Source organism: Anabaena sp. UHCC 0187 (genome assembly GCF_009712035.1).
Lineage (GTDB): Bacteria > Cyanobacteriota > Cyanobacteriia > Cyanobacteriales > Nostocaceae > Dolichospermum.
The window spans coordinates 314,443-372,113 of the sequence record NZ_VILB01000014.1; the positions used below are offsets into that span (position 1 = coordinate 314,443).

A 57,671-nucleotide genomic window follows, 5' to 3' on the forward strand; every position below is an offset into this window, starting at 1 on the left:
TCAAATCCAAAATCCCCAGCTAAACTATCCAGATTACTACGTTACCTCATTCCACGCTTATGAAACCGGAAATCTCAGTTGGCAAGCTGCTTTTGAAGTAGAATCTGCGGCTCATGCTGTCCATTCTAGAATTTGGCAGAAACCGGAAAACCAAGGTGACGCAAAACTCCGCCAAAGTTTTCACGATATCCTGAAAAATTCTATTTCTGGACAACCACAAGATATTATAGACTTGGGGTGTAGTGTAGGTATGAGTACCTTTGCCCTCCAAGCAATTTATCCCCAAGCCCAGATTACCGGTTTAGACTTATCTCCTTACTTCCTAGCTGTAGCTAACTATCGTACTCAACAACGTCGTCTTACCCACATTAACTGGGTGCATGGTCAAGCGGAATCTACAGGCATAGCAGATGCAACATTTGATTTAGTTTCTATTTTTCTGATGTGTCATGAATTACCCCAATCAGCAACTCACCAGATTTTTGCCGAAGCTAGACGTATTTTGCGTCCAGGTGGCCACCTAGCAATTATGGACATGAATCCCCAATCGGAAATTTACAAAAAAATGCCAACTTATATTTTGACGCTGCTCAAAAGCACCGAACCTTATTTAGATGAATATTTCAGTTTGGACATGGAACAAGCCTTAATTCAGGCAGGTTTCCAAACTCCTACTATTACTAGTAATAGCCCCCGTCACCGTACTATCATTGCTCAGGTGAGTGGCTAATTTATCTTTAGTGCTGTGGGCAGTTATTCCCCCCCTGCTGTTTTTGTGGTTTTACTACCGCAGAACTCCTGCTGCCCCACCCCTGTTAAATTTATTAGTTTTGTTTATTATTGGCGCTATATCTGGTTTTGCTGCCCTTGGCCTAGAATGGGCTATGGAAACTGCTGCTAACCAGGTTTTAAATTGGCAACAGATACAGCGTCATTTTTTTGGTGTCGTTTTCCGACAGATATTTGCGATCGCTCCCATTGAAGAAGGATGTAAATTAGTAGCAGTTATTCTCCCTCTTTGCTATTTACAACGTCAGTATTATCTACGAGCTACTACTGTTTTTTTATTTACTATGGCAGTAACTTTAGGGTTCACTGCGGAAGAAACCTGGATTTATCTATTTCACGGCACATCTTCAATTCTAGAACGAAGTATTGGGACACCAGTTCATGCTATGTTTTCTGCTCCTTGGGGGTACGCTTTAGGGATATATATTTCTGCCAGTAGAAGATTAAATAGAGATCGGAATTTGATTTTTACGGCTTGGTTAAATTCTGTCTTTTTCCATGCTTTAGTCAATGTTTTATCTATTGCTGGGAGATTTTCACAACCCATATCTTTACTTACATACAGTTTTTTTCCCTTACTATTATGGATGTTTTGGCGGTTGGAACAACTACTGCAAAAACTCCAGGGTAAACGTCCTTTGCTGTTAATTTCTGGACATACATCCTCAGCGCGGACTTGGCAAAGGGGTTTAGTATTATTAATTCTTTTACTAGGTGGAAATTCTTTATTTGGGTTGTTGATTCTAGCTAGAAAAATTAGTCCTTTGCGCTGGGTACTTTGGTTTGAGCCGACAACTTTCTGGTTTATAGTTCAAGAAATATTATTCAATTTTGGGTTAGGACTTTTAGCTTGGTTAATTTATAGCTATTTACGTAATTTAGCCCGTCGGCGTAGTTTTTACTTGAGATAGAAACAGATGGATATTAATGAGAATTATCCATCTGAATTAAATAATCTTAGACTCTGGCCAATACTGGTTGACTTACTGCTGCATTAACAGATGTTGATTCAGAATCAGCGGCATAAATTTCACAGGAGTTATTGGGACTTTCAATCAGTTTGACTTTGTAAAGTTTTGCTCCTAATTCAAGAATAGGCGATCGCAAAGTATTACTAATATAAAGAGCAATATTTTCCGCCGTTGGCACAACTTTAGTAAAGAACGGAATATCCTTATTTAAAAAAGTGTGATCAAATGGCTCAACTACATAATCTGTAATTACCTGATTTAAAGCCCCTAAATCAATAATCATCCCTGTGCGGGGGTCAATTTCCCCTTTTACAGTTATTTCTAAGTGATAATTATGCCCGTGTCCATTGACACGAGCGCATTTACCATAAATTTCTGTATTTTCTTCCAAACTCAAATCAGGGTGCGCCAATCGGTGAGCCGCGCTAAAGTGAGTGCTAATGTTGAGATAACCTTCCATACCGTTGCCCATATAATCTGCCCAAAGTTGAGGATGTTCAAATAACTGTACGCGAACCACAGGTAAATGGGGTGCTAGACGCTGCCAAATCACCCGCGCGATATTTTCCGTAGTGGGGAGAGTTTCTTGAAATTCTGGCCACACATCATTGAGATAGGAAAAATCCAATTGACCAGTAACTTCTCGCTTAATAACGTGTTTCACATCAGACAAGTTCAGTACCATACCATATTCATCTAATTCCCCAGCCAGGGAGATAAATAAGACATAGTTGTGTCCGTGTCCAGGAAATTTTGAGCAAAGGTCAAATTTTTCCAAATTCTCGGTTTCACTCAGTTCTGGCAACCAATAGCGGTGGCTGGCCGAAAACTGAGCGCGGCGATTTACAATACATTGCATGAGTACACTAGAAACAGAACTTAATATTTCTTAAACTTTCACTATTTACAGGATAAACCAATTTGTTACTTATTGGTCAGTAAAATCGGGAATATTCATAAGATTTTCGTATAATAACTATCCAAGTAGAACTTCGCGTCTTGTTGACAACTCTATATTTTTTAATCGCTTTTTTACGACGATTAGATCCTTTTTTCCTGCGAGAGACACGACGCTGTGCAGATTTTAATTTGCGTTCAGCTTTGCGTAAAAACTTAGGGGCGGCAATTCTTCCATCGTCTGAGCTAAAACCTTGATAAATCAATAGTTTAAGGAATATTAATCAAGAGTGGAATTTACAGCAGATTGCGCTCTTTTGAGGTATACGTTAAATAATAAAACTCTTGTGGGGTGGGCATCTTGCCCGCCAACAGTGTACCTCATAACACCGGGAAGTGCTGTAATTAGCCAGAATTAAAAACATTCTGGCTGTTGTAATGTTTAATGCTGCTAAATTACCGCTTTTTAGAATTATTTGAACTTCGCTGTGGATTATCTCCACTTTTCGAGATGCTGGGCGAACGTAATTGTTGCCGACCATTAGTAATAATTTGTAACATTTGCTGAATATCCTGTTCAATATTACCCAGAACGTTATCAGCGTATTTATCAGCACCATCTTCAATGTCTTGAGCTTGAGAAATTGCTGTTTGGCGCATTTCCTCTAATTCTTGTTGACAGGCGCGACGCTTGCGTTCAATTTCCGTGACAGTTTCCTGCATCATAGCTTCACAATCTTGCTGGACTTGTCGCCGCAGTTGGTCAGCTTCCCGTTGTGCTTGTCTGATAATATCACTTTCAGCTAAAATTTGCGCTCTTTTGGCTTGAGCTACATCTACAACCTGTTGTCCATATTCTTCGGCTTCTAGCAGAATTTCATCCTTTTGTGCCAAAATATCGAGGGATTCCTGGAATACTGCTGGCAAAGAAAGACGGATAAAATCCAGATGTTCGAGTAATTTGTCTTCATCTACCAAGGTACGTCCCGTCAGTGGAATCCTCAGACTAGAGAGAATTATTTCCTCCAATTGGTTGAGTTCCTGCTGAATATCTATCCCTCCCGTTGGTTCTGGATTCCCATTTTGGGGGATTCCATTGATATACTCTCGTGGGGTAGGATTGTTTCCCTTGTGATTGGATTCGAGGCTAGAGATTTTTGGTTGTAGCATTGGTATATATCTAGGGCAATGTGTGGGGGAACAAGATGATTGACAGAGCCACCAAACCTGGCAATCTCTTTTACCACACTACTACTTAAAAAACTATACTCATTTGATGTTGCCAGAAAAACTGTCTCAATCTGAGTAGACAGTGTTTTATTAGTATGAGCCATTTGTAGCTCAATTTCAAAGTCAGAAACCGCTCTTAACCCCCGTAACAAAACTTGTGCTTGCTGCATTTGGGCATATTCTACGGTCAAACCGTCAAAACTGTCCACTTCCACATTTGGTAAATGTTTTGTAGCTTGACGAATTTGTTCTAATCTTTGCTCCACTGTAAACAATGGTATTTTCTGAGGATTTCTGAGGACGGCAACTATCACCTGTTCAAACAAACGACTACTGCGCTGAATGATGTCTAGGTGTCCCAAGGTGATGGGATCAAAACTACCAGGATAAATAGCAATCACAATGTTGTTTTAGGTGATTATATTGACAGCTTTTTTACATGACTTAGTTAAATCTAACATCTCCTGCTTCATGATTGGGAATTATTAGGAGGAGTTAGGGGTCAGGAGTCAGGAGTCAGGAGTCAGGAGTCAGGAGTCAGGAGTTAGGGGTCAGGAGTCAGGAGTCAGGAGTCAGGAGTCAGGAGTTAGGAGTTAGGAGTTAGGAGTTAGGAGGAGGAAGAAGAAGAGGAAGAAGAGGAAGAAGAAGGAGTTAAGAGGCTATTTGTGTATGGATTTTGCTGTAAAGTTTGGATCTCATGGGAGTGCATACCGCTATATTAACTAAGGCATACTATATTATTGTTTTTCATCCCCATAGACTTCATACTCCTATAGGTAATTTTGCATGGTAGTAGATTTTTCTGTTTTGCCCTTGGGGTTTCAATTTACTTCTCCTGGTCCAATTGTACTAAAATTGGGGCCAATAGTTATTCGCTGGTATGGGTTATTAATTGCCTCCGCTGTGTTAATTGGTGTCAGTCTTTCTCAGTACCTAGCCAAGCGTCGTCACGTTAATCCAGATTTAATCAGTGATTTATCAATTTGGCTGGTAATTGGTGCTATTCCCGCTGCTAGGCTGTATTACGTATTGTTTCAATGGTCAGAATATTCTCAACACCCAGAACGGATAATTGCGATTTGGCAAGGGGGTATTGCTATTCATGGGGCAATTATTGGCGGGGTGATCGCGGCGTTGATTTTTGCTAAACTTAACAAAATATCTTTTTGGCAATTGACTGATTTGGTTGCTCCTTCCTTAATTCTAGGGCAAGCAATTGGCAGGTGGGGAAATTTTTTCAATTCCGAAGCGTTTGGTAGTCCAACAGATTTACCTTGGAAGTTATATATTCCCGCAGATCGTCGTCCTTTTGATTTAGTTAATTTTGAATATTTTCATCCCACTTTTCTCTATGAATCGTTGTGGAATTTAATGGTGTTTTCGCTGTTACTAACTTTGTTTTTCCGAGCTTTATCTAAAAAACCACGTTTACAAGTAGGGACGTTATTTTTAGTTTACTGGGTAGCTTATAGCTTGGGGCGGTTTTGGATTGAAGGTTTACGCACAGATAGCTTAATGCTAGGACCTTTACGGATGGCACAGATGGTAAGTTTAGGGGGAATGACTTTAGGGTTAGTTGGTTTAGCTTGGCTGTATGTCCTCAAGCGCCCCTTACCTGATGTTGTTTCTCCGGTGAAGGGAGATGACTAGAAATAAAAAATGCCCCAGAGTAATTAATCTCCAGGGCTTAACCAGGGTGCATCTACCATCTATTTCTACTAGGCAAAGTGGCTGAATCCGGAAGGGTACTGAGCAAATACCAAAAGTTTTTAAATGCAAGAATTTTCAGGGGGAAGTTGATGAGTGAATCTACGAATAATTTGAGCTTTTTTAAGTATCCAAATTCCTTAAAACCAGCGGTTTATATTGTGGGTGCAGGTCCGGGAGATCCTGATTTATTAACGGTTAGAGCGCAAAAGTTGTTGGCTGCGGCTGATGTGATTTTATTTGCAGATTCTTTAGTTCCAGAACAGATTTTAGATGGTTGTCGTCCAGATGCGGAAATTATCAAAACAGCAAATCGGACTTTGGAAGAAATTTTACCAATTATGATTGATTGTGTGCGATCGCATAAATCTGTGGTCAGACTGCATTCTGGTGATCCTAGTCTCTACAGTGCTATTCATGAACAAATGCAGCTATTAGCAGCAGCTAATATTCCTTTTGAAGTTATTCCTGGTATTAGTGCTTTTCAAGCCGCCGCAGCTAAACTGAAGATAGAGTTAACTGTTCCTGGTTTGGTGCAGACTATCATTCTTACTCGTATTAGTGGCCGCACTCATGTTCCTGAGACTGAAGAGTTAGCAGCTTTAGCGGCACATCAAGCCAGTTTATGTTTATATTTGAGTGTGCGGCATATCACTGAAGCCCAGGATAAATTATTAGAACATTATGATCAGGAGACTCCGGTAGCAATTTGCTATCGTTTAGGCTGGCCAGATGAGAAAATCCGGGTTGTGACTTTAGCAGAAATGGCAGATTGTACTCATGAAGAAAAATTACGACGGACTACACTTTATGTCATCAGTCCCGCACTATTACCTGTAAGTGGACGCTCTCGTTTATACCATCCTGACCATAATCATTTATTCCGTTCATCACATAGTATTGAAGCAGATAAATAAAAATTTATTTTTGGATTTTGGATGACACAATTCAAAATCTAAGATTGATTTTTTATTACCTTCTCACTGTTATCTATTCTTTATTTTCATGAATATGGCTATCAGTGATTTAATTCTTATTTACCCTTATGAGCAAAACCAATATCGGTGTGATTACTATTCCTGGCTATAAAATAACTGAACTTATTTATGCTAGTGAAAAAACTACGGTTTATCGTGGTGAGCAGGAAAGAACACAGACTCCAATGATTATCAAAGTTCTTAATTCACATTATCCTCGTTTGCAGGATTTGATTGCTTTTAAAAATCAATTTGCTATTAGTCAACAAATAGATCATCCAAATATTATTAAATGTTACGGATTGGAAAAATATGGTCATAGTTATGCTCTGCTTTTAGAAGATTTTAGCGGTATATCTTTGAGTGAATATACCAATTCTCAAAGGTTAGGTTTAAGCTCTTTCCTGCTTATGGCTATTGAAATTACTAAAGCACTAGAGTTTTTGTATGAAAAGAAAATTATCCATAAAGATATTAAGCCTAAAAATATTCTTATTAATCCTCAAACTCAGGAAATTAAACTGATAGATTTTAGTATTTCTTCTCTATTACCGAAAGAAACTGCGGATATCAAAAGCCCAAATGTATTAGCAGGGACACTTACCTATATGTCTCCTGAGCAAACGGGAAGAATGAATAGAGGGATAGATTACCGCACTGATTTTTATTCTTTAGGGGTGACTTTTTATGAATTACTTACAGGACAATTACCTTTTAAGAGTCAGAATCATTTAGAATTAGTATATTGTCATCTTGCGAAAGAACCGATTAATCCTAAACAAATTAATTCCCAAATTCCTCAAATTCTAGCAGATATCATTATTAAGTTAATGGCAAAAAACCCTGATGAAAGATATCAAACTGCGAGAGGGATTAGAAATGATTTAGAAATATGTCAACAAATGTTATTAACTCAAGGTGAAATTTGTAATTTTGAGTTAGCAAAAAGAGATATATGTGATCGCTTTTTAATTCCTGAAAAACTTTATGGTAGAGAGCAGGAAATTATCACCTTGTTAAAGGCTTTTGAAAATGTCAGTAATGGTAGTAAAGAATTAATGTTAGTAGTAGGGTTTTCTGGTATTGGTAAAACTGCTGTCGTTAATGAAGTTCATCAACCAATTGTTAGAAAAAAAGGTTATTTTATCTCTGGTAAATATGATCAGTTTCAGCGGAATATTCCTTTTTCTGCTTTAGTGCAAGCATTTCGCAGTCTCATGAAACAACTGCTAACTGAAAATACAATGCAGTTAGAAAAGTGGAAAGTTAAGATATTATCAGCTTTAGGAGAACAAGCACAGGTTATTATTGATGTTATTCCTGAACTAGAAAATATTATTGGCCAGCAACTAGCAGTTCCAGAACTTACAGGTAATGCGTCAGAAAATCGCTTTAATTTACTATTTGGTAAATTTATTCAGTTATTCGCTACTAGTGAACATCCATTAGTCATTTTCTTAGATGACTTACAATGGGCTGATATAGCTTCTTTGAAATTAATCAAATTATTAATGAGTGGGAAAGATACCAAGTATTTATTATTAATTGGTGCATATAGAGATAATGAAGTCAAATTAGAACATCCTTTAATAACGACTTTAGATGATATTCGTAAAAACAATATTATAGTCAATCAAATTACTCTAAAGCCTTTGGATCAATCTCATATTAAACTATTAATTGCAGATACTCTATTTTGCCCAGAATCACATAGTCAAGATTTAATTAAACTACTTTTACAAACAACTCAAGGTAATCCATTTTTCACTAATCAGTTACTTAAATCCCTGCATGAAGATGGGTTAATTACTTTTAATTTTACCATGAATTATTGGCAATGTGATATCAATGCAGCCCAAGCTTTATATCGTAATGATGATATTGTTAATTTTTTAAGAATTCAGTTACAAAAATTACCTAAAAACACCCAAAATATTCTAACAATAGCCGCTTGTATTGGTAACCAATTTGATTTATTTACCTTATCTATAGTCTGTGAAAAATCCCAAATAGAAATAGCGGCTGAATTATGGGATGCTTTGCAAGAAGAACTGATTATAACTCAAAACGAAGATTATAAATTTTTTAAAGATGAGCAATCACCATTTAATTTAACAGTAAATAGTCAGGAATCAATCGTAGTTCAATATAAATTTATCCATGATAGCGTTCAGCAAGCAGCCTATTCATTAATTTCAGATGTTGATAAATCAGCAACGCATTTAAAAATTGGTCAATTACTTTTAAAAAATACCAATGCTGCGGAATGGGAAGAAAAGATATTTGAGATAGTTAATCAATTAAATATTGGTATCACTTTAATTAATAATCAGACAGAAAAATATGAATTAGCTAAATTAAATTTAATTGCTGGTTGTAAAGCCAAATCTTCGACAGCTTATGAAGCTGCTATCAGATATTTAAAGATAGGTTTAGAACTTTTAGCAGTAGATAGTTGGGAATACGAGTATGAATTAACTTTAAATCTTTATGTTGAAGCTGTAGAAGCAGAATATTTAAATATTCATCCTGAGCAAGCAATAACTTATATAGAAATAGTTAGGAAGAATGCAACTAGTGTATTAGATCAAGTCAAGGTATATAAAAAGCAAATGCTCATGTATGACATGGAGTTAAGCATTAATACAGGGCTAAAATTACTAGATATGTTAGGAGTGACTTTGGAGCAAGTACCTCCAATACATTTGAACGTTGATGATTTAATACAGTTACCAAAAATGACAGATCCTCATACACTAGCAGCTATGGGAATATTAATGAGCCTCAGTTTGGTTGCGTATCTGTCAAATCCATCATTGGTGCTGCCAATTATATTCACCATGATACATCTGTCTATTAACTATGGAAATTCGGCGGATTCTGCCTATGGATATGTTGTCTATGGTTTTCTCCTATGTGATGCTCTTTCAGATATTGAGACTGGATACAGCTATGGAAAATTAGCTTTTAATTTATCTGATCAATTTGATTCTAAAGTCATCAGATTCAGAGTTATAATGTTGTGGTATTGTGAGATAATTTATTGGAAACAGCATTTTCGAGAATCAATAGCTCCTTTACAAGACATTGCTCACTATGGCTGGGAAATTGGTGAAACAGACTTTCTTGGCTCTTGTTGTACCGGTCATTTCTTTATGTTATTATTTTCCGGTGAAAATTTAATAGATGTATCTCAATATCTAGACCATTATATTGCTTTAATAGCTCATCGAAAACTTGATTGGCACATTAAGAATTTAAAAATTTGGCAGCAGATAATATTTAATCTCATAAATATCAACCATGATAAATGCCAATTTAATGGTGAGTTTGTCAGTGATGAATTATTTTTATTTTTTGTCGAAAGTAAAAATTATAACGCTCTATTTGGATTTTATTTGACTAAAACTATTCAATTTTATTTATTTAAACAATATAAAAATGCTGTTGATAGTGCCATTCTAGCGAAACAATATATAGCAGCCGTACCTGGACAAATTATTAGCAGTGAACATAATTTTTACTATTCTTTGGTTCTTTTAGCCGAATATCCTCATCAATCTGCAACTGAACAAAAACAATATCTAGAAAAAGTTTTATCCAATCAAGAGCAGATGAAAAATTGGGCTGTTCATGCACCCATGAATTATCAACATAAATATGAGCTAATAGAAGCAGAAAAAGCGAGAGTCTTAGGAAATAATTGGCAAGCAATGGAGCTTTATGATCAAGCAATTGCTGGAGCTAAGAAAAATCAATATATTCATGAGGAAGCCTTAGCAAATGAACTAGCAGCTAAATTTTACCTTAGTTATGGTAAAGAAAAAATTGCTAAAACTTACCTAATAGATGCTTATTATTGTTATGCTAATTGGGGAGCTAAGGCTAAAATTGAAGATTTAGAGAAAAGCTATCCTCAATTACTTGAACCTATAATTAATCAAACAAAAACTAAGTTGACAGAAGGTGAAGTAAGTACACTTATTAGTAAACCTAGTTTAACAGGTGTTTCTGCATTATTAGATTTAGAAACTGTTACTAAAGCATCCTTAGCGATTTCGTCAGAAATTCAGCGAGACAAGTTATTACATACTCTCATGCAAGTGATATTAGAAAATGTTGCCGCAAATAAATCAGCATTAATTTTGCAAAAAGAAGGAAATTTAATTTTAGTAGCTCAATCTCTGAATGAGTATGAATGTCAGTTATCTACTACACCAATTAATCATAGCCAAAATTTACCATTAAGTATTATTAACTATGTAGCTAATATGCAAGAATATTTACTAATAAGTGATGCTACAAATGCTGAGAATTTTGCCCATGATTCGTATATTATCCAAAATCAACCTAAATCTATATTATGTACACCTATTTTAAATAAAGGGCAATTAATTGGCATTCTTTATTTAGAAAATAATCTAACTGTAAGTGCTTTTACTACTGACAGGTTAAGAATATTAAATCTGCTTGCTTCCCAAGCTGCTATTTCTCTAGAAAATGCCCAACTCTATAGTAATTTAGAAGAAAAAGTTACCCAAAGAACTCAGGAATTAAATGAAAAAAATCTGCATTTAGAGCAAGCATTAAATGAATTAAAATCTACACAATCTCAACTAATTCAAACGGAGAAAATGTCCAGTTTAGGACAAATGGTTGCGGGTATTGCCCATGAAATTAATAATCCTGTAAATTTTATTTATGCCAATATTGAACACGCTAGTAGTTATATTGAATTTATTATTAATTTGCTGAATATATATAAACAAGAATATCCTCATCCTTCAGCTATTATTGAACAATATAAAAAAGAAAACGAGTTTGATTTTATCATTCAAGATTTACCTAAAATTTTCGATTCAATGATGATAGGTTCAGAACGTATTCGGAAAATAGTTTTAGGTTTGCGGAATTTTTCCCGTCTTGATGAATCTGCAATGAAACCTGTAGATATCCATGAGGGAATTGAGAGTACATTAATGATTCTGCAACCTCGATTTCACGAAAAATTAGGCTATTCTAATAATGTAGTTATTAAGAATTATGGTAATATTCCCTTGGTTAAATGTTATGCTTCCCAACTGAATCAAGTATTTATGAATATTATTAGTAATGCTATTGATGTTCTCAAACAGCGACAGGAAAAGTTATCTACCCCAACAAGAAAGGATAGTTCTAGCCATATTATTATTTGTACTCAAGTTATTAATGATGATTGGATACAAATTACAATTAAAGATAATGGTATGGGGATAAATCCTGAAGTTAAACAACGGATATTTGATCCTTTTTTCACGACAAAACCTGTAGGAGAAGGTACAGGTTTAGGATTATCAATTAGTTATCAAATTGTGGTAGATAAGCATGGTGGTAAATTAGATTGTATCTCTGCACCCGGAAAAGGAACAGAATTTATCATTGAAATTCCTATGAAACTACACCAGCAATAAAACTCAAAAAATTAAACTTTGCGCCTTTGCGCCTTTGCGTGAGACTATAACTAATACATCTAACTCTGCATAACTGCATTCAACAACAACCCAGCCCCAAACCGGATAGGATCTGTACAAGGTAGTTTAGTTTCTGCTATGATTTGAGCGATCGCATTTTTTGCCTCTACTTCCCCCAAATTCCGAGTATTTAAAGCTATTCCCACCACAGGAACGTGACCAAAAGCACCCGCACCACTAGCAACAATTTCATACATCCGAATTACTTCCGGTAAAGGTGGAATCGGTATCGTGGGATTATTACGGTTATGGGTTTGTCCTGCTTGATGCACTAATATTAAATGTGTGGGTTGAGAACCCCGAATTAAAGGTAAAGTTGCCGTTGAACCAGGGTGTAAAAGAGAACCTTGCCCTTCAATTTGCAGAATGTCATAATGTTGACCAAAACGCATGACTAACTGTTCCACCGCACCAGCCGCAAAGTCTACCCGCACAGCATCTAAAGCCACTCCTTCCCCTTCCAACATTAACCCCGTTTGACCGGTAGCCAAAAACTTAGAACGCAAACCCCGCAACTTAGCCGCTCGGTGTAATTCCAGACTGGTGGACATTTTCCCAATCGCCATATCCGTTCCCACCGTCAATACTCGCCGACAGGGCAGATTTCGCGCCATTCCTGATGCTACATCTAAATTAGCTGGTTCTTTGCGGACATCCCAAATCAATTGTCCTGGTTTGAGGAGGGCATTTAATTCCGGTATATTTGCCAGTGGTGTGTGTAATCCATTTACCAAAGACATTCCCGCTTTGAGAGCATCTTTAATATCAACCCAATAATCATCAGGAACAGCACCACCTTTGGGAGCAATCCCAATTACCAAGACTTGCGGCTGATACTGTAACGCTGCTGTTACAGATGCCACAATTGGCACATCTCGGTTAATACCTGTTAACTCTACTAAAGATTTACCAACAGATTCTCTGTCAATTACAGCGACAATTGCAGATTCACTGTAACGTAAAATTGATAACCCTGTTTTTCCCTGAACTCCAGTAATTCCCTCATGGAGAAGAATTGCTATTTTTTGATTAAGCGACAGACGCACTATGTTTTACTCCCAAACCAGGTAAATTATTCGGCAAAACTCGCCCATTTTCTACAACTGCACCACTAAAAGGATCATCAATTAAATTCAAGTGACTATCTAAATCCAAATAATCAGCCAGTGGTGCAAGTTGTAATGCGGCAGTATTAGCCAGAGAACTATCAGAATAACAGCCAAACATGACTTGTAAATTATGGGCTTTGGCTGTATGCACCATTCGCATAGCCTCAGTAATTCCCCCAGATTTCATTAACTTGATATTAATTCCATCTACGTGATTAGCTAACTGGGGAATATCCGCACTGGTAAAGCAACTTTCATCTACAAAAATTGGTAACGGTGAATGTTTTTTTAACTGGGCTAAATTTGCTTCTTCACCCCTTGCTAAAGGCTGTTCTACATACTTTATCCCCAAATTAGCTAACCAACCACACATATAAATGGCATCATCTAAACTCCAACCTCCATTAGCATCAACAAACACATCTTTTCCTGCGGCTGCTTCCGCGGCTGCTTCCTTTACTGCTAATAACATTTTTTGATCTGCTTCTATTCCTGCGGTCGAACCTAATTTTACCTTTAATAACTGCACATCCATAAATTCTAACCAGTCTTGCGTCCTGGACTTTGCACCTGCTGGGGAATTAATCCCAATTGTTACCGATGTTGGCACTATAGCATTTTTATCCAGTCCCCACAGTTGCCACAAAGGTAAATCAACTCGCTTACCCAACCAATCATGTAATGCCATATCCACAGCCGCTTTAACTGCGGAAGGAACTTGCATTCGTTCTAATACTGCCTCAATTTCCTGCCGTTGCCAAGGGCTGAATTTTTGGATAATAGGGATGATTTGTGGCAAAGTCTCTTGGATTTGCTCAGTAGATTGCCTGTGATTGCCCACACCAAAAGGAGATGCTTCTCCCCAACCGACAATTCCCTCTTGGGCAATTTGTAACCAAATATTTGTTGTTTGTGCTGTTGTGCCTCGACTAATTGTTAAGGGAAATCGTTTATTAACGGTAAAGGTTTGAAAATTGATTTGCATAAATATATTAAATAGGGAACAGGGTTTTTCTTGATAACTAATGACACGAAGTAAACTAGATAACTATAGCAACTGGGATCAAATAATGATGATTTTGTGAATATAAAACCAGATATTGCCAGCTTTTATCTGAGTTTAATTAGCACTTTTCTTTACCCTCTTACCCCCTTCTTCCATTACAAAATAGACTGGGAAGTTTGAAAGCCCCTGAGAAACTCCGAACGGAGTTTGTGTCTTTCGTGCTTTAGACAGGGGATGAAAAACGACTGGTGCGGTTTTTTTTAACCGCCTTCAGTATTATCTTTATTCTCCTTGAGTTTTAAACCATCTACCCAATCTTCTATCAATGCGGTAATAGTTTTTTCTTTTTGCAGGGAGTATAAATACAGCTTGTGTTTTCTGCGTTCCGAGAGGCGGACTGACAATGTTTTATCTTTCATAATGTTTTATCTAGCATAATGTATTGCGGGTATCAATACATTATGCTATCATATAATGAAGGGAGAATAACGCAATGTATGGATGCCAACAAATATTAATCAGTCCCAACAAGGAGTTAGGAGCTATCCTAGAGTTCTTGTGTGGGGAGTCAAATAAACTTGCCAATTGCGGGACTTATTATGCTAGACAACTATTTTTTAAAACGGGTAAAATACCTAGCAAGTTTGACTTACATCGTGAGTTAGCAAATAATTCACATTTTGGGGCGATGTATTCTCAAGCTGCACAGCAGTGTTTAACAACCGTTGCTGAATCTTTCAAGTCTTATATTGGACTTTTAAAAGGAACTAAGAACGGTACGGTAACTCAAAAGCCTAAGTTACCTGGATACAGAAAATGTGGATTAAATCTCGTAACTTTTCCTGGACAAGCTATTAAATTAAAGGATGGTAAACTAAGATTCCCATTAGGAACTAAGGTAAAAGTTTGGTTTGGGATTGACGCTTTTTATGTCCCTATGCCCTCAAATCTAGAAGATAAAAACATTAAAGAATATCGGATACTGCCAAGAAACAATGAGTTTTATCTAGAGCTAATTTATAAAATATCTTCTCTAAAACCCGACGTAAATCTTGAGAATGTTTTATCAATTGATCACGGTTTGAATAATTGGCTAACCTGTGTCAGCAACGTTGGTACATCATTTCTAATTGACGGGCGCAAATTAAAGTCAGTGAATCAATGGTACAACAAGCGAGTTTCGGTTCTTAAAGAAAATCAACCTCATGGTTTTTGGTCTAAGCAGTTAGCATCAATAACTGAAAAGCGTAATCGCCAAATGAGGGATGCAGTTAATAAAGCGGCTAGAGTAGTTGTCAATCATTGCCTTGAAAACAAGATTGGTACTGTCATTTTTGGCTGGAATATCGGTCAAAAAGACTCCATAAATCTTGGCTCTAAAACTAATCAAAAGTTTGTTCAAATCCCTACCGCAAAACTAAAATACCGCATTGCTCAACTTTGTGAACAATACGGAATTAAATTTATTGAAACCGAGGAATCTTATACCTCAAAAGCATCATTCTTAGATAATGATTTTCTACCTAGGTTTGGCGAAAAACCCAAAGGGTGGAAAGAGTCAGGGAAAAGAGTTAGTCGGGGTTTGTATCATTCTCAGGATGGTACAAAAATAAATGCAGATTGCAATGGGGCAAGCAATATTTTCAGAAAAGTAGCGGTAAAGCTAGGATTAAATCTTGGTGGAATCAGTAGAGGCGCATTGATATCGCCGTTAAGATTATTTATTTGGTCTTAAGAATCCCCGTCTCTTTAGAGCGGGGAGTGTCAACCCTGTTAATAATTGAGTCTGGCAGCTAAACTAGATAAGAAAACTGTAATTTCTAGATTTGACAATTTCACCAGAAAAACAGGAATAAAGGATAACTATTATGGAAAATTTGCACAAAAAGGCTTTTTCGTCTCAGCGTCATGTTGTAACTGGGGTCATAGCTGCTGGGTTGATGATGTTACCGGGGATAGTTGGTGGTAGTCCCGTTTTAGCGCAGCAAAAAACAGAGCGGAATTCTTTAACCTATGGGGAATTGATTCAAAAGGCGGACAAAGGCGAAGTTCAAAAGGTAGAGTTAGATCAAACTGAGCAGACGGCTAGGGTTTATTTAGTGGGACAAAAGCCCGATACTCTACCTTTACAGGTGCGCCTTTTAGATCAAAATACGGAGTTAATTAATAAACTTAGGGAAAAAAAGGTTGATTTTGGGGAAGTTTCCTCCGCTGGGAACAGAGCCGCTGTGGGGTTGTTAATCAATCTGATGTGGATTTTGCCCCTAGTGGCTTTAATGCTATTGTTTCTACGCCGTTCGGCAAATGCTTCTAACCAAGCGATGAATTTTGGTAAATCTCGCGCTCGGTTTCAAATGGAAGCGAAAACAGGGGTAAAATTTAATGATGTGGCGGGAGTTAAGGAAGCAAAAGAAGAATTAGAAGAAGTTGTTACCTTCTTAAAACAGCCAGAAAAATTTACAGCCGTAGGTGCAAAAATTCCCAAGGGTGTGTTGTTAATTGGACCGCCGGGAACTGGGAAAACCTTACTGGCAAAAGCCATTGCGGGGGAAGCGGGTGTACCTTTTTTCAGTATGTCTGGTTCGGAATTTGTGGAAATGTTCGTCGGTGTGGGTGCTTCCCGTGTGCGGGATTTATTTAAAAAAGCCAAGGAAAATGCTCCTTGTTTAATATTTATTGATGAAATTGACGCAGTAGGTAGACAACGGGGTGCGGGTATTGGTGGGGGAAATGATGAACGGGAACAAACCCTTAACCAGCTATTGACGGAAATGGATGGTTTTGAAGGGAATACAGGGATTATTATTATTGCTGCTACCAATCGTCCAGATGTCCTCGATTCGGCTCTGTTACGTCCAGGACGCTTTGATAGACAGGTGATTGTGGATGTCCCCGATTTGAAGGGAAGACAGGAAATTTTGATAGTCCACGCTCAGAATAAGAAGATTGATCCCAGTGTATCTTTAGAAGCGATCGCTCGGCGCACTCCTGGTTTTACCGGTGCAGATTTAGCCAATTTACTCAACGAAGCTGCAATTCTCACCGCCAGAAGACGCAAAGAAGCTGTTACTGATTTAGAAATTGATAACGCCATAGATAGAGTAGTTGCGGGTATGGAAGGAACTGCTTTAGTAGATAGCAAAAGTAAACGCTTGATTGCTTATCACGAAGTCGGACACGCTTTGGTCGGTACGTTGGTTCAAGGTCATGATCCTGTACAAAAAGTTACCCTCATTCCTAGAGGACAAGCGCTAGGTTTAACTTGGTTTACTCCCAATGAAGAACAGGGTTTAATTTCCCGTTCCCAAATTTTAGCCCGCATTGCCGCAACTTTAGGCGGTCGCGCGGCTGAGGAAGTCGTTTTTGGAAAAGCGGAAGTCACCACAGGTGCGGGAAATGATTTACAACAAGTTACCAATATGGCACGACAAATGGTGACAAAATTTGGGATGTCTGATTTGGGTCCAGTTTCTTTGGAAAATCAAAATAATGATGTATTTTTAGGGCGTGACTGGGGAAATAAATCTGAATATTCTGAAGACATTGCTGCTAAAATTGATGCCGCAGTTCGGGAAATTATTAGTCACTCCTATATTCAGGCTAAAGAAATAATCCAAGAAAACCGTTTAATTTTAGAACGGGTAGTGGATATGTTGATAGAACAAGAAACAATTGAGGGTGATGTGTTCCGGAAGATTGTTGAGGAAAATACGGAAATCAAAGTCATTAATGAGCCAGTAGCCGTAACTTATTAGTTTCGATAATCCTTGTAGAGACGTTCCATTGAACGTCTCTACATTACTTTAAACAAAAATCTCCCCATAGTCGGATTTAGCAGCAGATAAAAGCTAAAATTAGGAATTGGAGAGTTAACTGATGCCATGTTTGACATATTGCCTTTTCGCCTGGAAATAGATAAAATTGCCATCGCTGGAGCTTGTTTATGGGCTTTAGCATTGTATGTGAGTTTTTCCCAAATTAGAGAATGGGTAACAACACAACTCAACCGCTGGTTTAATTTTGCTGAACGTTCCCTTTATACCAGTCAATCAGAATTTGAAAAGACTCGCAAAGCCAGAGAAGCTCAAAATTCCTTTTATGCTTCACTATTTAGCATTTTCCCATTTTTGATATTTGGTGGTTTATCTAACTGGATTTTAGATATCAGTTTAGGTAATAGTTGGGGAATTAGCATTGGGATACTGGCTTGTATGGGTGCTGGTGTGTATGAACTAGGACGCAGACAAGGGGAAGAGTAAATTCATGTACTTTCAATAATAGTTATTTCTGCATCAGTTAATTCATAGAGTTCATAAACTAATTGATTGATTTGTCTATCAGTTGCTTGAATTTGTTGCTGAATCATTCTTTTTGCTGGGGGTGTATTTACCTCATTGATTTTTTCATGGAGAGAAAGCATTTGTTGTACTAAATTAACAATTAAATCATGTTTTTGCTTCTGTGGAATTTGAGACTTATCAATAACTTTAATAGGAAGATTGCGAATAAACCGAGATTCAAAACTATAGTAACCGCCTCTCATTGATGTAGATGATTTTTTGAGATAAAATTCTAGGACTTTACTATTTAATAATCCTAAAATGTATTCCCATGAATAACCAGATTTTACTAAAATTCCATATCCTCCAGCGACACCACCTGTAAAAAAGATTTCCCCTGTTTTATCCCATGTAAATGATGAACTTGTAGCAATATCAGGAGTAAATATTTTTGGTAAAGCCATGACATTTAAAGCTTGAAATCTACTATATCCATACCAATTTTCTCCTAACATCTTACTATTTTCTCTACTTTCTAAATAATTTTTATTATCTAGTAAATAATTCCAGGTTAAAGGATATTCTCTTTCAAAGGTATTCATGGAAATTAATTCCATTGAACCATTATTTTTAAGCATATAGGGAAAGATAATCAACTTATTAGTTTTAGACAAATAATATCTTTTACTATCACCACCTTTGATTAAAGGATGTAGTAACTTAGATTCTAACCAATATGCTATTTGTTTTTGTTTAGAAAAAACTTGAATTAAATTATCTTCCCGTGATAATTCTTCTAAGATATATATTTTATCAGCACTGGTTTTAATTCCTTGAAAAATTCTCTCTGTTACATCTTCTAGTGTAGATTTAATTTGTTGTAATTTAGTAAATATTTTAGCATCTTCTCCCAGAATAAAATTCCATTCTGAAGCTGAAACTAATGAATGATTAATAATTCCTGTTTGACTATTATTGTTGATTTTCCAATCCATTAAATCAATCACTTTTTCCATTTCTAAATCAGATTGTTGTGATTTTTTTAGAAAAAGCAAACAAGTATAAGTTGAGACTTTAGGAAAGATTTGTTGATCTCCAAAATGCACTATTTTATTCAGATATTTACCCTCAGCAATTAACTTCCTGATAGATTCTCCATATTGAGCATTAAAAAACTTATGAGGTAAAATAAAACCTAAATAGCCATCTTTTCTTAATAACTCTAATCCCTTTTCGACAAAGACAACATAAATATCATAATTTCCCTTACTAGCAGAAATATACTGTCGTTTATAAAATTCAACTTCCAATACAGCCCATTCTTTTAAAGCTTGAATTCTAATATAGGGAGGATTACCAATAACTACATCAAAACCACCTCGTTTCATAATAGCAGAAAAAGCCGATTTCCAGTCAAAAATATTAACTCTATAAGCCGTAGCTTCGTCCAAAAAACTTAATTGAGTATGTTGATAAAATTCTCCATCTATCAAGGTATTACCACATTGAATATTATGATCTAAATCAGGTAAAGCCCTTTCTTTAAACAACTGTAATTGTCTGGTAATTGTTTCTCCTGATTCTCCTTCTAATACCTTTAATAACAAAGATAATTTAGTTGTTTCTACCGCTTGTTGATCAATATCAACACCATAAATGTGAGTTAATAAAATTTGCTTCCTCTCACTTGCAGTTAACCGCCATTGATGCTCTGAAATTTGATAGAATTTATTTTTGTATTTCTTGGGATTTTGCAGATATTGTTCTAAATACCAATCTAGGATAAATTGATAAGCCACAATTAAAAAAGAACCCGAACCACAAGCAGGATCAAGAATTGTTATATCTTGGATTTTTTCTGGTTTCTTATTTTCTAAAACTTTACCAATAGTTTGTTTAATGATATAATCAACAATATAACTAGGAGTATAATAAACACCTCCAGCCTTTCTTACTTCCGGTTTATCTTCAATAACTGCTTGACGACTTGCAGATATTTGAATGACTTTACCTAAAAATTGTTCATACACTTGTCCTAAAATTTCCACAGGAATCACAGAAAACTCATAAGGACTTTCTGGAGGATAGAGTTTTCTAATAATTGATGTTAAAATAGAATCATCTATGCTTAAATTTAAAGTAAAATCATCAGTTCCTTCTCGTCCTTTTTCAATTTGAAAATGGAATAACCCCGAATTATAACGATAATCTGCATTGATAAATAACCGCCCTAATTCTTGATAGATATTCTCTAATTTCAATAAATTCCATAACTGTTCATAAATTTCTATTCCCCTATCTTCACAAATGCGTAAAAATACAATTCTATTAATCGTCATTTGTACCGCAAAATTTAACTCTCTTTGTTGAATTTGAGGATTTCGCCAAATAAGATTAGCAGCCAAATTTTCTCGCCAAATTTCAATCTCCTGGAGAAAGGCTTTATCAACAGTAATCCCGGCTTTAACTTTAGTTTCCGCAAACCTTTCTAAAGAACCTTTTAACACAGCTTCCTTAGAAAAAAGATCATAAATCTCTTCCCATTTATCAATATATTCTGTATAATTAAAGTGTTTGATTCTAGCTATTGATGCTGAATCATTTTTGTTTGGCATAATTCGACAGTCATAAACTGCAAATTCTTCAAAATCTGTTAAAATACTTAAAGCTAATTTTGCAGACCATCCATAACGTCTCACTTGAAAAGCTGCACTAATATTTTTACCAACATTAACAGCAGGTTTTTTAGCTTCAACAAAAAACTTTCTGACTCCACCAATCCGAAAACTATAATCAGGGGCTTTGGCTTTATTTGCATCACTAATTTTTAAAGAATCTTCATGAACAACATCTTTATAAATATCAGAAACTTGTCGTTCATTGCCAATATCCCATCCTAAAGCAGCAAATAAAGGATTAATAAATTCAATTCTAGTTTGTGTTTCATTAATTCCCCCCACACGATATAATTCTATCGAAGAGTGAAAATGTTCAACAAGTTGAATAATACTATCAGGTGCTTTCATATTTAAAAAAACCTCAATTTTATATATATCTATAATAACTCTTTCTTCACCAAAATTGCCAATTTCTCCGCAGCACCACCTTCACCCCTAACGCTGCGTAATTTATCCCGCATATCCTCTAACTTCTCTGGATTTGCTAACAAGTCTAAAACCATTTCTCCCACTGCTTCCGGTTGCAATTTACCTACTAATTCGGGGACAATTTCTGCTTGCGCCCAAATATTTGGCCAAGCAAATAAACCCTTACGTCTCAACACCCACCAATTAATTAATTTAGCAAAACTAGCACCTACTCCCGGTAAATTTGCTAATATTCCTGGTAAACCATCCCAAGAACGCATAGCATCTAATTGTTGAGTTGGTAATAGGACAATCATAGGTACAGCTAACGCCCCTAATTCGGCGGTATTTGCCCCAACTGTAGTTAAACAAAGAGAACATTGGGATAATGAATCATAAACTGGATTTTCTTGTTTTAATTCCACTATTAACCCAGTAGTAGTTGTGAGAAAATTACCGGATAAAGATGCACCTTGAAAACTAAAAGCTTTTGTAAATGAATTAGTTTCAGGATTAGCAAAACTGGCTAAAGTCGGTAAATCTAAAGTTGGTGCGACAGGAATAAAAAACTTTATTTCTGGTTCTTTATGATGAATATATTCAGCAATAGCTAACATTAAAGGTACACCTTGAGTTAACTTTGCAGATTTTGAACCCGGTAAAATTCCGATTAGTTCAATTTTAGATTGAGGATTTTCAATTTTAGATGTTATTTGATTTTTTGCTGCTTCTAACATCAAATCACCAACAACAGTGAATTTATCAGCATATTTAGAAGAAACATTTTTTGTAACTTGCGCTTTCATAATCGCAAATTTATCTATAAAATTATGCCAACGCGCTGACCATTCCGCATAAACTACAGTTTTATATCCTAATTTTTTACCAATAATCACTGGAAAAATTTGATCACCACCTAAAAATATGACCACACCTTGATTTCTCCATTCCCAATTTTGGGCGGTTTTTCCCCACAGTAAAAATTGCCAAAAATATTCGGGTGCTTGAACTCTATCAACCTCTGGATAACCCAATGCTATAGCAGCTTCTTTCCCACTAGCATGAGGACAAGGTGATAATATTACAGAAATTCTTACTTGAGCAATATCATGTCCTAATTGTTCTCTCAATGCCTTAACAACAGGACGTACCCAGGTTGTAACCTCCCCTGGTCCATTGGAAAGAATGAGAATATCTACTGGTGTAGTCATTTAATTATTACCTAATAAGTTATAAAATATGATTATACTGATATAATTAATGAAAGCAATAAAACCAAATATAGAAGTCAGAATCTCAATTAGACCTAGGGACAGAGTATCTAAAGTTTTGTATCATAGTTAATCAAATTCATAACAAAATCAAATAACAATGTATCATACTAATTAGTAGCGTAAATGTGCAATGCTTTCCTTGCTGTTTTCAAAGGATATCAGGTAAGCTACGCCCTGATTTACTAATAGCAGAATGTGTAAGCTTTGACGGGTCAACCTAATTGGGTAATACTGATGTCTAAGGAAAAAAAAGGTAATAAAGAAGTTAAAAAGCCTAAGAAAGATGCCAAGGACAAAAAAGAGAAAAAAGACCCAAACAGATATGATGGTTTAGGCAAGTAAGAAAGAGCAATTTCATGAGAATTTCTGGTAGGGTATAATAAGGGTTTTAGGCTTTTAGCTTTTAACAAATTAATGGAATTATCCGTGTAGATAGATGGATAATTCCATTTGATTTTACAAGTAATTATCAATTTTTTTTGATCATTATTTCAGTCATTTTATGATAATCAACCTGTTCCTAAACCCGGATTTCTCACAAGCAATTGGTTTCTCACTTTCTAATCAGGTCTATCTGTGTCACCGCATAAGGCTCACCATTCAAGCACTTACGTAATTCAGCCTTTGCAACCAGACCACTATGCCACATGATTTTAGCGATCGATTTACCATCTATTTGTAAATCAAAACGCTGGACATCTTCCATGTTTGTCAAAAGTGCATCCATTGTTGGGACAGCCACAGCAATTGAACCAAATGAATGATCGGGGTTTGAGTAATTAAAAGCTTTAACTGTTACGGGAGGCTCATTGTTTTGGGTAAGCGTAACTTTTACTACCTCTTGCGTTTTAGGACGAGGAATATCTGCCGACATAAATATTAGACCAGCCCCTTTATATTCTCCCCCAGGTCCGGCCAAAGTTAGTATCACTCCATCCCTTGAAAAGAAGGCATTACAATATGCACCTTTTTTTTCGCCTTTTGGAGATGAAAATAATCTCCATTTGCCTGTCAGATATCTAAAATAGTCGGGGTCTTGGAAAAGTTTTACTCGTCTTACTAGCTCGGATCTCATTAACTCGGTGGTGGCTTGCATTTTCTCAAGTGCTGGATCCCGATCAGGTAAGTAATTAGGTGGTCGGTTTTGAATGGCTCTGATTTCATCATACATACCCTCACCTGACACACAGACGTTACCGTCGGGAGAGTTCATTCCGGGAGGACATCTACTGTCACTTGCCTGCGCTGGTTCACCGATAGACAAGGCAAACGATATAGTCGCGCTACACAATATAAAATGGAGTAAGTTGATTCGAGGCATTTTAAATCTCCTAAATTCAGATATTGAAATCTTTTTTACAGCACTTCCGGCAGCTATAAGGTACATCCTAAAAGCTATTAATCACCCGTTTTTAGTATAAATAGTATAACTTCTTACTCACTTCCTATCGCAAAATTATCTATCTTCCTCTCTTCTTTCTTAGTGTTCTTCGTGGTTCATTCCAACACTAAACCCATACCCATTAATCAACTAAATATGCATATAATCGAATAATTATGTAAACAAAATTTACAACCAGGTCCGAAAACCTGCATTCTTTGTTAATATCCATTCATAATTATTTCTTTTTCTATATCATTTGTGTCAGATATAGGATAAAACCCCCACATAATCGGAGTTTTCTGATAAAAAACTCTTATTGCCGAAAATAATCGAACTTAAAATCATTTACCTGGTTAAATAAATACCTATATAATCTTACCAAATCATCCCCAAATTCAAAACAAAACCCTTTAAAACATCTTCCCCTAAAACCGTAGCAGGAGAATCCAAAACCTCAACCTCTTTTCCTGGTCTATAAATCTCCACTTGACGATATTTACGATTAATTAATATACCTAAATGCACACCATTATCTATATATTCCTTCATCTTTTCCTGTGTAGTCTTCAAACTATCACTAGGAGAAAGTAACTCAATTACAAAATCAGGACAAATAGGAGGAAACTTTTGTTTTTCCTCATCAGTTAAAGCATCCCATCTTTCTAACTTAATCCAAGAAGCATCAGGAGAACGATCTGCACCATTTGGTAACTTAAAACAAGTAGAAGAATCAAAAACTATACCCTCCTTATTTTGCTCATTCCAAATCCAAAGTTGAGCAGTAATACCCGCATTACGATTTCCCGTTTCTCCTCCCGTTGGTGGCATAATTATTAACTCTCCATTTGCATTTCTTTCAAATCTCAATTCCCGGTTGTTTTGACATAGCTGAAAAAACTGATCATCAGTCATTTCTATTAATGATTTCAAATTGACAGTTAAAGCATTCATGGTCATATCCTCATTGAATGTTCAGGGAGAAAATTTAACTATCTCATGTCTTATTCTATATTATTAGTTACCAATTAATGGCAACTACCCTAATTTTCGGCGAACTGACAAGTCAGCGCTTGCGCTATCGCATCCCAACATCCCCAAACAGCGATCACTATTGACTATGTTATTTTACAATAGATATTAATGGGAGGAAACTTTCTCTTAGTAATGTTTATTACCGCTTCTGTCTTCCCAATAACGATCTCCTTGTTTTCCTTTAACCCGTCCAAGACAGTTACCAGATACATCGTAGCACTTATATCGGCTTCGGTTCCAATGCACCTTCTTCTCCACTCTCACTGTGGCTGGAGCGTAGATTTCAATAAGTCTTTGTACATCTGGTTTAACATCAAAGTTAGTTAATTGTATCTGAGGTGGATTTTCGTTAGACGTAGAATGTTGAATTGGATCTTGGGATTCACCCTTTCCAACAATGTATTCCAGCGTTTTTACACAGTCAAGGAAAGATGAAATATTACGAGCAACTATCTGCTTTGTTTGAATGTTGATAATTGCGTACCCTGCACCTTCATTGACCACAGCATATTGTCCCTGTACTGTCACATAGGCATTGGTATCTATTTTCTTGAGGTCACTCATTTGGCACTCACCAAGCTAAAAAGACGACTATTTTTAAATTCCCTTAATTATACAGAAGTATTTACTTGTTTTTCTACCACTAGCACTAGATGCTGAAACAAGTATGTAAACAAAATTTAAAACCAGGTGAGAAAACCTGCATTCTTTGTTAAGATTCATTAATAATTATTTCTTTTTCTATATCATTTTGTGTCAGATATAGGATAAAACCCCCACAGAATCGGAGTTTTCTGCTAAAAAACTCTTATTGCCGAAGATAATTGAAGTTACAAACGGCCATATTAGCTGTAACGAACTTCAGGAGAACACGCTTGAAAGGAGCTTATTTGAATGTTTACCCAAGTCAAATCCACGATTCGACATATTGCACCTGACGATTTACGGGGACGTAAGTTAATCAAGGTTGTCTATGTCGTGCTAGAATCCCAATACCAAAGTGCATTATCACAAGCGGTACGGGAAATTAACGCTAATCATCCCAGCGTTGCCATAGAAATCAGTGGATACTTGATTGAAGAACTGCGTGGAACTGAAAACTTTGAAGGATTTCAGCGCGATATAGCCAGTGCTAATATATTCATTGCTTCTCTAATTTTTATTGAAGACTTAGCACAGAAAGTAGTTGCGGCAGTTGAACCCCATCGTGATAATCTAGATGTGTCGGTTGTCTTCCCCTCCATGCCCGAAGTTATGCGCCTCAATAAAATGGGTAGCTTCTCTTTGGCGCAGTTAGGACAATCCAAGAGCGTCATTGCTAACTTCATGAAGAAGCGCAAAGAAAAATCTGGCGCTGGTTTCCAAGACGGAATGTTGAAGTTGTTGCGGACACTTCCCCAAGTGCTGAAATTCCTCCCCATGGAAAAAGCACAAGACGCGAGAAACTTCATGCTCAGTTTTCAGTATTGGCTAGGTGGTTCAGCCGAAAACCTGGAAAACTTCTTGCTGATGCTGGCTGATAAATACGTATTGAAAGGCGCAGAAAAAGAAAGCTTTGCTGCTGCTAAGTATGAAGCACCAGTTGTTTATCCCGATATGGGAATTTGGCATCCTTTAGCGCCAAATATGTTTGAGGATGTGCGAGAATATCTAAACTGGTATGCTACCCGCAGAGATATTTCCCGAAATCTCAAAGACCCCCTCGCACCATGTGTAGGCTTGGTTTTACAAAGAACTCACCTAGTAACTGGTGATGATGCCCATTATGTGGCAATTGTCCAGGAATTAGAATCATTAGGTGCAAAAGTTCTGCCTGTGTTTGCTGGTGGTTTGGATTTCTCTAAACCAATAGAAGCTTACTTCTATGAACCTACAACTAAATTACAATTAGTAGATGCGGTAGTTTCTTTAACTGGTTTCGCTTTAGTGGGTGGACCAGCTAGACAAGATCATCCGAAAGCTATTGAAGCCTTAAAACGGTTAAATCGTCCCTACATGGTTGCCTTGCCTTTGGTCTTCCAAACCACCGAAGAATGGCTAGATAGCGATTTGGGGTTACATCCCATTCAAGTGGCTTTACAGATTGCTATACCTGAACTTGACGGGGCAATTGAGCCGATTATCCTATCAGGTAAAGATGGGGCAACTGGGAAAGCGATCGCCTTACAAGACCGAGTAGAAATTGTCGCCCAACGCGCCTTAAAATGGGCAAGTCTGCGCCGCAAACCCAAATTAATCAAAAAAGTCGCCATCACCGTTTTCAGTTTCCCTCCCGACAAAGGTAACGTGGGAACAGCCGCATATTTAGACGTATTCGGTTCAATCCATGAAGTCTTGAAAGGACTGAGAAACAACGGTTACGACGTGCAGGACATTCCCGAAACTCCCCAAGAGTTGCTAGAACAAGTCATCCACGACGCACAAGCACAATACAACAGTCCCGAACTCAACATCGCTTACAAAATGTCTGTGCCAGAATATGAAGCACTGACACCCTACTCCCAACGCTTAGAAGAGAACTGGGGACCACCTCCCGGAAACCTCAACAGCGACGGACAAAATCTCTTGATTTACGGGAAACAATTTGGTAATGTTTTCATTGGAGTCCAGCCCACATTTGGTTATGAAGGCGACCCCATGCGGTTGTTATTCTCCCGTTCCGCAAGTCCTCATCACGGTTTTGCAGCTTACTACACCTATTTAGAACGGATTTGGGGCGCTGATGCTGTGTTACACTTTGGTACACATGGCTCATTGGAATTTATGCCTGGTAAGCAAATGGGGATGTCCGGTGATTGTTACCCAGATCAACTAATTGGCTCAATTCCGAATCTGTATTATTACGCAGCAAATAACCCCAGTGAAGCCACAATTGCCAAACGTCGCAGTTATGCAGAAACAATTTCTTACCTGACACCACCTGCGGAAAATGCTGGTTTATACAAAGGGTTGAAGGAACTCAGCGAGTTAATTGCTTCTTACCAAACCTTGAAAGACACTGGACGGGGTGTTTCCATTGTCAATTCCATCATGGATAAATGCCGCATTGTCAACTTAGACAAGGATATTGAGTTACCAGAAACCGATTCTAAGGATATGTCCTCGGAAGAACGGGATAACATTGTTGGTAGCGTTTATCGGCGGTTGATGGAGATTGAATCGCGCTTGTTACCTTGTGGACTGCACGTAATTGGTAAACCTCCTAGTGCCGAAGAAGCGATCGCCACTTTGGTCAATATTGCCAGTTTAGATCGACAAGAGGAAGAAATTCAAGGTTTACCCGGAATTATTGCTAGAAGTCTGGGACGCACCATTGAAGATATCTACAGAAACAACGATGCCGGCATTTTGGCAGATGTGCAACTATTACAAGATATCACCCTCGCTACCCGTGCCGCTGTCACAGCCTTAGTTCAAGAACAAATTGACGCAGAAGGTCGAGTTATCGCGGTTTCCAAGTTGAATTTCTTGTACATGGGTAGAAAAGAACCTTGGTTAGAATCACTGCATCAATCAGGTTACACCAAAGTTGATACCTCTGCGTTGAAACCCCTGTTTGAATATTTGGAATTCTGCTTAAAACAAGTTTGTGCAGATAACGAACTCGGTGGACTTCTCCAAGGTTTAGCCGGTGAATATATTTTACCCGGACCCGGTGGAGATCCTATCCGTAATCCTGACGTATTACCCACTGGTAAAAATATTCACGCTTTAGATCCCCAATCTATCCCCACTTCTGCCGCAGTTCAATCTGCGAAAATCGTCGTGGATCGGTTGTTGGAACGCAACAGGTCAGAAAATGATGGCAACTGGCCAGAAACCATTGCCTGTGTCCTCTGGGGTACAGATAACATCAAAACCTACGGTGAATCCCTCGCCCAAATTATGTGGATGATTGGTGTGCGTCCAGTACCCGATGCTTTGGGACGGGTGAACAAGTTGGAATTGATACCTTTGGCAGAGTTGGGTCGTCCTAGAATTGACGTTGTAATTAACTGTTCTGGTGTATTCCGCGACTTGTTCATTAACCAAATGAATTTGCTTGACCAAGGTGTGAAAATGGCTGCTGAAGCGGATGAACCTTTGGAAATGAATTTTGTCCGCAAGCACGCTTTGAAACAAGCGGAGGACATGGGCATAAATCTGCGTCAAGCTGCAACTCGCGTTTTCTCTAATGCTTCTGGTTCTTATTCTTCTAATATTAACCTGGCGGTGGAGAATAGCACTTGGGATAGTGAAGCTGAGTTACAGGAAATGTATTTGAAGCGCAAATCTTTCTCTTTCAATTCTGATAATCCTGGGGTTATGGATGAGTCAAGAGAGATTTTTGAAACTACTTTGAAAACTGCTGATGCAACTTTCCAGAATCTTGATTCTTCGGAAATCAGTTTAACAGATGTTTCCCATTATTTTGACTCAGATCCTACTAAGTTAGTAGCAAGTCTGCGTGCAGATGGCAAGAAACCTGCATCTTACATTGCAGATACAACTACTGCGAATGCACAGGTGAGAAGTTTATCAGAAACTGTGCGTTTAGATGCGCGGACAAAGTTGTTAAATCCCAAATGGTATGAGGGAATGTTGTCTCACGGTTACGAAGGTGTGCGCGAACTTTCTAAACGGTTGGTAAATACCACTGGTTGGAGTGCGACTGCTGGCGCTGTGGATAACTGGGTTTATGAGGACACGAACGAGACTTTCATCAAAGATGAGGAAATGCAAAAGCGTCTCATGAATCTCAATCCTCATTCTTTCCGCAAGATTGTTTCTACTTTGTTGGAAATGAATGGACGCGGTTATTGGGAGACTAGCGAGGAGAATTTAGATCGGTTACGTGAGTTGTATCAGGAGGTCGAGAATCGGATTGAGGGAATTGAGTAAATTGTGATATAGTACACAAGGTGGGTAAATAGCCCACCTTTAATTTATAAGCATTTTTCAAAAACAAAACAATTGATATTTTCAGACAATACTTAAATTAACAATATTTGCTATATGAATAGTCATAGTTCCAAAAAACCGAAAGAACTCTCACTTGGAGAATCATTAGAAGAAACTATAGCTAATCCTGATGCTTTGGATACTGTTTTCAGTTTGGCTGAAATAGGCATAGACGAAATGATTGAGCATCTAATGAAGGATGTTCAAGATGAAGCCTTAAAAGAGATTCCAGTTGTCAAAACACTTTATGCAATAACTAAAACTGGCTTTGCTATTCGTGACTACTTCCTGTTAGAAAAAATATGCCGATTTATATTAGGTTGTAAAGAGGTCAAGTCTGAAATTCAGGAGAAAATTACTCAAAAATTATCTAATCAAAAAGATAAAAAAGAAATTGGAAAACAAATAATTATTGCTTTGGATAGGTTTGAACAAATCCAAAAAACAGACATATTACTCAAGATTTTCTTAGCATTTGCAGAGGAAAAAATTACGGACAAAGAATTTCAGTCTTACATTTATGTACTAGATAAAATAGACATAAATAATATCAAAATATTAAAAATATTTTATTTACTCAATATTTTACAAAAGCGTGATCCTGTTTCTAGTATTCATAATACTGATGCTCAACAGTATGCTAAAGACATTAAAGATAATTATTTTCATTTACAAAATTTTGCTTTTTTGGGTCTGATTACTTTAAATTTAGGGAGCAAAGAAGAAAAATCGGATTATAATTATCTATTGAGACAGTGGATTTCCTCTGATGAAATCCATCCTGGAAAATTTGAACCAAACGGATTTGGTTACAAATTCCTCAAAATCATTAATTTAATAAATGAATAGCACAGAATTTTTAACTTAGTGAATTATCCTCTTCTAAAAGCTCCTCATCGTCATCTTCATATGGGTTATATTGTTCTGAAATTTGTTCAACAAAATTATCTGATGACAATTCTATATTTCGGACAGTATTATCAGGATCTAATATAACTTCTACGATAGAATCAAAACATAAATTGTAGACTGAGTCTCTTGCTAATTGTAGTGTTACTTCAACAGATAATGTATTACTTTGCCTTACTTTTCCTTTAATCCGCATAATAGGAGAATAATATCTCTCCTCTTCTTGACTCCAAAAAGCGTATTCAGTCTTATCATAACTAATATAGGCAGTATATATAATTGCTGCTTCTAATTCAAATGTCACTACTGGATTTTCAGGATCTTTATCATTAATGTCTACAATATTTGTTTCAATAATTTTTATAGCATGAACTTTTATAAACTCTATATCTTCACTATTTGGATCAAAATAACCATCATCAAAGTAATAACTAAATGAAAACTCTTTTGAAGTGAAAGAATTTGAGATTTCGTGCTTAATTTCTTTGATGTTATTCTCAAGTATTTTATAACAAAAGTTAACATCCTCAGATTCCTTATCTATTTGTAGTCTTTCCTCTATTATAATTTCTTTTAATAATTGATCAATACTTTCTTTGTAAATCAAATTGTTAGCGTTACCAACTGTATTTTTCCAATCATTATCTCCGCTAATGACATATATGTCCTGATTTTCATTTTTAGCCAGATTCTCTATTGCTGCTATAGCAAAAGCATCTGGAAATTCGTGCTTCTTTGCACCATCCTTGAAAGGAGGAATAAGTTGAAAATATTTACTAAACACATCTTCTGGGGAAACGCTATCTACTCGTAATAATGTAATTTGTGCTTCTTGTATAAAACCGTTGAATTGTTTTATCAACTCATTGTAAAGCTTCTTTTCGTCCAATTCTAAATTTAATAAATATTTATACTCTGTAGAGTTATATAATATGGATGATTTTTTACGAAAATCCGAATGACATTTTTTCCAAGCACCTACAGATTCTTTCGATAACTTTTCTAGATGAGATAATATTTCTTGTTGATTGATAGTTGTTAAATAAATAGCAACTTTTTTTTCTTTGGCTAACTTAACTAACCTTATAAAACTATTTGAATTATAGTTAAATTTAACTTTATCAAAAACCTCTGTATCTAAAGCAACTAACCGTAACTGGTGAGGCCGTTTTATTCTTAGTGTTTCCATAAGCTTTTACACCCAATTTGACTATTATAAACTCATAATCTAAAATTTTTGCTTATGAGACTATACCATAATTTACCCACATTTAGGAGATAATCGCTGTTTGGGGTGTGGGAGTGCGATCGCTTTTGGGGATGTTGGGAGTGCGATCGCTTTTGGGTTTGGGAGTGCGATCGCTTTTGGGGATGTGGGGGTGCGATCGCTGTTTGGGGATGTGTGGAGTGCGATCGCTTTTAGGATGTGGGGATGCGATCGCTGTTTGAGGATGTTGGGAGTGCGATCGCTGTTTTGGGAATGTGGGAGTGCGATCGCTGTTTTGGGGATGTTGGGAGTGCGATCGCTTTTTTGGGGATGTGGAGATGCGATCGCTTTTGGGATGTTGGGAGTGCGATCGCTTTTGGGGATGTGGGGATGCGATCGCTTTTGGGATGTGTGGGAGAGCGATCACTTTTGGGGTGTGGGAGTGCGATCGCTGTTGTGGAGATGTGAGGATGAGCGATAGCGAAGCGCTCCGTAGGAATCAAAAAATTAAACTTCCTCATCTAAGAATGGCAAGAGATCCTCTAAATCTCTCGCTCCATGCAAAACCCGTAGAACCTCCACTTGTTCCTTTTTAACTTTATAAAAAATCAAATAGTCCTTAAAATTCTTAATCCGCCACTGACGAATTGTTCCCATATCAGACAAAGACGACACAACCTTACCCATATTGGGAGTTATTGCCAATTGAGTAAAAGCATACTCAACAAACTCCAAAAACTTCTCCCCTGATTCCCGATTACCATTCACCAAAATATAATTTGCTTGTTGTCTGATATCTTGAGTAGCACGATTGCGAACAATTACTTGAAAAGCCATACTCACTACTGCGCCGCACCAAAGATTGATCCGCGCAAATCCCGCCAATATTCAGGAGTTACAGGTTCAGCTTCTGAGTCCAAACCTTCTTGCAACAAACTAGCTAATTTTGCTTGAGCATCCTTACGCCGTTGATCTTGCTGCAACAACATCAAAAAATAGTCCGCTACAGTATCATAATTGCCAGATTGAAGCTGAACCTCAAGATAAGACTCAAGTTCTTTTGGTATCGGAAAACTCACATTCATAAGTTTCTAATATGAATAAAATCTTATTAGTATCTTATCATTTTTTATTCTAGTGATGAATTTAGGCGATAGCGAAGCTGACCGAAGGTATCACTTTTTAACCAGTAACTGTAGATTATCTATGAACCTACACAGCGTTTAAAAAATGAAGGACAAAGTAAAAAACTTCATCCTTCACCTTTTTAATTACGCTTCATCCAAAGCTGCAATACCAGGTAAAACCTTACCTTCTAGCAACTCCAAACTCGCACCACCACCAGTAGAAATGTGGCTCATTTGATCAGCCAAACCAACCTTTTCTACAGCCGCTACAGAGTCACCACCACCGATAATGGTAGTTGCGCCGGTTTTGCCAATTTCTGCTAGAGTATGAGCGATCGCTTCCGTACCCGCAGCAAATTTATCAAACTCAAACACACCCATTGGCCCATTCCAAATCACAGTCTTACAATCAGCCAAAGCCGCTTGGAAAACCTTGATAGAATCAGGGCCAATATCTAAACCCATACCATCGGCAGGGATATTTTCAATGCTGACAGTAGTAGCATTAGCATCAGGAGCAAACTTATCAGCGGAAACAATATCTGTAGGTAGCAACAAAGCCACACCACGTTCTTTGGCTTTAGCTTCCAACTCTCTAGCCAATTCTAGCTTGTCTTCTTCAACCAAAGACTTACCAACACTCAAACCACGGGCTTTGTAGAAAGTGAAAATCATCCCACCGCCAATGATCAACTTATCGCACTTTTCTAACAGGGTTTCAATCACGCCGATTTTGCTAGAAACCTTAGAACCGCCGATAATAGCCGCCAAAGGACGCTTAGGTTCTTCAATTGCACTTTGTAAGTATTGCAATTCCTTCTCCACCAAATAACCAGCCACAGAAGGACTCAGAAACTTAGTTACACCCTCAGTAGAAGCGTGGGCGCGGTGTGCAGTACCGAACGCATCATTTACATAAAAATCAGCATTTGCAGCCAATTTCTTCGCAAATTCAGGATCGTTCTTTTCTTCTTCTGGGTAAAACCGAACATTTTCCAACAACAGCACTTGGCCATTTTCCAAAGCACTTACAGCAGCAGCCACATCATCACCAATACAGTCATCAGTTTTCACAACTGCTTGTCCCAACAACTCAGAAAGACGTTTAGCCACAGGAGTTAAACGTAACTTTTCAGTTACACCCTTGGGACGACCGAAATGACTTGTTAGAATGACCTTAGCACCCTTTTGGGTCAAATCTTGGATTGTTGGCAGCGCTGCTCGAATCCGGGTATCATCAGTAATGTTGCCTTGATCATCCACAGGCACGTTAAAATCAACCCGCACCAAAGCGCGTTTTCCCGATATATCAGCCGCAGATAAACTTGCTAAACTTTTTTTAGACACAGCCAAACTCTCCTGATTACTTTTTTGTTATTGTCTTCAAAATATGACCATCAAGATTTTACCGGAGTGAGGGGTGCAGAGGTGATATATGTTTAAAACAGTTCTATTTCCCATTGATCAAAGTCGAGAAGCCAGAGAGGCCGCTGATATAGTTGCCAATATTGTGCAAACCTATGGCAGCCGCTTAATTCTGCTTTCAGTCGTTGAAGAGGCAGACTCAGAAGCACCTGCTACCAGTCCTATGGTATCTCCAGAAGCAGTTGCCAAACTCCTAGAAAATGCCCAAACCCTATTTTCTCAACAAGGAATCATAGCGGAATTACTAGAAAGACAAGGTAAACCAGCCTTTACTATCTGTGATGTTGCTGATGAAGTTGAGGCTAGTTTAATTATTATGGGCTGTCGAGGACTAGGTTTAACGGAAGAAGGTTCAACTGATAGCGTTACCACGCGGGTAATTAACCTTTCTCCCTGTCCGGTTTTGATTGTTCCTTGATTAACTATCGGGTGCGTTAATCTGGATTAACACAGTGTAGCGCACCACCTAAAATTCTGGATTATGAAGGATTATGAAAATCATTCAGCACTAACACACGCAATTCTGTAATTCGCTTGAAGGTGAGATCATTAGTCAAAAAAGCTTCACATTCTGCGTTTAAAGCCACAGCAATTTGCAAAGCATCAGGTAATTGTATATTATATCTAGCGCGTATTTGAGCAGCTTCTATTGCTATAGTTTCATTAATCAATCCCACAAATTCAATCTTGTCATTTTCAGTCATTAACTCTATAAACTCTTGCTGTAATTCCGTTTGTTTTAACCGATAGGGTTGAACTAAACATTCAGCTAAAGTAATAGGTGAAACAACACCAATTAAAGGTGTGTTTTGAAGCTGTTCAAATACTTCTAGGGACAGATGAAAGTATTCTGGATGTTGTTCTACGAAGTAAATAACTGGAGCAGTATCCAAAAATAAGCGTCTCACACCCTGTAAATTATTGGTAATACTCACTTCTGTTTTTCCAATTGCTGGTTCGCAAGTTCTAAATCTGGAAATTCACCACGTCTCATGCGTGTAACATATTCTTGAGCATCCATACCACCTAATAAATTGGGGGCTATTCCGGCAAATTCCATCAAATTGCGGCTGGGTTTGCGTTTGATTTCGCAATGTTGCAATCTTTGGGTGAGATGTGAGATTAAACTTAATTGTTCATCAGGTGTAAGTGCGTTCGCTAGTGTCATCAACTCAATCAATTGTTTAGACATTTGGCTTAATGGTTATTTATTTAATTTTATCTTATTCAAACCCGCCGATTTACCAAAGTCGCACTGGCTTGGTCAACTGGCATAAGTACGACTTCATTAATATTAACGTGACTGGCTCTAGTAGCACAGAAAAAGATCACATCAGCCACATCATCAGGAGTCAAGGGTTTAACACCTTCGTAAACCTTTTTAGCCCGTTCTGTATCACCATGAAAACGCACTTCACTAAATTCTGTTTCTACCATACCAGGATCTACAGAAGTCACCCGCACAGGAGTTCCTAAAAGGTCTTGTTTTAAGCCTTCAGAAATGGCTTTAACGGCGGCTTTAGTACCGCAATAGACATTACCACCGGGATAGGTTTGATGTCCCGCAATAGAGCCGATATTGATGACATGACCAAAATTCCGTGCAACCATTCCCGGTACAATATAGCGAGTCAGGTAAAGCAAACCTTTGATGTTAGTATCAATCATTTCTTCCCAGTCTTGAAAGTCGCCTTCATGCAATTTACTTAAACCGCGACTTAAACCAGCATTATTAATCAGAATATCAATATTTGCCCAAGATGAGGGTAAGTTAGCAATAGCTGATTCTACCGCCAAGCGATCGCACACATCAAGTTGCAATAAATGGATTTTATCAGGTGGAATATCTAAAGAATCAGCTAGTTGTTGCAAACGTTCCCAACGCCGTGCAACTAAAATCAGTTTTGCACCAGCATCAGCAAAAATTTTGGCACAAGCAGCACCAATACCGCTACTTGCACCGGTAATAAAAACAATTTGATTTTGCATGGATTGGTAATTGGTAATTGGTGATTGGTAATTGGTAATTGAGTATTTTTTTATTCCCAGTCCCCAGTCCCCAGTCCCCTACTTTTTAACTACTTGTAACCGCTGAGTAATAATAGTCATATTTTCACCTCTGCGAATCACTGCGGAAACCCATTGAGTACCAGGAGTAGAGGGTGCGCGTCCTATTTTGAAGAGTCCCCCAGAATTGAGAAATTCTAAATTTGCAATTGTGGGGTTGAGAAATTTATTGCCTTGAATGGGTTCTTCCATAGCCGTTCCCAACAGAACATCCTCACCTAATGGTTCTTGGACAATGGCATCAAAACTATATTTTTCACCAACTTTTACCTGTTGTGGTAATTTAATTTCTACTTGGGGTGGTTTATTCCCAGCAGTTAGTTGAGTCCGTTCTGACAAAATATCTTGGTGAACGATTTTTGAACCTGTGACTTTTTGACGCGATTTAATGGTAGATTGCAGAGTTAAATTATTGTTAGCAGATGTAGGTAAACCGCTGATGCTGGTGACAGTGTCCGCAATAATTGTATTACCTTCAGATTTCCAGGATTCTAGCTTTGTCGTGTAACGTAATTTAGGATATCGTTTCCAGAGTCCTGTTAAAGCTTGTTCCATAGCTTTGCGGTTTAAGCCGTCGCCATGAGTGAATGTGGGGCTGTAAAATTCCATGACACCGTTAACATTACCTTGATTAGCTGCGGTATTAATTTGTGTTAACAGGTTAGTGAGGGTAGCGGGGGCATTTCCTGGTTGACCGGCTTGAGCTAATTGCCAATTGCTGGATAAACCAATTGTCAGTAAACTGGAAATCAGAGAAATACTAACAGTTAGTGTTTTGTTACGTTTCATTAATAAGGGGATAATTTTAGTCATAAGTAAGATTTTACTGATTTGATGATAGAAGATAAGGAATTTGTTTTATCTTAATGAAGCTGGGAGATAAATGGTATAGCCGGGAATGGTAAATCCACCAATTAGATTACTTATAGCAGCTAGTGGGACAGGTGGACACTTGTTTCCTGCGATCGCTTTGGCTGAAAAATTGCCAGAATATAATATTGAATGGCTGGGTGTGCCGAATCGGCTAGAAACTCAGTTAGTTCCAGGGACATATCCTTTAAATACGGTCGCTGTCGAGGGTTTTCAGCAAGGTTTGAGTCTTGGTTCTGTTCGCATCTTGTGGAAACTGATGGCCGCGATTCTAGAAGTAAGACGTATTCTCAAACAAGGAAAGTTCCAAGGAGTTTTCACCACAGGGGGTTATATTGCCGGACCTGCGGTGATTGCAGCGCGTTCCTTGGGTTTACCTGTGGTTTTTCATGAATCTAATGCCTTACCAGGAAAAGTTACCCGCTTTTTTGGCCCTTGGTGTAATGCCGTAGCCATAGGATTTGATGTGACTGCTAAATATTTACTTCGGACTAAAACTGTTTGTGTCGGTACTCCTGTCCGTTCTCAATTTTTAGATCAGGAAAGCGATAACACCTTAGATTTACCTGTTCCTGATGGTGTTCCCCTAATTGTGGTGTTTGGTGGCAGTCAGGGGGCTGTGGCTGTAAATAAGTTAGTGCGACAGTCGGCAGACGCTTTATTTCAAACTGGTGCTTATATAGTGCATTTAACGGGTGATAATGATCCCGATATCAACAGTCTTCAACATCCTCAATATATCGCCTTGCCTTTTTATCACAATATGGCAGCTTTGTTGCGAAGGGCTAATTTAGCTATTAGTCGTTCTGGTGCGGGTAGCTTGACAGAATTGGCAGTTTGTGGTACACCAGCAATTTTGATTCCCTATCCTTTTGCAGCGGAAGATCATCAATCTTATAATGCAGAGGTATTTACCAAAGCTGGGGCGGCATTGTCCTTTAAACAGTCGGATTTAACGCCAGAAATATTTACAACTCAGGTTTTGAATTTGTTGCAGTCTCCAGCAGAATTGGCGAAAATGGCAGAGCAGTCCAAAGCGATCGCTGTTCCTGATAGTGCGGATAAATTAGCAGCTTTGGTCAAAGAAGTCATGGGAAATCAGTAAAAATCGCCATTGCTAAATTATCAGCATTTGGTGATATGGCGCGGTAGGATAGATAATAGCTCTCAGACTTGCAACAATCATTTACAAGTATTACAAAGATAAGTAACACTCTAAAAGATTTACCAGCCGCCATCAAGGTGGACTGATGCCTATATTTACGTTGAACTAGGAAAATTGCCGACTTTTGTAGCGATAATTTGACTTTTTACCATGAGAGAGGAATACAAAAGGCGTTTTCTAGCGATGAAAAGAGCCGTCAGCGTTCAGCCGTCAGTCGTCAGTGGTTTGTTAACAAGGGGATTTAAGCCCCACCTCAACAAAATTCCGCCAAAGGTGGGGGAATTAAACCCAGAATTAGCTTACTAGCTGATAGCTGAATACTGAATGCTGATAGCTTGTAAAAAATAACCTGTTGCAAGATACTGACACCTGCTGTCATCAGTTTCTGATCTTCCCAATGTGACTAATTTGCTGAAATGGAAAATAATCACAACAGTTTGACGAAGCTAAATAAGGAGAATCGGGGTTTGGTAATGGAACGGTTGAAACAAGACTTAAAAAATGACCTGATTGCGGGTTTGCTGGTGGTAATTCCCCTGGCAACCACCATTTGGTTAACAATTACCATAGCCACCTGGGTAATTAACTTTCTCACCCAAGTTCCTAAACAACTCAATCCTTTTGATGGCTTAAATCCGATTTTAGTGAATGTACTTAATTTATTAGTAGGATTAGCCGTACCATTATTAAGTATTCTCGTCATCGGCTTAATGGCTAGAAACATTGCTGGGCGTTGGTTATTGGATTTTGGCGAACGGCTATTGCAAGCCATTCCTTTAGCTGGACAGGTATATAAAACCCTCAAACAACTATTAGAAACTCTCCTGAAAGATTCTAATGGTAAATTTCGCCGGGTAGTCTTAGTAGAATATCCTCGTGCGGGTATTTGGGCGATCGCATTTGTCACAGGAGCAATTAGCAATGAAATCCAAAGCCAAATGTCTCGTCCCGTAATTAGCCTCTTTATCCCCACAACCCCCAATCCGACGACAGGATGGTATGCAATAGTACCAGAATCGGATGTAGTTAATCTCTCTATATCCGTTGAAGATGCTTTTAAAATTGTTGTCTCCGGTGGTATAGTTGCCCCTAATATCCAGTCATCTCATCTCCCTGCACTGTCAGCAGGATCACATTTAGAAATCAAACAGCAGGAAATTCCAGCCGCAGAATAAATTTGACACTAAACTAACCTAGCAAAGTGAGCAAAAAATAGATAAGCTAATTGTTCATCTGTGCCAGAACTCACATATTTTTCATCATCCCAACTGTATGCAACGTCGTAAACCCCAACAAATAGCCCGTGAATTGGCACTACTAGCCTTGAGCCAGTTACCAATTAACCCCAAAAAACTAGAAACCCTATCAGACGAGCAATTAGTCTCTAAGCTAGTTTTAGGGGCAGTCCGTACCCTCACACTAGAAGTACAGGACACATTGAATAATGCCGCAGGAGAACTGCAACGCAGTAATGATCGCCTATTGACTAGCGAAACTAGAGCCGCCGACTTGAATACAGCTAGAACCATGCTGAAAGAGGCAATTTCCTACACCCAAACAGCTATCAATCAATTAGGTACATCCGTTGATTTTCCGGAATTAATTCAGTTAGCTAATCAAGATAAAGAAGTTCGTAATTACGCCAAAGCAATTATTATTACCGTTAGCGAAAACCATCAAGAGATCGAAGAAGTTATTTCTAATGCCTTAATAGATTGGCAAGTTACCCGTTTAGCCCAAATAGATAGAGATATCTTGCAAATAGCCACCGCAGAAATAAAATTTATGAAAGTTCCCGACAGCATCGCCATTAACGAAGCTGTAGAATTAGCTAAACGCTACAGTGGAGAAGATGGCCACCGTTTTATTAATGGTGTTCTCCGTCGAGTTAGCGAACAAAAACAACCTGTTTAAATTTGTCAATTGTCAATTGTCAATTGTCAGTTGTCAGTTGTCAGTTGTCAATTGTCAGTTGTCAATTGTCAATTGTTTTCTGACTCCTAATTAAATTTTTATCTAATAAACTACAAACAATGGCTTTTAATTGGTTTCGTCGTCCAAATAATGAACCTGCTGATACTCCTCAAACTCAGGAAGAAACACCAGCAGTAGAAGCAACTTCACCAGAAACAACAGCACCAGACACGGGGGACTTGTTGGCTTTTGCTAAAGCTGCTTATAAGAATATTCAGGAAAAACAACAACTAGAAACAGAATTATCTGTAGCAGTTGAAGAAGAAGAGACTATTACTGAAGAAATAGTAGAAGCTGAACAAGAGGAAATAACTGCACCGATAGAAACAGATGCGACTGTAGCAGAAATTACTGAAGATATTGTTAGTGAAGTACAACCAGAAATAGCGCCAGAACCAGAACCAGCTAATTTATCCTTTTTAGAAAGGGCGGCGGCTCAAAGAGAAGCTAAACAAGAAAAATTAATCGCTAGTGCGATAGAAACCCCAGAACCAGAAGCACCGATAACCCCAACAGCACCAGAAATAGAGATTCCAGAACTGGTATTTGATGATGGGTTTAAGTGGTCAGCAAAGGTTTTAGCCGCCCAAGGGAGAAAAGCTGAAGATATTTCCATCGAAGAAATTACTTGGTTGAAAAAACTCCGTCAAGGTTTAGATAAAACTCGGCGAAATCTTCTCAACCAACTGAAATCAATTGTTGGTCAAGGACCTCTTAATCAAGCTGCTGTCAATGAAATTGAATCCTTACTTCTACAGGCAGATGTGGGTGTAGAGGCAACAGACCATATTATTAGTGCGTTACAAAAAAAATTGCTGGCAGAGGTTACTCCCCCAGAACAAGCAATTGCCTATCTCAAAGAAATTCTCCGGGAGATGCTAGATGCTCCCTTGCAAAACAAAGAAAAACCTAGTTTTGCACCGGAAAAAGACACTCTCACCATTTGGTTAATTACTGGAGTTAACGGGGCGGGGAAAACTACCACCATTGGTAAAATTTCTCACCTAGCTCAAAATTCCGGTTATAAATGCTTAATTGGGGCAGCGGATACCTTCCGGGCTGCGGCTGTGGAACAAGTCAAAGTTTGGGGGAATCGCAGCGGTGTCGAAGTGATCGCTAATCCGGGCAAAAATACAGATCCCGCCGCCGTGGTATTTGATGCGATCGCTGCTGCTCAATCTAGAGAAACCGAACTACTATTAATAGATACCGCTGGGAGACTGCAAAATAAGAAAAACTTAATGGACGAACTCAGCAAAATTCGCAAAATCATAGACAAGAAAGCCCCCAACGCCCGCGTAGAATCGCTGTTAGTTCTAGATTCTACCTTAGGACAAAATGGACTGCGACAAGCTGAAGTATTTTCCCAAGCAGCCCAACTTAGCGGCGTTGTTTTAACCAAATTAGACGGAACAGCTAAAGGAGGTGTCGCCCTCGCCGTTGTCCAGCAATTAGGCTTACCCATTCGTTTTATTGGTGCTGGTGAAGGAATTGAAGATTTACGTCCATTCTCTAGCTATGAATTTGTAGAAGCATTATTAAGCGGTTGATCCCGTTTTCCTGAGTTGACAATTCCCAAAATTTCATCATCAATTTAAGTAGGGTTTGCTGATAGCGAAGCGTGGCGTAAGCCATAAAAGTTATCTGTGATAGCGTAGCGTGACGTAAGTCATGGGCTAGGAGTCAGGAGTCAGGAGTCAGGAGTCAGGATGAAGAATTAGAAGAAGAGAAGAATAGTCTTGAATCTGTTCAAGTGATAGGTTTTTGCTAATTTCCACCCTTATTCATTGCACCTGATTCACCTTTTTCACCTTCACACTCTTGATATATCTAAGTTTTAGCTTTATTAAGCAAGCCTTAAGTAGGGTGCATTATCTGTCTTGACAGCAAGGTAACTTGTTGTAATTCTGGTAACGCACCCTAGATTTTACTGTGATCTAGCAAAACCCAAGATTTCCCCGAATTTGTTGAGTTCATCGCCCCTACTTGGGGAAATTTTCCAGAAAAATGGATAATTTTTTCATAAAAGAAATCTATCTAAGGAAACATTTCGATAATTTATGGTATATAGGTTAAATGTTTGTAGTCCAGAATAAAACAAGTTTTGATTAGAACCATGATTAAATCTATGTTTTGACCAAAACCCCAGGAACGCAAAAACCATGAATTAACTCACTGAAAATCTATCTGGTTTTTAGTTTGATGATTCTTAATATCTACGCTTTTAGGAATAGAGGTAATTTTGCTAATGACAAACTTTTATTTCTCACGATATATGAAGGGCTGATTCAGGTGTGAAAAAATTAGAGGCTGCTAATTAATCATAAAAATCACTGATTGCCAAAGACTTATTTTTGACAAATTAGAAAATTTATCATCATGGAAAATTAACTATCAAAAATGTCCTCAGCATTAACCAAGATTTAAAAAATTACGTTTAACAGTTTTTCTACTCTTGCTAAAATCACAAATCTCGTTGAATATAATTTCACAATTTATCAAGAAAGAGTATTTATAAAGAATCACACATTTGCTATTCTCAACTGCAATATTAACCTGTGTCACAATTTCCCCCCCATCCTACTGATAGTAATAGCAGCGCCACCACAGATGTCACTCCTGTGGTGGCACTTAAAGAACTTGTGTCCAGGCTGCACCGAGAACAAAATAAAATTCAAGACTTGCTGAGTTCTTTAGGATTTGCCCTCAGAAGCTTTAATAATTTAAATCAGTTTTTGGAACTGATTCCGCTTATGGCTACCAGAGTGACAGATGCGGAAGGTAGCGCACTTTTTCTTTATAAACCCAACGGACAAATTAGATTAGAACAACTACATTGGCAAGATAGTCAGCAAAGAAAAAATATTAGAAAAGCCCTAGAAACTGCTAGTAGTCAAATTACTCTTTTAGCTAACTCTGGTCCTGCGGCTATTTCTACAGGCATTCTAGATGACCAAATGCACGCCGTTTTAGGCCCAGATGTGCAAATCTTTGGCACAGCTATTTTAGTTAAGCATACAGAACGGGGATGGCTGTACGTTTTAAGTCGTGATCCTGAATATAGTTGGACAGAAACTAGACAAAAATTAGTGCGGTTAGTGGCAGACCAAACAGCAGTTGCTATTGACAATGATGAATTATCTGTAGAATTAAGAAAAAAAGAACGTTTAGATCAAGAATTAGAAATTGGTGCAGAAATTCAACGCCGACTTTTACCGCGTCAATGTCCAAATATTCCCGGTTTGTCTCTAGCAGCCCGTTGTAAACCAGCTAATCAAGTTGGTGGTGACTATTATGATTTTATTCCCACTAATCAAAACCAGTTAAAACCCAAACCACAAGCATCTCCAGAAAATGCTAGTTGGGGTTTGGTAATAGGGGATGTGATGGGTAAAGGTGTTCCCGCAGGTTTGATTATGACCATGCTGCGGGGAATGTTGCGCGGTGAAGTATTGCATGGCAACTCTCCAGCGGGAATTTTGCAAAATTTGAATCGGGTTATGTACGCGGATTTGGAAAATTCCCACCGCTTCGTGACGATGTTTTATTCAGAATATGACCCGCAAACGCGGATTTTATCTTATAGTAATGCTGCCCATAATCCGCCTTTGTGGTGGCACGCAGCGACAAAAACTGTGAGTCAGTTGGATACATTGGGAATGTTAATTGGTTTAGATGCCAATAGTGAATATGAAAATGCACAGGCACAGTTAGAAGTTGGGGATACAGTTATTTATTATACTGATGGTTTGACTGATGCGGCGGCGGCGGGAGGCGATCGCTTTGATGAGGATAATTTTGTTACATCTTTCAGAACAGCTTGTAAGTATTGCAATAGTCCCCAGGAAATTGTTGAATATCTATTTGATCAAGTTGAGCAATTTATCGGTTCTGATAGGCAAAATACTGATGATATGACGTTGGTGGTTTTGCAAATTGTGTGATTTTATCACCACCCAGGCTTTAGCAGCACAAAAAACATTTGTGCCAATTTAATCAAAAAGTGAGATACTGCAAAAAAATTATTTCACATATTTAGATAACAACAAATGGAAAAAGTACAATTGTTTGGTATGCCTGCGGAGAAAGGACGATGGCTACTGATACCTCTAAGTATAACTATTCTGCTGTGCTTGGGTACAGTTTATTCTTGGAGTATTTTTAGAAAACCCTTGGAAAAACTTCTCAATGTGGGTGCAACTGATAGCCTATTGCCATTTACAGTGCTGTTGGTTGTCTTCGCAATTTTAATGCCAATTACTGGTTTTTATATCAATCGTTTTGATACTCGTCTGATTACAGGTGTTGGTGGATTAATTACGGCAGTAGGTTATATTCTCTCTAGTTTAGGTGGCAATATTCCCACATTAACTATTACCTATGGTTTGATTGCTGGTATGGGGGTGGGTATTGCTTACGGTGTCCCGTTGGCTGTGGTGGCTAAGTGGTTTCCCGATAAAAAAGGTTTGGCTGTTGGTGCTACTGTGATTGGATTTGGTTTGTCACCTTTAATTACTGCACCTTTGGCCAAGTTTCTGATAGATGCTCTTGGAGTCCAGAAAACTTTTGTATTTTTAGGTATTGCTTTTGCAGTTATTATTACAGCTATTTCTACTGTCCTCACAACTCCCCCTCCAGGTTGGCAACCAGATGGATGGACTCCACCTGTAGCTGTTCAAGCGAATTCTCACACGACAACTTCAGGATCAATTCTGCAAACTTCCAGTTTTTATGGCTTGTGGTTGTGCTATACCATTGGTTCTTTTGCGGGACTGGCAGCGATTGGTATTTCTAGTCCTCTAGCCCAGGAAATTATTAAATTAGATGCAGCTACAGCCGCAAATACAGTTTCTTTGTTTGCCGTCTTTAATGGTGCGGGACGGTTGTTTTTTGGGTGGTTTACAGACAAATTTACGCCAAAATTAGGGGCAATTGTTTCCTTTGTTTTAATTTTGATTGGTTCGATTATGATGCTGAGTGCGGGAGAGGGCAGTGTCCTCACTTATATAGTCGCTTTTTCGCTATTTTACTTGGCTTTGGGGGGTTGGTTAGCGATCGCTCCCACTTCCACTTTAATCATGTTTCAATCCCAAGACTATGCCAAAAATTACGGTATTGTCTTCACTGCTTACGGTATGGGGGCTTTGGGTGGAACTTTATTAGCTGGCAAAATTAGAGACATTTTCGGCAGTTACACTAATTTCTTTTATCCAACTGCGGGATTAGCAATTGTGGGAATTATCTTGGCTGTATTCATGCTGAAACGCACTTCTGCCAATGCCGATTTAGTAAGATAATTTGTTCGTTTTCGACATCCTCTCTTCCCTTGTGTTTCCCACATTAGTTAGAGGGTTGTCGGATTATTATGTACATTTTCTAATTATTTTTAATTTTATAATTTTAACTGAAAAAAATATAAGTATTGTAGGGTGGGCATTGCCCACAATATGCTCATTTTGGTGGGCAATGCCCACCCTACCTATATGTTCAAAAATAAAATAGTAACCCTATATATAAAGATAGTGTGTTCAGTTACAGTTATTATCCCGTTAATTAAGCAAGAATAGGGATTGTTGAATTCAATTCAAACTCCTGAATTCTTTTTTGATAACTGATATGTAGCCATTTATATAAATTTTATGTTGCTGTTTTATGAAACCTCGAATTATTGTTTGCGGCTTAGGGCGTACCGGATATAAAATCTTTCGCTTACTCAGACAACAGGGGGCTTTAGTCGTAGGTATTCATCGTAAACCTGTTTCTGGTGAAACTGCGGCTAATGTAATTGTTGGTGAGTTACACGCAGCTTCTACTTTGCAAGCAGCGGGAATTGCCGAAGCACATACTTTGGTAATTGCAACTTCTGATGATGCCTTGAATTTATCAATTATGATGCAAGCGCGGGTACTTAATCCCCAAATTCGGATTATTAACCGTTTTTATAATACAAATTTAGGTGAACGTCTTGATCAAACTTTGTCAAATCATTTAAGTTTGAGTGTTGTCGGTTTAGCCGCACCAGTATTTACCTTTGCCGCTTTAGGAAATAAAGCCATTGGCCAAATTAAATTACTTGAGCAAACTTGGCCAATTCAAGAAGAATATATTCATGAAAATCATCCTTGGAAGGGTAAAAAAATCAGCGATTTATGGGAAGATCCCACACGGATGCTCATTTATTATGTACCTGTACAAGGCAAAATGAATGTAGTTTCTGCGGTGCTATCAGAACAACAATTAAGAGTAGGTGATCGCTTAATTATTGGCACTCAACCCCGCATTCGTCCACAACGTAAATCATTAGTAAGAAAACTACTAAAAATCTTTGCTAATATTAGGGAGTTTCAGAAACACGCCCAATCAGTTGTTGGGATGGCAATTGTTTTATTCGTAATTATTTTATTATCCACCTTTACCTATGTTGCCAGTAAGCATAGCATCACTTTTATTGATGCTTTATATTTTGCTGTGGGCATGATTACCGGGGCTGGTGGTAATGATAAAGTCGTAGAAAATGCACCTGACAGCATTAAATTATTTACCGTTGTGATTATGCTAATTGGGGCTGCGGTAATTGGGATTTGGTATGCTATGCTGACGGATTTTATCCTGGGTAGTCGCTTAAAACAATTTTTGGATGCTGCGAGAATTCCCCAACATCATCATTATATTGTTTGTGGTTTAAGTGGTATCGGCATTAGAATTGTTCAACAACTGCATCTGAGTGGCCATGAAGTAGTAGTTATTGAAACAGATGCTAATAATAGATATGTGACTACTGCCAGAGGTATGAGTATTCCTGTAATCCTTGCTGATGCTAGTTTTCGGGCTACTCTACAAGCTAGTAATATCAATACTGCCACCGCAGTCTTAGCTGTCACCAGTAATGATGCGACTAATTTGGAAATTGCCCTCAAAGCTAAGGCTTTAGCACCGAAAATTCCTGTAATTGTTAACTATGCTGATCCCGATTTTGCTGGTATGGCACAACAGGTATTTGATTTTGAAGCTGTACTTAGTCCCGCTGAACTAGCTGCCCCTGCCTTCGCTGCTGCTGCTCTCGGTGGTAGGATTATTGGTAATGGGATTATTGCTGATAATCTATGGGTAGCTTTTGCAACTACAATTACACCGATACACCCTTTTTGTGATGAGTGGGTGAAAGACGTAGCTAAGTTTGCGGATTTCGTGCCTTTGTATGTGGAAATCAACCACGAAACTGTACAAGGCTGGGATTTGTTGGAAACAATTCTCGCCCCTGGAGATGTTTTGTATTTAACCATGCCCGCTAATAGGTTAAATCAGTTATGGCGAGAAGAAGGAAAAGGTATTGGAGTTTAATTGATTTTTTATGGGAAGATAGTTCTTACTTATCAAGATTGAGTTTAGCAGATTCCCAGGCACAAGTCAACTACCTTTATCCATAAAATGCGAAATTTTTTCTTTCTTTGGGAATTATCTTATGCCTACGGCACGCTGCGCGTTAACGAAGTTCCTCTGAAAGAGGCACGCGCAGAGGTGAAAAGGTTGAATTTGCTCTCTTGTTACCTATTTGTAGGATGATAATGTAACACCTGTACAGTGTTATTGCATTCCCAAATAGGAAAATAGCGTGTCAATTCAAGAACATAAAATTACAGTAGATTCTTTAGAATGGTTTTATCGGGAAGCTGAACCGATTGGGAGAACTGATTTAATTCCTGTGTTATGCTTACACGGGATAGTTTCTCAAAGTTATAGTTGGAGAAATGTTATTCCCAGTTTAGCAGCACAGGGAAATAGAGTTATTGCTCCTGACTGGATTGGTTACGGTTTTTCCAGTAACCCAGAAAAACAGGATTTTGCTTATACTCCTGACGCATTTATCACAGCCTTAGAAGGATTTGTGAAGGCTTTAGAATTAGAAAGATTTTCCTTGGTTGTCCAAGGATTTTTAGGTTCAGTTGGGTTACAATATGCCTTACGTCATCCGGAAAAGATTGCTAATATTGCTATTTTAAATACACCCATTACCACTTCTGCAAAAATTCCCTGGAAAATCAAACAAATGGGTTTACCTTTTGCGGGAGACATGATTACCCAAGATCCTTTATTAGTTGATAGAACCTTAGAGGGTGGTAGTCGTTACCGCATTGAAGATCAAGATTTAGATATTTATAGAAAACCATTTTTGAAAAGTTCTGCACCTGGGAGAAGTCTTTTAGCAACAGTTCGCAATTTCCAGCTAGAAAAAGCAATGATAGAAATAGAAAATGGGTTTAAAAAATGGCAACAACCTATTTTAGTCCAATGGGGGATGATTGATCCTTGGTTATCTGTAGATATGGCGGAAACTTTCGTTAAATCTGTACCAAATGGTGAAATAATCAAACTGAATAACGTGGGACATTATCCCCAAGAACATTATCATGAAGTAATTTTACAGGATTTATTACCATTTGTGCGGCGTTCCCAGTCGAATTAGTCATACACCTGTGTTTCCTGTTTCCAACTATCCCTCTTCTAATAAATAGGAATGTTTTTTAGAAGAAGGATAGTGAAGTGACACCCAATCTACGTAATATATTATGTATCATTTTGTCAATTTGTTTTATCTACTCATTTAAAATAATGATTGAACACTATCAAAATCAACAACATAACATCTTTTATGGTGATGCTATTAGCGTTTTATCAAATCATATTCCTTCAGAATCAGTAGATTTAATTTTTATCGATCCTCCCTATAATATAGGTAAGAAATTTGGTAATTTCCATGATAAATGGGAATCAGAAGCAGAATATATAAATTGGTCATATCAATGGCTTGATGAATGTATTCGCATTCTCAAACAAAGAACAAGCCAGGATAAGATATCAAATCAAAGCTATTATTAAGAAATATATGGAATGTATAGAAGAAGTGATAAATATTCCAGAACTAATACTTCGTTTTAATAAAGTTTTGGAATTTCAAAGGGGTATTCAGGTAATTGAAGAAATAGTTTTACAAAGTCGAGTTGAGTTCAATATGGAAGAAGAAGTAGTTGAGGATGAAATATGATGATGATAAATATAAGATTTACACTTCTTAACCCACCCACATCCTTGCTGTAAAATCACCGTAACCTGATAATGAGAGTAGATGCAATAATTTGTAAATTGATTAAGGTAGGTTAGAATTCATGGCGTATTCTTGGTTTAAAGCATTTCACATTATTGGCTTTGTGGTTTGGTTTGCGGGGTTATTTTACCTAGTGCGATTGTTTATCTATCATGTTGAAGCTAACCTTGAACCAGAACCAGCAAGAACGATACTGAAAAACCAGTATCAAATCATGGAAAAGCGTCTTTATGGTATTATCACGACCCCAGGTATGTGCGTAACAGTAGCAATGGCTATTGGAATCTTATCTACAAACATGGAACTGCTACAAGAACCCTGGTTACATTTCAAATTAGGGTTCGTAGGTATATTAATCGGCTATCATTACTACTGTGGAAGATTAATGAAGCAGTTAGCAGCGGATGAATGTAAGTGGACTGGTCAAAGTTTACGCGCATTAAATGAAGCACCAACACTTTTATTAGTTGTAATTGTGATGTTGGCGACATTTAAGAACAACTTACCAACAGATATTACAGCTTGGTTAATTTTTGGTTTAGTGATTTTCATGGCTGTGACTATTCAACTTTACGCCAAAATCCGCAGACGCAATAAAGAGAAGCTGACAGCAGAATTAAATCAAATTCCCCAAGCGTAATCATGTACTTTTTTCTTTGCGTCTTTGCTTCTCTGCGCCTCTGCGCGAAACAAAAACAATGATATGGTTATCGAACACTGCCAGCTTGACAATCCCGTAACCATAGTTTAACACCTTGAGCGATCGCCCCGTTACTACTATTTCTAGGTGGTGCGATAGGTGGTTTGACTGGATAACTACCGTCTTGGGTAAACATCATTACCACAGTCCAACCAATGTTCGTTTTTGTCAAAAATAGCCTGTGAAATTCTTGTAATTCCACAGGTTTTTTGTGGATATATGTCCGTTCTAAGGTAGTAAAAAAAACCTGTTTTACTCCTTCTGTTTCATAGTTATTCCCATTATTAATCCCAGGATTTAGTGGTAAAGATTCAAACTCTGGTTTACCAGCAGCTAAGATATAGGAAAAAGTATCAACACTCCGTTTCAGAATACGCGCACGTTGGATAGAACGGTTAGCATAGCTAGGTAAATCTAACATTAACTGCGTTGTTAAAGTTTCTAAACTTTGTTCAGAACAGGAATTACTAATTTCGGGGTTTACAGGTTTGGGAGAAATATTTTTAGCAATTACTGGGTATTGCAAATAACTACAATTTATCAACCACGAAAGCCATAAAGCTGTGGAGAAATATACCTTTTTTTTAATTCCTAAACTTTTGTAGGGGTTTAGCATTGCTCATTAGTGTCAACTTAAGGTAAAACCTCTATCCCGCAAGGAACTCAAGTTCCTTGCTAATAGCGAAAGTCATCTAAAGATGACTAAATACTGGGAAAATTTATTAGTCCGTTTTAACGGACTTGAGCTATGAGACAGGGAATAAATTCCCTGGCGTGTCTTCGTTCATGATACCGTCTGTAACTCCTCAACAATCTGATTCCAAGCTAACGTAGGTTCAGCAGCCGCAGTAATGGGACGACCGATAACTAGATAATCTGCCCCGGCTGTGATAGCCTGGGAGGGTGTAAGCGATCGCTTTTGATCTCCCTTCTCAGACCATGTTGGCCGCACCCCTGGACAAACCAGCAAAAAGTCTTTTTCACAACTTGCTCTTAATTGTTGCACCTCTTGGGGAGAACAAACCGCCCCGTTTAAACCGGAATTTTGCGCCAACAACGCCATTTCTAAGGCAAATTCTGGCAATTCTAAAGGTATTTTTAAATCAAACGCCAATTGTCGCGCCGAAATACTGGTTAACAAGGTAATAGCGATTAATTTCGGTGGTTTTGTCCCAGCTTTTTCCGCCCCAATTTGCACAGCTTCCGCCGCAGCTTTGAGAGCATCACTACCGCAAGTTGAATGAATTGTCAATAAATCCACCCCATAACCAGCCGCAGCGCGACAAGCACCGGCGACAGTGTTGGGGATATCGTGAAATTTCAAATCGAGAAAAATCCGTTTTTCTTGAGATTTAAGAATTTCCAGAATCTTGGGACCAGTGCTGGTAAACAACTCCAACCCAACTTTCCAGAAAGTAACTTGGGGAAGTTTATCCATCAGAGCGATCGCACTATCTAAATCTGGTACATCTAAAGGAACAATAATTTTGTCAGCATTCATAATTATTATTATTACTTATTACATATTATTCAATTTACTATACTCCAATATTGATGTTTATTATCGCTACTTTTCACTAGGGTAGAAAAATGGTTGTGTATTCATACAATTAAATTTACTCAATCAAATATTGAAGTTTTTAATAAAATATGAATGCTATATAATGCAATACAGTAGAAATTTAGCTTTTAACCTCGGTTTTTCCTAATTGATAAGTGGAAATTATTTATATTTCAAAAATAGTTTAAATATTAATATTGTCGAAAAATTAACAGAACTTAATGTTTATATTTTCTTAATATTTAATTGAGAATTATTTCTATTTATCAACGATCTTGCAATAGTTTCAGCGATTTGGTAGAATTTCATAATCTAGGCTTAGTATGTAAATTTTCTAAAATCGCCGGAAGTAGAATTTAGAAATCCTTTATTTATAGATGTTTGAGAAATAGGGAAAGTGACGATAGGGAAAATATTAGTCAGTGATAGAGAGTTTTTTGGAGAACTTTAGAAATAAATTGATGTAGTTTTGTAAAGCGAAGTCAGAGCGAGTTGACAAAATAGACAGTTTATGATATGGGAATCAGCAAAGATATCATTCTATTCAAAGATATTAAAATCATGCTCATATAATATTTTTTGTAAAATTACTATATACTTAGTGATTTCAGTATTATATTTATAATATTAAAATTTGTGCTGAAAGGATATAAAAAAATGCTTGGATGGTTGTTTGGGGGTGTAGTTAAAAAATTTGAACGTGCAGCAAAAGACGTGATTCAAGAAAGTAGTCAAGAAATATCCAACTTATTTGATCATAAACTCAAACCTCTAGCTGATCAATTTGACTATGTATCACAACAACGTCTTCAAGAAATAGAAGATTTAGAAACTCAGACAAAAGTAGATATTGAAAACTTAATGAATCATGCTAACGATAAAGTCAAGGCTAATTTACAAGAAATTAATCAATTAAGAGAACAAGTAATTAAAGACTCACAACAAACAATTAGTCAAACAAACTTTTATTTAGAAAATCGCATTAATCAACTTTCATTAGCAGTTATGGAAGCTATTGCAGGTGTAGATAGTAGTTTACAAAGAGTCGAAAATTTAGAAAATCAATTATTTGCAGATGCGAGTCAACTGATAGATAAAATAGATGAAGCAATAGATGGTAAATTAGAATTTATTCGTAATGAATTAAAAAAACATTTACACCATGCTTTACCCAACCCCTTAGATAAATGTAGACAACAATTAGGAATTGGCTGGAAATTTGGTGGTAGTATTTCCGATATGCAGCTTTACAAATTAAATCAATGTTATGAATTGAGTAAATTAAATGAAAACACACCTATTGATCAAGTCTTAGAAACCTATGGACAATTACAACATAATGCCGCAATGATGGCCGCTTTAGTCAGAAAATCTCCAGAATTAAGACGTAGAGCAATTGAAGACTGGATGAAATATGGTTTATTATGTGAATTTTGGCGTAGTACAATAGCCGATTATGATCAAAAAGATCAATTGAAATTACAGGGTAGTTATTCACAACAAATGTTAAAAGGTAATTTATAACTATAAAGTAACAATAGGGTTAATTTTATGATTGCATCTGACAAGAACTGGAAAACACCTTTAGGAGTTTACGAAAAAGCAATAGAAGAATTGAGAAATGCGAGAACAGAATTACAAGAAACTCAAAATAATTTCCTGGTTACTGTTCAAACTTTGCACACAGAAATACAAACATTAAAATCTCAACTTCGTGAAACACAAGAGAAACTAGAAACCAGTGAACAAATAATCATAGAAACCAAAAGTAATTTAAGGCAAGCTACAGACGAAATAGAGAATTTAAAAGCTATGTTAAATGAACCAAAAGCAAATACCCAAATTATCCAAGAATTAGCAGAGATAAAAGCACAAATATCACAATTACAAACTCACATTCAACAACCAGAACAACCAACTACTGTACAGGCTTTATCAAATTTACAATTACAATTGTCGCAATTAACAGATGAATTAACTTTAGTATCTCATGCTTCGGGAATGGATTATAGAAATTTACAGCAATTATTATCTGCACAAAACTGGAAAGATGCTGATAAAGCAACCTATTCTATAATGTTGAAAATATCTGAACGTGAAAATGTATGTTGGTTAGATGATGGAGACATTAGAAAATTTCCCCGCTATGATTTACATATAATTAATCAACTTTGGGTTAAATATAGTGATGGTAAGTTTGGGTTTAGTATCCAAAAACAGATTCTTCAAAATCATAAACAGTTTACAGCTAGATGTGGTTGGATAGAAAATCTTGCTAAGAATGAATTGATAAAATACGAAGATTATAATTTTACTTTAGATGCAAATAGAGGACATCTTCCCTCAACACCTCGAATAGTCGGGTTAGGTTTAAGAAATACTAATGAAATTACCCACCGATTAAATATTTTTTACTCAAGATATTAATGGTTCTTCAGTACCTAATATGCTAAATTATGAGAATAAAAATTCTAAATAAGATCAAGAAGAACATCAAAGTCATTGATATTGTAGTTGACTTACGAGACTAATTTGTTGTTGACTGTAAGTGGTTTAAATTTGGGTGCATTTACCGATTATCTTATTTTAGACAGGGAATAGATTCCCTGACTTATTCTGGAGTGCGTAGTGCTGACAGCTACTTTACTAACCGCACAAAATTCTTCTTACCCACCTGTAGCACCTGATCATATAAATCATCAGGTGTAGAAAAACTTAAATCCGCATCAGCAATCTTATCACCATTTATCCTCACTCCACCCTCCTGAATTTTGCGTTTACCTTCCGCTGTACTTTTACACAAACCAGTAGCACCGAGAATATAAGCTAATTTAGCGGGAAATTGAGGAATAGCAGCTAGAGAAAATTCCGGTAATGCTCCTTCCTTACCACCACTTTTCGCAGCTTCCTTCGCTTCATTAGCCGCTTGTTCGCCATGATACTGACGGACAATTTCCCAAGCCAAAAACTCTTGGCGATCGCGCGGGTTTTCTGGCAGACTATGTAAAGGTAAATCTGTGAGCAGTTCAAAATACTGTGACAGTAAATTATCTGGCACACCTTGAAGTTTTTGATACTTTTGGGAAGGATGTTCACCTAAACCCACATAATTACCCAAAGACTTAGACATTTTTTGGACACCATCAGTCCCAATCAAAATTGGTAATAACAGTCCAAATTGAGGTTTTAAATTAAAATGACGTTGTAAATCCCGTCCCACAGCGATGTTAAATTTCTGATCAGTCCCCCCCAATTCCACATCAGCTTCCACAGCCACAGAATCATAACCTTGCATCAGTGGATACAGGAACTCATGGAGGAAAATGGGACTCTCTTGTTTATAACGTTCCGCAAAACCTTCTTTGGCTAACATTTGTCCTACGGTCATGGTTGAAAGTAACTCCAAAGTTTTCCCTAAATCTAGACGAGAAAGCCATTCTGAGTTATAACGTACCTCAAGCCTACCGGGTGTATCAAAATCTAAAATAGGACGCACTTGGTCAAGATAAGTTTGGGCATTTTGTGCCACATCAGCTTCCGTAAGTTGACGACGTACCTCAGATTTACCAGTAGGATCACCAATGCGGGCTGTAAAATCACCAATGATCAGTACCGCTGTATGACCAGCATCTTGAAATGCCCGTAATTTCCGTACAGGTATACTATGACCAAAATGAATATCTGCCCCCGTCGGGTCAATACCCAATTTAATCCTTAAAGGACGGTCAGAATTGAGTAACCGCTTTTCCAGACTTTCCGTGTCATTATCACCATCATGAGGTTGCGGAAAAATTTCTGCCACACCACGATGCAACCAAGAGAAATTTTGCGTCATACTAAGAAATCCGTGATTAACTATATTTTCCACTTTAAAAGTTAAGTTTGTTATGTTCACCAACCAATTATCCGTTCTTTGCTCTGTCAGACTACTATAATTGCAAAAAATTAACTGTCTTTTTCCATTTAATGAATTACATTTAAATTTACAAGTGAGGAAGTGAGATCGCCGTGTCGTCTAGGACTTTTGCAAACAAACAACCACAAGAGCAGGCTTCATCTGGATTTGAGTTTTTTAAAGGAGTCGGTCAGATAACTGGCGGTACTCTGCTATCCATAACACTCCTAACAAGCTCTATTGTTGCGGGAGGACTAGTAGGTTTAGCCATTAGTTTCCGCAATTTGCCAGATGTTAGACAAATAAAAAACTTTTTTCCCTCGGAAACCACTTACATATACGATATACAAGGTAAACTATTAACCAGTATCCACGGAGAAGCTAACCGAGAAGTAGTACCCCTGAATAAAGTTTCCCCCAACCTAAAACGCGCAGTTTTAGCCAGTGAAGATGGTCACTTTTACGATCATCATGGGATTAATCCTACCGGTGTTGGCCGGGCCATAGTTGTCAACATGGTAGCAGGTGGTGTGAAAGAAGGTGGTTCTACCATCACCATGCAGTTGGTAAAAAACCTATTTTTGTCGCAAAAACGGGCTTTTACGCGGAAGTTAGCCGAAGCTGTACTAGCAATTCGTTTAGAGCAAATTCTCAGTAAAGACGAAATTCTAGAAATGTATCTCAATCAAGTTTATTGGGGTCATAACAACTACGGTGTACAAACCGCAGCCCGCAGTTATTTTAACAAATCAGCAGAATATTTAACTTTGGGTGAATCAGCTATGATGGCAGGTTTAATCCAAGCACCAGAAGAATTTAGCCCTTTTGCCAGCGTAAAACTGGCGAAACAGAAACAAAAAGAAGTTCTGGGGCGAATGGTAGAGTTAAATTGGATTACCACAAAAGAATACGAGGATGCTCTCAAGCAAGAAATTAAATTTGGGAAAATCAAGTCTTTTCAAGGTAGCGCCTCACCTTACATCACCAATACCGTAGCCCAAGAGTTGAGGAAAAAATTTGGACGTGATGCCTTACTAAAAGGCGGAATGCGCGTGCAAACTACTGTTGATGCTAAATTCCAAGCAATGGCCGAAGAAACCGTCAAAACTTGGCATAACAGACTTCAGTCCCAAGGGTTATATAAAAATCAAATGGCCTTGGTGGCAATTGATCCCCGGACACATTTTGTCAAAGCTCTAGTTGGTGGCGTAGATTCTAAAGCCAGCGAATTTAACCGAGCCATTCAGTCCCTCCGCCAACCAGGTTCTTCATTCAAGCCCTTTGTTTACTATACTGCCTTTGCTACTGGTAAATATGCACCAGATAGCACAGTAGTAGATGCTCCAGTCAGCTACCAAGATGGTAATAATAGGTACTTCCCAAGAAACTATGATGGTGGCTTTGCCGGAGCGATGTCAATTCGCAAAGCCCTCGCTCAATCTCGCAACATCCCAGTGATTAAACTTGGTAAAGCA

General features: G+C 37.7%; 48 protein-coding genes and 1 pseudogene (2 of these 49 only partly in view). 26 read left to right on the forward strand and 23 right to left on the reverse strand.

What is annotated here, in order from left to right; translation table 11 throughout:
• On the forward strand, positions 1-730 hold the 3' portion of the coding sequence (locus FJR11_RS17885; RefSeq protein ID WP_168506084.1) for a class I SAM-dependent methyltransferase. It extends 194 nt beyond the left edge of the window; 730 of the gene's 924 nt are visible here — the last part of the coding sequence; its start codon lies off the left edge, out of view; its stop codon occupies positions 728-730.
• Positions 723-1,700 carry a PrsW family glutamic-type intramembrane protease gene (locus FJR11_RS17890; protein WP_168506086.1) on the forward strand — a complete coding sequence of 326 codons (978 nt, stop codon included), beginning with the start codon at positions 723-725 and terminating at the stop codon, positions 1,698-1,700. The genes FJR11_RS17885 and FJR11_RS17890 overlap by 8 nt, the downstream gene beginning before the upstream one ends.
• 46 nt (positions 1,701-1,746) lie before the next feature.
• On the opposite strand, the gene FJR11_RS17895 is transcribed toward FJR11_RS17890, so the two are convergent.
• The 4 genes and pseudogenes from FJR11_RS17895 to coaD form a co-directional block, all read right to left on the reverse strand.
• Complete coding sequence (locus FJR11_RS17895) at positions 1,747-2,619, reverse strand: 6-carboxytetrahydropterin synthase (RefSeq protein ID WP_168506088.1); 873 nt, start codon at positions 2,617-2,619, stop codon at positions 1,747-1,749.
• A gap of 124 nt (positions 2,620-2,743) precedes the next feature.
• A pseudogene (locus FJR11_RS23630) lies at positions 2,744-2,905 on the reverse strand (RNA-guided endonuclease TnpB family protein); the annotation flags it as partial.
• 208 nt (positions 2,906-3,113) lie between these two features.
• Positions 3,114-3,827, reverse strand: coding sequence for a DivIVA domain-containing protein (locus FJR11_RS17905; RefSeq protein WP_168506090.1), 714 nt, complete (start codon positions 3,825-3,827; stop codon positions 3,114-3,116).
• On the reverse strand, positions 3,710-4,288 hold the full coding sequence (gene coaD, locus FJR11_RS17910; protein ID WP_168506092.1) for a pantetheine-phosphate adenylyltransferase: 579 nt from the start codon (positions 4,286-4,288) through the stop codon (positions 3,710-3,712). The genes FJR11_RS17905 and coaD overlap by 118 nt, the downstream gene beginning before the upstream one ends.
• 385 nt (positions 4,289-4,673) lie before the next feature.
• On the opposite strand from coaD, the gene lgt reads away from it, so the two are divergent.
• The 3 genes from lgt to FJR11_RS17925 all read left to right on the forward strand — a co-directional run bounded on the left by lgt (position 4,674) and on the right by FJR11_RS17925 (position 12,021).
• Complete coding sequence (lgt, locus tag FJR11_RS17915) at positions 4,674-5,537, forward strand: prolipoprotein diacylglyceryl transferase (protein ID WP_168506093.1); 864 nt, start codon at positions 4,674-4,676, stop codon at positions 5,535-5,537.
• 149 nt (positions 5,538-5,686) lie between these two features.
• On the forward strand, positions 5,687-6,511 hold the full coding sequence (gene cobM / locus FJR11_RS17920) for a precorrin-4 C(11)-methyltransferase (protein ID WP_168506095.1): 825 nt from the start codon (positions 5,687-5,689) through the stop codon (positions 6,509-6,511).
• 128 nt (positions 6,512-6,639) lie between these two features.
• Positions 6,640-12,021 carry an ATP-binding sensor histidine kinase gene (locus tag FJR11_RS17925; protein WP_168506097.1) on the forward strand — a complete coding sequence of 1,794 codons (5,382 nt, stop codon included), beginning with the start codon at positions 6,640-6,642 and terminating at the stop codon, positions 12,019-12,021.
• A 59-nt stretch (positions 12,022-12,080) separates the two neighbouring features.
• Here the strand turns inward: FJR11_RS17925 and FJR11_RS17930 are convergent, their stop codons facing one another.
• The 3 genes from FJR11_RS17930 to FJR11_RS17940 all read right to left on the reverse strand — a co-directional run bounded on the left by FJR11_RS17930 (position 12,081) and on the right by FJR11_RS17940 (position 14,615).
• Positions 12,081-13,127: a DUF1611 domain-containing protein gene (locus tag FJR11_RS17930; RefSeq protein ID WP_168506099.1), complete on the reverse strand. Its 1,047-nt coding sequence runs from the start codon at positions 13,125-13,127 to the stop codon at positions 12,081-12,083.
• Entirely contained in the window at positions 13,111-14,175 is a 1,065-nt protein-coding gene (locus tag FJR11_RS17935; RefSeq protein ID WP_168506100.1) for a dipeptide epimerase, read from the reverse strand. Before FJR11_RS17935 ends, FJR11_RS17930 begins: the two co-directional genes overlap by 17 nt.
• A gap of 281 nt (positions 14,176-14,456) precedes the next feature.
• Positions 14,457-14,615: a hypothetical protein gene (locus FJR11_RS17940; protein WP_168506102.1), complete on the reverse strand. Its 159-nt coding sequence runs from the start codon at positions 14,613-14,615 to the stop codon at positions 14,457-14,459.
• Positions 14,616-14,689: 74 nt separating this feature from the next.
• Between FJR11_RS17940 and FJR11_RS17945 the strand changes: the two genes are divergently transcribed.
• From FJR11_RS17945 to FJR11_RS17955, 3 genes are all read left to right on the forward strand, one after another.
• The gene (locus FJR11_RS17945; RefSeq protein WP_168506104.1) at positions 14,690-15,931 is read left to right on the forward strand and encodes an RNA-guided endonuclease TnpB family protein; all 1,242 of its coding nucleotides are present in this window, start codon (positions 14,690-14,692) and stop codon (positions 15,929-15,931) included.
• Positions 15,932-16,064: 133 nt separating this feature from the next.
• Positions 16,065-17,951 (forward strand): ATP-dependent zinc metalloprotease FtsH, encoded by a 1,887-nt coding sequence (gene ftsH, locus FJR11_RS17950; RefSeq protein ID WP_168506106.1) that lies wholly within the window; start codon positions 16,065-16,067, stop codon positions 17,949-17,951.
• A 126-nt stretch (positions 17,952-18,077) separates the two neighbouring features.
• Positions 18,078-18,455 (forward strand): hypothetical protein, encoded by a 378-nt coding sequence (locus FJR11_RS17955; RefSeq protein WP_168506108.1) that lies wholly within the window; start codon positions 18,078-18,080, stop codon positions 18,453-18,455.
• A gap of 2 nt (positions 18,456-18,457) precedes the next feature.
• Here the strand turns inward: FJR11_RS17955 and FJR11_RS17960 are convergent, their stop codons facing one another.
• The 5 genes from FJR11_RS17960 to FJR11_RS17980 form a co-directional block, all read right to left on the reverse strand.
• On the reverse strand, positions 18,458-21,502 hold the full coding sequence (locus tag FJR11_RS17960) for an Eco57I restriction-modification methylase domain-containing protein (RefSeq protein ID WP_168506110.1): 3,045 nt from the start codon (positions 21,500-21,502) through the stop codon (positions 18,458-18,460).
• A 29-nt stretch (positions 21,503-21,531) separates the two neighbouring features.
• Positions 21,532-22,773 carry a lipid-A-disaccharide synthase gene (locus FJR11_RS17965; protein ID WP_168506112.1) on the reverse strand — a complete coding sequence of 414 codons (1,242 nt, stop codon included), beginning with the start codon at positions 22,771-22,773 and terminating at the stop codon, positions 21,532-21,534.
• 616 nt (positions 22,774-23,389) lie between these two features.
• On the reverse strand, positions 23,390-24,007 hold the full coding sequence (locus tag FJR11_RS17970; RefSeq protein WP_168506114.1) for a hypothetical protein: 618 nt from the start codon (positions 24,005-24,007) through the stop codon (positions 23,390-23,392).
• A gap of 588 nt (positions 24,008-24,595) precedes the next feature.
• Positions 24,596-25,171 (reverse strand): Uma2 family endonuclease, encoded by a 576-nt coding sequence (locus tag FJR11_RS17975; RefSeq protein WP_168506116.1) that lies wholly within the window; start codon positions 25,169-25,171, stop codon positions 24,596-24,598.
• Between the two features lie 207 nt (positions 25,172-25,378).
• Positions 25,379-25,816: a hypothetical protein gene (locus FJR11_RS17980; protein WP_168506118.1), complete on the reverse strand. Its 438-nt coding sequence runs from the start codon at positions 25,814-25,816 to the stop codon at positions 25,379-25,381.
• A gap of 330 nt (positions 25,817-26,146) precedes the next feature.
• Between FJR11_RS17980 and FJR11_RS17985 the strand changes: the two genes are divergently transcribed.
• Both FJR11_RS17985 and FJR11_RS17990 read left to right on the forward strand, forming a co-directional pair.
• On the forward strand, positions 26,147-30,133 hold the full coding sequence (locus tag FJR11_RS17985) for a magnesium chelatase subunit H (RefSeq protein ID WP_168506120.1): 3,987 nt from the start codon (positions 26,147-26,149) through the stop codon (positions 30,131-30,133).
• Positions 30,134-30,247: 114 nt separating this feature from the next.
• Positions 30,248-31,042 (forward strand): hypothetical protein, encoded by a 795-nt coding sequence (locus FJR11_RS17990; protein WP_168506122.1) that lies wholly within the window; start codon positions 30,248-30,250, stop codon positions 31,040-31,042.
• Positions 31,043-31,052: 10 nt separating this feature from the next.
• On the opposite strand, the gene FJR11_RS17995 is transcribed toward FJR11_RS17990, so the two are convergent.
• The gene (locus FJR11_RS17995) at positions 31,053-32,291 is read right to left on the reverse strand and encodes a PIN domain-containing protein (RefSeq protein WP_168506124.1); all 1,239 of its coding nucleotides are present in this window, start codon (positions 32,289-32,291) and stop codon (positions 31,053-31,055) included.
• Between the two features lie 100 nt (positions 32,292-32,391).
• Here FJR11_RS17995 and FJR11_RS18000 point away from each other — a divergent pair, with 100 nt between their 5' ends.
• Complete coding sequence (locus FJR11_RS18000; protein WP_168506126.1) at positions 32,392-32,790, forward strand: hypothetical protein; 399 nt, start codon at positions 32,392-32,394, stop codon at positions 32,788-32,790.
• A 26-nt stretch (positions 32,791-32,816) separates the two neighbouring features.
• Here the strand turns inward: FJR11_RS18000 and FJR11_RS18005 are convergent, their stop codons facing one another.
• From FJR11_RS18005 to pgk, 3 genes are all read right to left on the reverse strand, one after another.
• Complete coding sequence (locus tag FJR11_RS18005; protein ID WP_168506128.1) at positions 32,817-33,146, reverse strand: type II toxin-antitoxin system RelE/ParE family toxin; 330 nt, start codon at positions 33,144-33,146, stop codon at positions 32,817-32,819.
• A 5-nt stretch (positions 33,147-33,151) separates the two neighbouring features.
• Positions 33,152-33,394: a type II toxin-antitoxin system ParD family antitoxin gene (locus tag FJR11_RS18010; RefSeq protein WP_168506130.1), complete on the reverse strand. Its 243-nt coding sequence runs from the start codon at positions 33,392-33,394 to the stop codon at positions 33,152-33,154.
• Positions 33,395-33,580: 186 nt separating this feature from the next.
• Positions 33,581-34,783: a phosphoglycerate kinase gene (gene pgk, locus FJR11_RS18015; protein WP_168506132.1), complete on the reverse strand. Its 1,203-nt coding sequence runs from the start codon at positions 34,781-34,783 to the stop codon at positions 33,581-33,583.
• Positions 34,784-34,871: 88 nt separating this feature from the next.
• On the opposite strand from pgk, the gene FJR11_RS18020 reads away from it, so the two are divergent.
• Positions 34,872-35,279 (forward strand): universal stress protein, encoded by a 408-nt coding sequence (locus FJR11_RS18020; protein ID WP_168506134.1) that lies wholly within the window; start codon positions 34,872-34,874, stop codon positions 35,277-35,279.
• 61 nt (positions 35,280-35,340) lie between these two features.
• On the opposite strand, the gene FJR11_RS18025 is transcribed toward FJR11_RS18020, so the two are convergent.
• The 4 genes from FJR11_RS18025 to FJR11_RS18040 form a co-directional block, all read right to left on the reverse strand.
• Positions 35,341-35,796, reverse strand: coding sequence for a PIN domain-containing protein (locus FJR11_RS18025; protein ID WP_168506137.1), 456 nt, complete (start codon positions 35,794-35,796; stop codon positions 35,341-35,343).
• Positions 35,793-36,053: a hypothetical protein gene (locus tag FJR11_RS18030; RefSeq protein ID WP_168506139.1), complete on the reverse strand. Its 261-nt coding sequence runs from the start codon at positions 36,051-36,053 to the stop codon at positions 35,793-35,795. Before FJR11_RS18030 ends, FJR11_RS18025 begins: the two co-directional genes overlap by 4 nt.
• Positions 36,054-36,088: 35 nt before the next feature.
• The gene (locus FJR11_RS18035; RefSeq protein WP_168506141.1) at positions 36,089-36,850 is read right to left on the reverse strand and encodes an SDR family oxidoreductase; all 762 of its coding nucleotides are present in this window, start codon (positions 36,848-36,850) and stop codon (positions 36,089-36,091) included.
• Positions 36,851-36,928: 78 nt separating this feature from the next.
• Positions 36,929-37,741 (reverse strand): nuclear transport factor 2 family protein, encoded by an 813-nt coding sequence (locus FJR11_RS18040; protein WP_168506143.1) that lies wholly within the window; start codon positions 37,739-37,741, stop codon positions 36,929-36,931.
• A gap of 85 nt (positions 37,742-37,826) precedes the next feature.
• Between FJR11_RS18040 and murG the strand changes: the two genes are divergently transcribed.
• The 11 genes from murG to hemJ all read left to right on the forward strand — a co-directional run bounded on the left by murG (position 37,827) and on the right by hemJ (position 50,680).
• Positions 37,827-38,903 (forward strand): undecaprenyldiphospho-muramoylpentapeptide beta-N-acetylglucosaminyltransferase, encoded by a 1,077-nt coding sequence (gene murG, locus FJR11_RS18045; protein ID WP_168506144.1) that lies wholly within the window; start codon positions 37,827-37,829, stop codon positions 38,901-38,903.
• Positions 38,904-39,379: 476 nt separating this feature from the next.
• Positions 39,380-40,138, forward strand: coding sequence for a DUF502 domain-containing protein (locus FJR11_RS18050; protein ID WP_168506146.1), 759 nt, complete (start codon positions 39,380-39,382; stop codon positions 40,136-40,138).
• 97 nt (positions 40,139-40,235) lie between these two features.
• On the forward strand, positions 40,236-40,877 hold the full coding sequence (gene nusB / locus FJR11_RS18055; RefSeq protein WP_168506148.1) for a transcription antitermination factor NusB: 642 nt from the start codon (positions 40,236-40,238) through the stop codon (positions 40,875-40,877).
• Between the two features lie 119 nt (positions 40,878-40,996).
• Positions 40,997-42,487: a signal recognition particle-docking protein FtsY gene (gene ftsY, locus FJR11_RS18060; RefSeq protein WP_168506150.1), complete on the forward strand. Its 1,491-nt coding sequence runs from the start codon at positions 40,997-40,999 to the stop codon at positions 42,485-42,487.
• Positions 42,488-43,495: 1,008 nt separating this feature from the next.
• Positions 43,496-44,881, forward strand: coding sequence for a PP2C family protein-serine/threonine phosphatase (locus tag FJR11_RS18065; protein ID WP_168506152.1), 1,386 nt, complete (start codon positions 43,496-43,498; stop codon positions 44,879-44,881).
• A gap of 105 nt (positions 44,882-44,986) precedes the next feature.
• On the forward strand, positions 44,987-46,234 hold the full coding sequence (locus tag FJR11_RS18070) for an OFA family MFS transporter (protein ID WP_168506154.1): 1,248 nt from the start codon (positions 44,987-44,989) through the stop codon (positions 46,232-46,234).
• Between the two features lie 355 nt (positions 46,235-46,589).
• Positions 46,590-48,278: a TrkA family potassium uptake protein gene (locus FJR11_RS18075; protein WP_168506156.1), complete on the forward strand. Its 1,689-nt coding sequence runs from the start codon at positions 46,590-46,592 to the stop codon at positions 48,276-48,278.
• Between the two features lie 271 nt (positions 48,279-48,549).
• Positions 48,550-49,401: an alpha/beta fold hydrolase gene (locus FJR11_RS18080; protein ID WP_168506158.1), complete on the forward strand. Its 852-nt coding sequence runs from the start codon at positions 48,550-48,552 to the stop codon at positions 49,399-49,401.
• 146 nt (positions 49,402-49,547) lie between these two features.
• The gene (locus FJR11_RS18085) at positions 49,548-49,814 is read left to right on the forward strand and encodes a DNA methyltransferase (RefSeq protein ID WP_254444779.1); all 267 of its coding nucleotides are present in this window, start codon (positions 49,548-49,550) and stop codon (positions 49,812-49,814) included.
• A gap of 7 nt (positions 49,815-49,821) precedes the next feature.
• Entirely contained in the window at positions 49,822-49,980 is a 159-nt protein-coding gene (locus tag FJR11_RS18090; RefSeq protein ID WP_174763106.1) for a hypothetical protein, read from the forward strand.
• Between the two features lie 121 nt (positions 49,981-50,101).
• On the forward strand, positions 50,102-50,680 hold the full coding sequence (gene hemJ / locus FJR11_RS18095) for a protoporphyrinogen oxidase HemJ (RefSeq protein ID WP_168506160.1): 579 nt from the start codon (positions 50,102-50,104) through the stop codon (positions 50,678-50,680).
• A 67-nt stretch (positions 50,681-50,747) separates the two neighbouring features.
• Here the strand turns inward: hemJ and FJR11_RS18100 are convergent, their stop codons facing one another.
• Both FJR11_RS18100 and pyrF read right to left on the reverse strand, forming a co-directional pair.
• Positions 50,748-51,356 (reverse strand): hypothetical protein, encoded by a 609-nt coding sequence (locus FJR11_RS18100; protein ID WP_168506162.1) that lies wholly within the window; start codon positions 51,354-51,356, stop codon positions 50,748-50,750.
• Between the two features lie 168 nt (positions 51,357-51,524).
• The gene (pyrF, locus tag FJR11_RS18105) at positions 51,525-52,241 is read right to left on the reverse strand and encodes an orotidine-5'-phosphate decarboxylase (protein WP_168506164.1); all 717 of its coding nucleotides are present in this window, start codon (positions 52,239-52,241) and stop codon (positions 51,525-51,527) included.
• 717 nt (positions 52,242-52,958) lie between these two features.
• Between pyrF and FJR11_RS18110 the strand changes: the two genes are divergently transcribed.
• Entirely contained in the window at positions 52,959-53,825 is an 867-nt protein-coding gene (locus FJR11_RS18110; protein WP_168506166.1) for a hypothetical protein, read from the forward strand.
• Positions 53,826-53,852: 27 nt separating this feature from the next.
• On the forward strand, positions 53,853-54,728 hold the full coding sequence (locus FJR11_RS18115) for a GUN4 domain-containing protein (RefSeq protein WP_168506168.1): 876 nt from the start codon (positions 53,853-53,855) through the stop codon (positions 54,726-54,728).
• Positions 54,729-54,939: 211 nt separating this feature from the next.
• On the opposite strand, the gene tyrS is transcribed toward FJR11_RS18115, so the two are convergent.
• Complete coding sequence (gene tyrS, locus FJR11_RS18120) at positions 54,940-56,136, reverse strand: tyrosine--tRNA ligase (protein WP_174763107.1); 1,197 nt, start codon at positions 56,134-56,136, stop codon at positions 54,940-54,942.
• A gap of 173 nt (positions 56,137-56,309) precedes the next feature.
• Between tyrS and FJR11_RS18125 the strand changes: the two genes are divergently transcribed.
• Positions 56,310-57,671, forward strand: partial view of a transglycosylase domain-containing protein gene (locus tag FJR11_RS18125; protein ID WP_168506172.1) — the 5' portion only. It continues 561 nt past the right edge of the window; only the first 1,362 of its 1,923 coding nucleotides appear in the window; it begins with the start codon at positions 56,310-56,312; its stop codon lies off the right edge, out of view.

Excerpts from the sequence above, each read along its gene's own strand:
- FJR11_RS17895 (WP_168506088.1), bottom strand. The coding sequence starts at position 2,619 with ATGCAATGTATTGTAAATCGCCGCGCTCAGTTTTCGGCCAGCCACCGC.
- FJR11_RS17905 (WP_168506090.1), bottom strand. The coding sequence starts at position 3,827 with ATGCTACAACCAAAAATCTCTAGCCTCGAATCCAATCACAAGGGAAAC.
- lgt (WP_168506093.1), top strand. The coding sequence starts at position 4,674 with ATGGTAGTAGATTTTTCTGTTTTGCCCTTGGGGTTTCAATTTACTTCT.
- cobM (WP_168506095.1), top strand. The coding sequence starts at position 5,687 with ATGAGTGAATCTACGAATAATTTGAGCTTTTTTAAGTATCCAAATTCC.
- FJR11_RS17925 (WP_168506097.1), top strand. The coding sequence starts at position 6,640 with ATGAGCAAAACCAATATCGGTGTGATTACTATTCCTGGCTATAAAATA.
- FJR11_RS17935 (WP_168506100.1), bottom strand. The coding sequence starts at position 14,175 with ATGCAAATCAATTTTCAAACCTTTACCGTTAATAAACGATTTCCCTTA.
- FJR11_RS17940 (WP_168506102.1), bottom strand. The coding sequence starts at position 14,615 with ATGAAAGATAAAACATTGTCAGTCCGCCTCTCGGAACGCAGAAAACAC.
- FJR11_RS17945 (WP_168506104.1), top strand. The coding sequence starts at position 14,690 with ATGTATGGATGCCAACAAATATTAATCAGTCCCAACAAGGAGTTAGGA.
- ftsH (WP_168506106.1), top strand. The coding sequence starts at position 16,065 with ATGGAAAATTTGCACAAAAAGGCTTTTTCGTCTCAGCGTCATGTTGTA.
- FJR11_RS17955 (WP_168506108.1), top strand. The coding sequence starts at position 18,078 with ATGTTTGACATATTGCCTTTTCGCCTGGAAATAGATAAAATTGCCATC.
- FJR11_RS17960 (WP_168506110.1), bottom strand. The coding sequence starts at position 21,502 with ATGAAAGCACCTGATAGTATTATTCAACTTGTTGAACATTTTCACTCT.
- FJR11_RS17965 (WP_168506112.1), bottom strand. The coding sequence starts at position 22,773 with ATGACTACACCAGTAGATATTCTCATTCTTTCCAATGGACCAGGGGAG.
- FJR11_RS17970 (WP_168506114.1), bottom strand. The coding sequence starts at position 24,007 with ATGTATGATGAAATCAGAGCCATTCAAAACCGACCACCTAATTACTTA.
- FJR11_RS17975 (WP_168506116.1), bottom strand. The coding sequence starts at position 25,171 with ATGAATGCTTTAACTGTCAATTTGAAATCATTAATAGAAATGACTGAT.
- FJR11_RS17980 (WP_168506118.1), bottom strand. The coding sequence starts at position 25,816 with ATGAGTGACCTCAAGAAAATAGATACCAATGCCTATGTGACAGTACAG.
- FJR11_RS17985 (WP_168506120.1), top strand. The coding sequence starts at position 26,147 with ATGTTTACCCAAGTCAAATCCACGATTCGACATATTGCACCTGACGAT.
- FJR11_RS17990 (WP_168506122.1), top strand. The coding sequence starts at position 30,248 with ATGAATAGTCATAGTTCCAAAAAACCGAAAGAACTCTCACTTGGAGAA.
- FJR11_RS17995 (WP_168506124.1), bottom strand. The coding sequence starts at position 32,291 with ATGGAAACACTAAGAATAAAACGGCCTCACCAGTTACGGTTAGTTGCT.
- FJR11_RS18005 (WP_168506128.1), bottom strand. The coding sequence starts at position 33,146 with ATGGCTTTTCAAGTAATTGTTCGCAATCGTGCTACTCAAGATATCAGA.
- FJR11_RS18010 (WP_168506130.1), bottom strand. The coding sequence starts at position 33,394 with ATGAATGTGAGTTTTCCGATACCAAAAGAACTTGAGTCTTATCTTGAG.
- FJR11_RS18020 (WP_168506134.1), top strand. The coding sequence starts at position 34,872 with ATGTTTAAAACAGTTCTATTTCCCATTGATCAAAGTCGAGAAGCCAGA.
- FJR11_RS18030 (WP_168506139.1), bottom strand. The coding sequence starts at position 36,053 with ATGTCTAAACAATTGATTGAGTTGATGACACTAGCGAACGCACTTACA.
- FJR11_RS18035 (WP_168506141.1), bottom strand. The coding sequence starts at position 36,850 with ATGCAAAATCAAATTGTTTTTATTACCGGTGCAAGTAGCGGTATTGGT.
- FJR11_RS18040 (WP_168506143.1), bottom strand. The coding sequence starts at position 37,741 with ATGACTAAAATTATCCCCTTATTAATGAAACGTAACAAAACACTAACT.
- murG (WP_168506144.1), top strand. The coding sequence starts at position 37,827 with ATGGTAAATCCACCAATTAGATTACTTATAGCAGCTAGTGGGACAGGT.
- FJR11_RS18050 (WP_168506146.1), top strand. The coding sequence starts at position 39,380 with ATGGAAAATAATCACAACAGTTTGACGAAGCTAAATAAGGAGAATCGG.
- nusB (WP_168506148.1), top strand. The coding sequence starts at position 40,236 with ATGCAACGTCGTAAACCCCAACAAATAGCCCGTGAATTGGCACTACTA.
- ftsY (WP_168506150.1), top strand. The coding sequence starts at position 40,997 with ATGGCTTTTAATTGGTTTCGTCGTCCAAATAATGAACCTGCTGATACT.
- FJR11_RS18070 (WP_168506154.1), top strand. The coding sequence starts at position 44,987 with ATGGAAAAAGTACAATTGTTTGGTATGCCTGCGGAGAAAGGACGATGG.
- FJR11_RS18075 (WP_168506156.1), top strand. The coding sequence starts at position 46,590 with ATGAAACCTCGAATTATTGTTTGCGGCTTAGGGCGTACCGGATATAAA.
- FJR11_RS18085 (WP_254444779.1), top strand. The coding sequence starts at position 49,548 with ATGATTGAACACTATCAAAATCAACAACATAACATCTTTTATGGTGAT.
- FJR11_RS18090 (WP_174763106.1), top strand. The coding sequence starts at position 49,822 with ATGGAATGTATAGAAGAAGTGATAAATATTCCAGAACTAATACTTCGT.
- hemJ (WP_168506160.1), top strand. The coding sequence starts at position 50,102 with ATGGCGTATTCTTGGTTTAAAGCATTTCACATTATTGGCTTTGTGGTT.
- FJR11_RS18100 (WP_168506162.1), bottom strand. The coding sequence starts at position 51,356 with ATGCTAAACCCCTACAAAAGTTTAGGAATTAAAAAAAAGGTATATTTC.
- pyrF (WP_168506164.1), bottom strand. The coding sequence starts at position 52,241 with ATGAATGCTGACAAAATTATTGTTCCTTTAGATGTACCAGATTTAGAT.
- FJR11_RS18110 (WP_168506166.1), top strand. The coding sequence starts at position 52,959 with ATGCTTGGATGGTTGTTTGGGGGTGTAGTTAAAAAATTTGAACGTGCA.
- FJR11_RS18115 (WP_168506168.1), top strand. The coding sequence starts at position 53,853 with ATGATTGCATCTGACAAGAACTGGAAAACACCTTTAGGAGTTTACGAA.
- tyrS (WP_174763107.1), bottom strand. The coding sequence starts at position 56,136 with ATGACGCAAAATTTCTCTTGGTTGCATCGTGGTGTGGCAGAAATTTTT.